The following is a 57,041-nucleotide window of genomic DNA, read 5'->3' as shown; positions in this document are numbered from 1 at the left end:
AAATTGCAGGTCAGCTTGAACAGGAGTATGGCCTTACTTGGTCCTGGCAAGACGATAAAATGCACATCAAACACTCGGCAGCGAAAGGCTACTTACATGCCGAAGAAGGTAAAATAACCATTCAGCTTCAACTTGTCGGTTTTGCTGCGGCTTTTTTTGGCCCAACAATAGAAAGCCATATTACTGAACAGCTTGATAGGCATTTGTTGGCGAGCTGATTTACAATATCTCCTTAAATTTTTCCAAAGAGCTCATTCCGAGCTCTTTTTTTATCTCTATGATTCTTCTTGCTTTCCTTCTATCTCTCTGTGATCAGCGTCAAAAACATTATCTCCACAACGATAAAGTGTTGTTTTAGGGAGAACATTCTAATCGAATTTCGTAAATTACATACAAGCAGTCAGGCAATACCCACTGGCTGGCACTATCGCAAAAGTATGGAGGGGAAACTGATGGGCATTTTTAAACAGACTGCGGAAGAATCAAACAAAGAGCAGATTCGTGACGCAATGGTATACAACATTTGGTTAGCAGGCCTTGGTGCTTATGCTAAGAGCGCTGAAGAAGTTAATCAGATTTCTGACAAGGGCAAGAGCCTTTTTGACGAGCTGATTGAACGTGGTCGCGCGGTTGAATCAAAAACCAAAGAGCGAGTTCACACTGCACGTAGTCAGACTTCTGTCGCGATTGAAGAACGCATGCATAACATGGTTCAGAAATTCATTGGCTTAGATAATGAACGCCTCGACCGTGTTGATGACAAGATTGATCAGCTTACAGCCAATATCGAAGCGCTAGTTGAGCGTCATCAGGCACAAGCTGAGAAAAAACCGGCACCACGTAAGCGTACAGCCGCGAAGGTAGCTGATAAAGCAGCGCCTGTAGCCAAGAAACCGAGTGTTGCACGTCGTAAAACCGTGAAAGCTGCTCAGCCTGTTCCTGCCGCTGCTAAACCAGAGGTAGAGAAGAAAGAGGCTGATGCGCCGGTAAAGCCACAGACCGTAGCAGCAACTAAAGCTGTTACGGAACCTAAGGCAAAAGCTGAAGACCAGGTGGCTCAAAACGTCAGCAAGCCAGCTGAAAGTACAAAACCTGAAGTGGTATAAGCATACGAGCGTGCTTAAAGCAAGATAACGCAAGAGGATATTATTATGAGCAGCAATACAGTAGTGAAAGCGGCAAAAAATGTCGTAGAAAGTGGTGAAGGCATTGCACGTAACGTTTGGTTAGCAGGCCTTGGTATTTACAGCCGTAGCTTGGAAGAAGCTCAGCAGCTGAATGAGAAATCAAATACGATGTTTGATGAGCTTGTTGAGCGCGGTAAAGAAGTTGAAATCCAAGCGAAAGAATGTATTGGTAAAAACACGGAAAAAGCAACAGAAGAAGTAGAAGCAGGTATGAATGATCTGTTCTATCGTCTGAGTGGCGTTGACCGTGAGAAGCTTGAGCGTATGGACGAGAAAATCGACAAACTGACTCAAGCCGTTGAGAAGTTGGCAGAAGCAGAGTAACTGCCAATACGGGGCTACGTTTATGCCAGCCAGACAATAAGTAGCCCCGGGCTGAGCAACCGTTCCCAGTCTGCAGGTTGTGAAGCCTTTAGGTTGCGCGTGGGCCATGCACGCGCACCTTTTTTACTATTTTTACTGCCTTCATTGGCAGAGTTTTTTTACATCCTATAAAAATATTTTTTTTACCTTAAATAACAGAATAATGGGCATTTCTTTTAGAAAAGAATCATTTTTTTGCTGCCAGATATTGACCAAACCCCTTGTTTAATTCTAACTTTGTAAATGAATTGTGAAGAAAGGTGGGAAGTATGGAGAGTTGGCGTAATAGGGCATTTAACAAGGTTTTATTCCGAATTATGCGGCAACGCCTTGCAAACTGTGAATCAACAGAAGGGATGAGAGATATTATTTCATCTGTTGATAGCTATGGCCCATTTATTGCTGCGCCAAAGGGAATGGAAATCACGCCGACTCGTTTCTCAGACGTTTCTTGTGATTGGGTAGATATGCCCAATAGTAGTGGTAACAAAATCATCCTCTATTTTCATGGTGGGGGTTTTTGCTTTAACAGTCCCAAAATACATAGTGCGTTCTTAGCCCGTCTTGCCAATTACACCAAGTCTCGGGGGTTGATGGTTAATTATCGCTTGGCGCCAGAGAACCCTTATCCTGCGGCTCCTGATGACTGCTTTGCCGTTTATCGAGGATTATTGGTTAAGGGATACCATCCTCACCAGATATTCTTTGCTGGGGATTCGGCGGGTGGTAACCTGGTACTGACAACCATGTTACGGATCCGCGAAGCTAAGTTGCCACAGCCTGCTGGTGGTATTTTGATGTCGCCCGTATCGGATATGGCCGTGACTGGCGAATCAGCCTTCAAAAAATGTAAAGATGATCCTTTCTTTGATTTGAGTACCTTGCTCTTAATGCGTAACAATTACATTGGGATGCAAAACCCTTGTGATCCCGATATATCGCCATATTACGCCGATCATTATGATCTCCCACCGACCTTTATCACTTGTGGCACTGAAGAGTTGCTAATGGATGATGCGATTCATCTTGCTGAGCGAATGGGTGAGGCCGGTAACGATGTGACAATAAATGTCGTGAAAGGGGTACCGCATGTTTATCCGTTGTTTTATCAACTGAGTGAAGCAAGGGAGGCAATGAAGCTGATGGCGGGGTTTATCCAAGAGAAATTTAAAGAGGCTGGTGAGTCGATAGATAAGAAGGTCGGTTAGCATGCGCATTGACGTTAAATAGGCGGATTTATAGGGGAACCTGTTTAAGCTGCTTAGTTGTTAGATAAAGCTAGCTGTTGGATACCGAGCCCATTTTTCAGGGCTCGATGTAAACTAAGGTGCTGTTTGTTGCTATAGGTTCAACTGAGCTATAGCTTTAATTGAAGACACGTTTTATACCAACTTACATAAATACTTGATCAACTACTTATCCAGATTGGTATTAGTTGGTCAGTGTAGAGAGCTTTTGCTTTTGATAGTGCATTGCTGACTCTGACACTTTCCCGCTATTGCCACTTTGAAGCCACTTCTTAACCCTTCCGGCATCGCCAATCGGTGTTAGCTTGCCATAAGCATCCAGAGTTACGATAAGCAGCTCTTTGCCTTCCACGTGCGTGATCATTGCCAAGCAGTGGCCTGCAATATCTAAATACCCGGTTTTGCTTAACGCGACATCCCACTTCTGGCCTCTGACTAACGCATTTGTGTTGGTATAACCCAATTTGTACCGAGGCTTTTTGAAATACGCGGTATGTACCGGAGTTGTGCTGTATTTTTTTATTTTGGGGTACTTATAAGCGGCTTTGATCATCTTGGTAATGTCAGCAGCCGTTGAAACATTGCCAGGATTTAAGCCGGAGCTATCGACAAAGACTGTATCAGTCATGCCCAATGCCTTGGCCTTGGTGTTCATTGCTTTGATAAAAGTATCGTAACCCCCTGGGTATTGCCGCGCTAAAGCCGCTGTAGCGAGGTTTTCAGAAGACATCAGGGCAATATGCAAGGCAGTGCCTCGGTTAAGGGTTGAGTCCATTCTGATGCGCGAATAGCCGTTATATATTCTTTCCTTATCTATTTTCTTAAATGATATTGCCTCATCCAACGGGAGTTTGGCATCTAACACAACCATCGCCATCATTACTTTGGTTAATGAGGCAATGGGCATCACTATTTCGGTATTTTTTTGAAATAACGTCTTGTTGGTTTTCAAGTCAGTAACGAAAGTACTGACTGACGCGGTCTGAATGTTATTAGGGTCCAGTTTGCTGGCGTGGGAGGTAGATATGAATAAGGCCAGACTGAAAGTCATTAGTAGATTGAGATGGCGAAACAAAACCACTCCTTGTTTGTCGTAACGGATTTTTACAATTACTAACAAGGGTAGCTTGGTGCAAGTCGGTGGTAAAGTGAGTTCTTTGTTAATTATCCAGATGGCTAATAATTTTCATCTTTCCTATCTCTATCCTCCCACCATTGATACATACAAATGACGAAGCCTAAGGCACCTAAACTTATCATTAGTTGGAGCGCCATTTCGTTGAGCAGATTTGGCTCAAAGGAGGATGCCATGATGGCGGTTGTTGCAAAGGCATAAGCCAAGTATCCCCAAGAACTACCGCGATAGAACTGCAATATTTCTAGGATGATAAACAAGGTTGAGGAAACGAGGTAGAAACGGAGAAATTTGCCCATGAGATCGGTATAAAACTCACCGGCAAATCTCACCATTAGCCAGTGGAAGCACGTGTAGAATACCACAATACAGATTGTTGATTCTGATAGGCTTTTAACTAATTTAACGTTCATCCACATTTACCCACAACTAATGTCTCATAGCACAATGACATACTGTACCGTAGGTTCATATTTCAAAATGTAATAGTGTATTTGCAGTTAAGTAAAAGCGCCCGAAGTGTTAAATTTGAATGGCTTTTTAAAATATTTGGCGGGGAAAACATAAACACCCCATAGGTAACGGGGTGTTTAAATTAAGTGTTCAGTGTTGCCCTGACGTGTTAGGTCACCAACTCTTCTACCAAATCTTTGTGGGTAAAGAATGGAGACTTCGCGTTATCAGTCAGGTAGGGCTCTACCAAAGAGATCAACCGCAGTACACCTGAGCGAGCGAGTTCACTTTCAGTGTAATGATCATCAAGCAGCGTTTGGTAGTTGAGCCAGTTCAAGCTAACGAGCAATAAGTTGTCCGCTAGTAACGGCAGGCTTTGTTCATCGCATTTTAGCTTACCCAACTCTACGAGGTGCTTGAGCATGTCATTGCATAGATGACGTAGCTTAAGGAGTAGGGTTCTTATTTTACGCTTAATTTGCGGGTTTTGGCCGTTTAAACTGTCCAAGTTTCTGAACAAAAAGCGATAATGGGTAAATAATGCCATTACCGTATGCATGAAGGGCCAGTAATCATCAAAGTCTTTGACCTGACTTGCATACTCATTGCTAACGGTTGTTAATGAGTTTTGTAACTCATTGACAAGTGTAGCAATAATTTCATCTTTGCCACGAAAATGGTAATAGAGGTTTCCTGGGCTGATCCCCATTTCGGTAGCGATGATTAACGTACTGACTTGGCTAACACCATCACGATTAAACAGCTCAAGACTAACTGACAAAATCCGATCTTTGGTTTTCATCATTTTTTCCTTGTTATTCGAGCTTCACATCCGGCAACCCCATCAATAACATAATTTGGGATTGCCGAAGGTGACGGGATGAACGTTATTGCTCTTCACCAATTAGTTGGGGTAGTACTTCGCGCAGGAAGTCATACTCAGCTTGCATCTGTTCTTTCATGTCACTGCAAATGAAAGAAACTAGCGTACTGCCAACAAGAGGAATAGCCGACTTCACATCCATAGTGACATGGTTTGATGTCGCGATACCTGGACGAGTTGCTGGCTCACTGAACACCATCTGACCTGATATCGTCGCTGGAACACCCAAGATCTCAATCTGAAGTTTACAGATCAGCTGCTCATTTTCTTGCCAGTGCCATGACTCGGTCTGCTTGATAGTATTAAAGTTACCTAATAAGCTTTTCAGTACGGCTGGCACATTGGCTGGCATCTCACGCTGGGTTTCAGCACGGAAGCCATCTGCAGTCTCTTCTAGTGCAGTAACTCGAACGTTCTTGCCACCTAGTTTTTGGTATTTTTCAACGATCATTTCTTCTTCGCTGAAATAACGCAGTAAGGTATCAAGATCTTCTTTGTAGTCATGTATTGCTGAAACTTGCATTGCTCTCATCCTTACATGTGTATTTCGCGCATGATGCTATTAATGGCTACTACATCTGCTGAAGGTTGTTTAGGCTCCGCATTTTCTCCGTCATGCTTTCCATGTTCTGGGTTATAGCCTGTTGCCATAAGTAACTCACCCAGTTTTGGATAAACACCGTGAATGAAGGCGCCTAACAGACCAAGCTTGGTCGCAATACGTTTTGGTTTTTCGATAATCGCTTTGATGATCAAATCTGCCGCTTCTTCAGGAGTAAGTAGTGGAATACCCCCTTCAGCTTCACGGTAGTGATCAGAAATCATGCGAGTCTCAACCAGCGGCATATTGATTGTTGTGAAGTCGATACCTTGGCCACCTAGCTCTGTACTTGCGGTACGTGTAAAGGTATCCAAAGCCGCTTTCGATGCTGCATAGGCCGAGAACAATGGCTGATTGGTCAACACCGCAATGGAAGAGATGTTGATGATATGGCCTTCACCCGCTTCGATCATCTCTGGCAGGTTGCCCAGAATCATACGAAGTGAACCGAAGTAGTTGATCTGCATAGTACGTTCGTAATCGTGCAGACGGTCAGTTGCTTTCTCTACTGAACGGCGAATTGAACGGCCAGCGTTGTTGATTAGAATATCAACCTTACCGTGATCATGCTTGATTTGCTTAATCACTTCTTGCGATGGCTCATCCTGGCTCAGGTCACACTGGTAAATGGAGGCATGGCCACCTAGACGTTCGATCTCATTACGAGTTTGCTGTAGACGGTCAAGGTCGCGGGCAATCAGTACTAGGCGAGCTTTAGTTTTCGCAAGTTTAATGGCGGTGGTGTAGCCAATACCTGAAGACGCACCGGTAATAACGACAACCTTGTCATTCACACAACCTTGCAGTGTTTTTTCAACGTGCAGGTCAGGATCGAGGTTACGTTCCCAGAAGTCCCAAATTTTGTCAGCATAATCTGCAAGGCGAGGGCAGCAAATATTACTGTCAGATAATGCATTTAGCGTATTGCTGCAATCAAACTGCGTTGGGTAATTGAAGTAACCCAAGGCGTCTTGCGGCATATCCATCTCTTTACTGATGGCATCGATAAAACGCTTAAGTGCTGGTACTTGACCAAGCTGAGACCAGAAATGTGAAGGGATCATACGGAAAACGCGCATATCCAATCGCATTGCCATACGTGGTGCATGGCCTGCTTCTGCAAACAGGTTGATCACTTCACCTGATCGGTATGGGTCAGGGTCAACGATATGGAAACATTGGTTATCCAGCTCGGGCTTATGAGAGATATGGTCGATAGCATCGGCGACGTAATCCACCGGTACTAAGTTTAGGCGACCACCTTCAAGGCCAATAAGCGGTGCCCACTCTGGAAGAGCGCGGCGTAGTTTCTGGATGATCTTAAAGAAATAGTAAGGACCATCGACGCGATCGGCTTCACCCGTCTTTGAATCACCGATAACAATACCCGGACGGTACGCACGCCAAGGAATAGTTGATGTTTCTTGTACCAATTTTTCCGCGTTGTGCTTGGTCGAGAAGTAAGCATGCTCGAGCCCAGTCGCTTCATTGAGCATATCTTCACGGAACCAGCCACGGTATTGGCCTGCAACAGCAATTGAGCTGAAGTAATGGAAACAACCTGCATTAATGCGCTCGGCAAAACGTAACGTATGTTCAGTGCCGTCAATATTGGCGCGCATCATATCTTCTTCGCTAGCCGTCAAATCATAGATGGCTGCTAGGTGGAAGAACTGATCAATTTTTCCTGTCAGGTTTTTCGTATCTTCAGCTGAGATAGCTAAATTTGGTTCAGTAATCGAGCCCTTGATACAGTGGAACTTGTTCTTAGGCAGATGATGTTTTTCTAACAGAGCTTCCAGTCTATCTTCAGAAATCTTGTCATAGGTGAGGATGTATATATCACCAGGTCGTTTAGCCAGACGTTGTAATAACTGAGAACCGATAAATCCAGTTGCGCCGGTAATGAAATAATTCATGACCACTCCTTACGCGGTATTCATTTTACATTCAATTGCAGAGTAATTTACTGGTCAGATGACCGAGTTCAGTGTGCATCTGGTGGCACAAATCATCAAAGAAAAACCTAAGAAAGTGTGGCCTAGATCAAGATTCCTAGGGGGAATTTTACGTTTTAGAGTAATTGCTCACGCTTTTCTGTTTTGGGTTTCATTTGTCACATCAGACCAGTGATAAATATCGTATATATGACACATGATAAATATTAATAAATATATATGGATGTAAGATTTGGTTGGCTTGACTTTATTGATTAGCCTATCTGTAAAAGAATGATATTCCAGCATGAATGGGTAGATAAAGCCGGCAAATTGGTGTTAGGTAGCGTCAATTGACGTGATTAGATGATTTTATGACTAATTGATGGCAAACTCGATCGCTGGTGAGTTTGTGCTGTTAAAAAGATGGCATTCCTGTGCGGGCTAATAACGTATCGACTCTCTTTTTGCTATCAAGCAGTGTGGCCTTTGTAAGAGGGATTTCTGGAAAGGGGGAAGGCTCCCCCCGAAAAGACATGAATTGCTTTTAAAGGCCTGGCAAAACAGGCGAATGACGATATCGTTGCGGGTGATAGGCCGCTTACTTACCACTCCATACTTGCTGACCACTGCGGCTGAAGTTATACCCCCCCAACTGATCGCCTTTACCTTGGATATTACTGTCGTTCAGGGCGTGTAACAGCTTTTGTTGCAGATCCCTGAAATAAATGTTTTTAGGGATCACCAGCTCGAATGCCTCTGTACAAAGAGGAATGAAACCGAGGCCGAACTCGCCGGCGGTACTTTGGCTCGCGCACCCAACATCGGCATCACCACGGGCAATATATGATGCAAGTTCACGCTCGCTATTACAGGTATCGACGTTGGTTAGCATGTCGATAGTAAAGGCATGCGTATGGAGCCATTCAGACAGCGCCCGCATACTCCCTGCGCCTTCTTGTCTCAAAGCCCAACGCCAACGTGAGGATATTAATTCTTGAGGCTGGATCGAGCGGTTATTGACGCAGTCAGCTATTTCCTGCGAGACGACCAATCCCTGTTGACGCTCAAAAGCGTGGATGAGCACCCAGTTACGATGGCCGCTATATTGCTGAAGTAACGCCGGATGACGGAAGGCTGCTTCCTCTGCATGCCCCCAATGAATAGCGCACATATCAACATGGCCTTTACTCAGCATGGCAAGGCCTTGGCGAGTACCGGTTGAGGTATAACCAATAAGCGCCGTACTCCCAAGTTTGTTTGCCATGTCACCTACAATCATTTGCAATAAAGGGTCATCGGAGCCAGCAATCAACAGCCGATCGTTCAATACGCCGTTATGGCAGGACTCCAGCAACCACTTATCTAGCAATGCTTTGGGAAATAACCACTTTCCAGTGACTTTGGTTGCAGGAAGAAGCCCATCGTTGGCAAGTGCGTAGACTTTCTTCTCATTTAAGTCGAGGTACTCAGCCACTTGCTTAGCATTCATAAACTCTGGATAAGCGTTGTCCATTACTTAATACCATCTTGCTGGTGGTCAGCCTGAAGATGATCGGTATCGCCTTTATGTGTTGGCTTATGTGAGTCTTTTATCGATTGGCTATCGTTCTCTCCCTTGATATCAAGAATGAGGTTATCCATACCGTTGTACACCTGGAAACGGTGTCCTTTTGCACGGGCAATCATAGTAATACCGAGTTTCTGAGCAAGATCATAACCCATCTGGGTGGCGCCTGAGCGGGAGAGCAATACTGGGATCCCCATCTGCGCGACTTTGATCACCATCTCGGAGGTCAGTCGGCCAGTGGTGTAGAAAATCTTATCATCGCCAGTTTCGCCTTTGAGCCACATTTCACCGGCCAGAGTATCGACCGCGTTGTGACGGCCGACATCTTCCACAAATGAGAGGATCTTTGTGTCTTTACATACCGCGCAACCATGGACTGCACCTGCGGCTTTATAGGTTTCGTTATGGTGGGTCAGAGCTTCAAGTAAGCCATACAGTTTAGACTGAGGAATTCGCGGCTGTGGGAGTTGGACACCTTCAAGCTTTTTCATCACATTGCCGAACATGGTGCCTTGGCCACAACCAGACGTGACGGTTTTCTTGCCAAGTTTTTTTTCGAGCCCGTCGGTATTCTCGCGGGTGATGACTGCGGCGGAGTTGGTTTCCCAATCGATGATTAGCGATTCAATAGCATCGATGTCTTCAATGAAGCCTTGGTTTTTCAGATAACCGAGTACTAACGCAGAAGGGCGTTCACCCAACGTCATCAGGGTGACAATTTCCACCCAGTTCAAATACACGGTCAGCGGGTGTTCACAGGCAATTTCTTTTTCCATCATCTCGCCATACTCGTCCATTACCTGGACGGTCATCGTCTGATTAACCGATGAATTTGTTTTAATTATTTTAGGCAATTGGCTCATCAATTTATCCTGCTGTTGATGTGAATGTGTTCATGTATACGCAACACAGTCTGAAGCGTCTACTTTTAAAACATAGATTAAGTCGTTGGCAGATGTGTAAGCAAACATCATTCCAATTTATTTGTATCGTAAAATTTCATTGCTTCGGGCGGTGGTTTTTAAAGTTGGTCTGATACTTGCTTTGTTGGGTGTTATAGACCTCACAGGTTAATTATATCCAACAAGCCATAACGATAAGCTAGGGAGCGAATGTGCCAGAACAGTATAAGAATGAGTCTTTGTGGCCTATAGCGTTTCGCTTGGTGTCGCAAGAGAAGCAAGTCGGGCGTTGGACAACACTTTCATGGTCCATTGAAGACGTTTGCCTCTACGACGAAGAAGGCAAAGAAACGTTGGCGAGTGAGCAAGGTGGATACCTGATGCCATTGGAGCTGCATCGTCACGAACGCTCAGATTATCGTTTTAATCTTAGTTCCCGTGAGCCGCACCTATTTATTGTTTGTGAAGAAGACAATGAACAGCTTTCGCCTTTACTAATAACTGCTGCTCAAGGCTTGGCAAGTGGATATATGGATGGTGACTACCAAGTCCTTCATATCAAAGCACCCTTGCAAATTCAGGCGTGGATGGAGGCCTTTATTGGTCGGCATGGTGAACTCATAGAGCAGCGTCGTAAACGTTGTAAGAACAAAGAGCAAAAAGGGCGTTCAAGTGGCAACTAATTTCTTCCAGCGTTGGTCTCAGCGCAAATTACACACCAGGGATGAAGGTGATGTTCAATTAAATCAGAACGCTACGGCTAAATCATCTGTTATGGACACTATTGTTGATGATGTTGGCACTGACACTCAACCCGTTCAAGAGGTTGAAATTGATCCGTCATTGAATACGCAAGCCAATGATGAACAAGCTCTAGCGATTACGGAAACAATAGAACATCAAACAACGCAATCAGATTTACATTTCCCAGATCTAACTCTGGCTGATGCTGCAAAGGTGACTTTTGATTCTGGTGTGTCGACCTTTATGAAGGAAGGTGTTGAAAAGTCAGTAAAAAAAGCGGCACTGCGTAAACTTTTTCACTCTGATGAGTTCAACTATGTCAGTGACATGGATGATCATACCGAAGACTTTTCTAATATCCCTGTGCTTGATACCAAAGTGACTCAGCAGCTTCGTCAGTGGGTAAATCAGGTCGCAGAGACAGCAGAAGATATGATTAAAGCGACTGATTCTGACCATTCACTCGCAGCTGTTGATGGCGTTCAAGCTAAGGATGGGGCACTAGAAGAAGAGGCAACGACTGTTGATGATCTTCAAAAGGTGAGCGATCAAGAGAATGTTGAAATGGATATTGCGTTTGCGATCCCGACTGAACTAGAGACTGAAACAGAATCAGACACGATTTCTAATAGCAAGTTACTCCATAGCGATAAGAACGATTTGCTAAAGGGTTAAGGGTCTTTCGAACTGGGACAAAAAGGGATTAATACCCTTAATAAAGATCGGGACATTTTGGCGCAATAGTCGTCATGGGGTGGGACAAATTGTCGCCTTCTGGTTTGGTCAATCTGTCCTTAAGAGATTTTGGCTCCCTATAAGTCATTTTATTCCGTAAAAAGTTGGATCGGTTATTGCTCTAGTAATGAGTATGAAGCGAAGTGTTCGGAAAATTCTCTTCTAAACAAAGCGTTTCAATCGACACTGACTAACGGTGACGAGTAGACAGGAATAATAATGTTAAATAGTACACTTGAAGCACTTTCTGCGTTCGATGAGCAAAATGGTAAAGCAAGGTTAGCGGCGGTAAATGGTACCGTTGAGCTTTCTAACCTTATTCCACCAACGGTTTCTTATGAAAGCCGCGGGAATGTTTTGCTGGTGGGTGCAGAAAACGTTATCACAACGCTTGAAGCACAGTTTACTTCGCTGAATTCGGTAACCCTACTTGCCACAGCGAAAGCGCAATCATCAGAGAATGCCAAAAACAGTGTTAAGCGTAACAACCTTTATTATGCGAGTAAGGCAACCCTGAAAGGTTACCTAGGCGCATTTGAAGTGTCTTGTGATGTTGAGAATATGCTGACAGCAGTAAATCTGGCAAAAGTGGCGATTGGTCATGATTGCTTTGATTTAGTTGTTGATATGACGGAAAACGGTTTATCAGACGTTGAAATTTCAGCTCCAGGTTATTACGCGGTTGGAGCAGGAAAAACGAAACTGGCCAATGTGATTGAAGATCTTCCTGCGATGATTGGTACATTTGATAAACCAAAATATTTTCGTTTGGATCCTGAACTCTGTGCGCACTCTTCACGGGGTGTAACAGGGTGTGAGCGATGTGTTGATGCTTGTCCTGCTGGTGCACTGTCAAGCACGGGTGATCATATAGAAATTAATCCATACCTTTGCCAAGGTGTGGGAACCTGTGCGACTGCGTGTCCAACAGAAGCTATTTCATATGCACTCCCTGATCCTACTAATACGCAAAACTTTGTTCATCGGCTAATCACCAACTATCGAAAAGCGGGAGGAGAAACACCTACGCTACTTTTCTATGGTAATCGCGATGAAGCCACGGTGAACGAGATCCTTTCTGATCTCCCCGAGTCAGTTATTCCCGTTGCATTGGAAGAATTGGCCACTGTTGGTATTGATACTTGGTTTAGTGCACTGGCATACGGCGCGCATCAAGTGCTTTTAGCGACGAATACCTCTTATATTCCTGACACTATCGATCGTGTACTTCGTGATGAATTAGCGACTGCTCAGTCTTTCTTGGCTGAAATGGGTTATGACATTGAACGTATTGCTTTGTTTGATTTTGCTGAGGCGAAGAACTTCACGGGTTTTGATTCTGCATTATTGAATATTGCTGACCCTGTTGAAGGGACAAAACGTGAAAAGTTATTTGCTGTTCTTGATGAGCTTTACGCACTAGCTCCAGTTAAACCTGAACGTTCAGCTGTTGCGGAAAATGCCCCTTATGGTTCGGTAGATTGTCGAGCAGAAGATTGCACCTTGTGTATGGGATGTGTGTCTGTGTGTCCAACTAGGGCATTGCATGCCATTGGTGAACGTCCAGGCCTTTTATTTATTGAACAAGATTGTGTGCAATGTGGCATGTGTGAAAAAGCGTGTCCTGAAAAAGTGATCTCTCTTAATCCGGGAGTGACTTGGAATGCGCAAACTCGTCAAGAAGCACGTGTTGTTCATGAAGAAGAAGCAGCGTGTTGTACCAGTTGCGGTAAAGCTTTTGCACCGGCTTCTATGGTGAAAATGTTGACTGAAAAGTTACAAAACCATTCTCAGTTTCAGGGAGAGGCTATTCGACGCCTGAATATGTGCGAAGACTGTCGTGTTCGCGATATTTTCTCGACGATCGTCGATGATCCTGAAAGTCAGCTAAAGGTGTAGGAATAGCAAATGGAATCAGTACTTCAAACCGCTAAAGAAGAAAGTGTACTGCGTGTAGAAATTTATGGCCTGTTGGCACATTTGTTTCGTAAGGGGCCAGATCAAACTGTTTTAGATTGGCTTTCTTCACTGGATGTTGAAGCGAATCAAAATGTGTCCAATACCATGGCAGCCTCTTGGCCTGTTTTGAAACTTGCCGCTCAAACAACATCGGTTTTGGCTGTTGAAGAAGAGTATCAAGATTTGTTCATCGGGATCGGACGCGGAGAAATTGTTCCTTTTGGTTCATGGTATTTGACCGGTTCATTAATGGAAATGCCGCTTGCACATCTTCGCCGTGATCTCATGCAGTTGGGTTTTCAACGTGACGAGAGTGTAAAAGAGCCGGAAGACCACATTGCCGCCTTACTTGAAGTAATGGCGATGCTGGTGGAAGGCGGAGATAGACATCTCCAGCAAGTTTTCTTCAATCGCCATATCGCAACGTGGTTCGAACAACTTTGTAATGACTTAAAAAAGGCGAACAGTGCTGTGTTTTATAGTGCAGTTGCTGAACTGGCTTTGCAGTTCCTGTTAGTCGAAAAAACACGATTGATAGAGGTGAACTAGACTTTACCTAATTTTTGATTTTGTGACGACGTAACCGCTACCTAGCTACTAAATGAGGGTGCTCAGGATGTAGCTGAGGAAACAATTGAAAAGTCGTTATTTATTTTACGAAAAACTTAGCAGAAAAATTGATTTCCGAAGCGAGTGACTCGGATTCGGAAACACGATAAAGGAGCAAGCTTTTATGAGTGAGCAAAACAAAGCTAGCAAAGATGAAGCTATTCATAATGAAACTAGCCAAAGCCGTCGCCAATTACTGAAAAATATTGGTTTGAGTGTGGCTGTTGGTGCTGTTGCTGCCGGGGCGACAACTGCCGTCCAGGCAAAGGTAGAGCAGTCTGAAGGCAATACCAAAAATCACGATGACAATAAAACTGGCTATCGCGAAACCCAGCACGTTCGCGATTACTACGAAACCTTGTAAGGCGGAGCCATAAATGAAACTGACAAAACGTTCCGACAACGTAAGCAAGGACGAAAACCAGCTAGGTATTTCGCGTCGTTCCTTTATTCGAAACTCATCACTGGCGGCAGCTGGTGGCATGGCCGGTGCTGGTTTGTTTGCACCGGGTATGATGAAAAAAGCCGAAGCTAAAGAGGTTGACCCTAAAGCACCGGCAGAAGTGAAACGTACTATTTGTTCTCACTGTTCAGTAGGCTGTGGTATCTACGCTGAAGTTCAGGAAGGTGTATGGACAGGTCAAGAGCCGGCTTTCGATCACCCATTTAATGCGGGTGGCCATTGTGCGAAAGGTGCAGCTTTGCGTGAGCACGGTCATGGTGAGCGCCGTATCAAATACCCGATGAAGTTGGTCGACGGAAAGTGGAAAAAACTGAGCTGGGAGCAAGCACTGGATGAAGTGAGCCAGCAGGTGAAGAAGATCCGCGAAGAATCAGGCCCTGATTCAGTTTACTGGCTAGGTTCTGCAAAGCATAACAATGAACAGGCTTATCTGTTCCGTAAAATGGTCTCTCTATGGGGCTCTAACAATGTCGACCACCAGGCGCGTATTTGTCACTCAACAACGGTTGCCGGTGTAGCAAACACTTGGGGTTACGGGGCGATGACGAACTCGCTCAATGACATGCACAACTGTAAGTCAATTCTGTTCATTGGTTCTAACCCAGCAGAAGCGCACCCAGTCGCCATGCAGCACATCTTGATCGCTAAAGAGCGAAACAGCTGCAAGATTGTGGTTGCCGATCCGCGTCGTACTCGTACAGCGGCAAAATCTGATCACTATGTTTCTCTTCGCCCAGGCTCAGACGTTGCCTTCATTTGGGGTGTGCTTTACCACATCTTCAAAAACGGTTGGGAAGATAAAGAGTTTATCCGCCAACGTGTTTGGGGGATGGATGAAGTGCAAGCTGAAGTGGCCAAGTGGACGCCAGCTGAAGTGGAACGCGTGAGTGGTGTACCAGAAGCGGATGTTTATCAAACGGCGAAGATGTTGTCTGAAAATCGTCCGGGCTGTGTCGTTTGGTGTATGGGTGGTACTCAGCATACGACAGGTAATAACAACACCCGTGCTTACTGTATCCTTGAGCTAGCGCTTGGCAATATGGGTAAATCTGGCGGCGGTGCCAACATTTTCCGTGGCCACGATAACGTACAGGGTGCGACTGACTTTGGCGTACTGTCTGATAATCTACCGGGTTACTACGGCCTGTCTGAAGGCGCCTGGAAACACTGGGCAAAAGTGTGGGATGTGGATTATGAATGGCTAAAAGGCCGATTCGACCAGAATGAATACAGTGGCAAAAAGCCAATGAACAATGCGGGTATTCCTGTTTCGCGCTGGATTGATGGTGTACTCGAAGACAAAGCTAATATCGAGCAAAACGATAACATCCGAGCCATGTTCTACTGGGGTCATGCGGTAAACTCCCAGACCCGTGGTCCCGAAATGCGCAAGGCGATGGAAAAGCTGGATATGATGGTGATTGTTGACCCGTATCCAGGCGTGGCAGCGGTAATGAACAACCGTAAGGACAATGTCTACCTGCTACCGGCAACCACTCAGTTTGAAACAACAGGTTCGGTAACCGCGACAAACCGTTCTGTTCAGTGGCGTGATCAGGTGATTGAGCCGTTGTTCGAATCTAAACCTGACCATGAAATTATGTACCTGCTTTCTCAGAAATTGGGTCTATCTGAGCAGTTGTTTAAAAACATTCGTGTTGAAAACAATGAGCCCGTGATTGAAGACATTACCCGCGAATATAACAAGGGTATGTGGACAATCGGTTACACCGGCCAGAGCCCTGAACGTTTGAAAGAGCACCAGCAAAACTGGCATACCTTCCACAAGACTTCGCTTGAAGCTGAAGGTGGCCCAGCAAACGGTGAAACTTACGGTTTGCCTTGGCCTTGCTGGGGTACGGCAGAAATGAAACATCCAGGTACCCATATCCTGTATGACACATCTAAAACAGTTGCCCAAGGTGGCGGTAACTTCCGTGCACGTTTCGGTGTAGAGCGTAATGGTGACAGTCTACTGGCTGACGACAGCTTTTCACTAGGCTGTGAACTGGAAGATGGTTACCCAGAGTTTACCGATAAGATGCTTAAGCAGCTTGGTTGGTGGGATGATCTTACCGCGGAAGAAAAAGCACAAGCCGAAGGTAAAAACTGGAAAACTGACCTTTCTGGTGGTATCCAACGCGTCGCGATTAAGCATGGTTGTATTCCGTTTGGTAATGCTAAAGCCCGCGCCGTGGTATGGACTTTCCCTGATGCCGTTCCTCTGCACCGTGAACCGCTGTATACGCCTCGCCGTGATTTGGTCACTGACTATCCAACATGGGATGACAGCGAAGCGATGTTCCGCCTGCCAACACTGTACAAGTCGATTCAAGACAAAGACATGTCTGGCGAATACCCAATTGTACTGACCTCGGGTCGATTGGTTGAGTATGAGGGGGGCGGTGATGAAACCCGTTCTAATCCTTGGCTGGCAGAATTGCAGCAAGAGATGTTTGTTGAGGTTAACCCGAAGGATGCCAATGACATTGGCTTCAGAGACGGTGATATGGTGTGGGTAGAGGGTGCTGAAAAGGGCCGCATCCACGTTAAAGCGATGGTAACGCCGCGTGTGAAGCCGGGACTGGCATTTATTCCGTTCCACTTCGGCGGTAAGTTCCAGGGTGAAGACCTTCGCGACCGTTATCCTGATGGCAGTGCACCATTTGTTTCTGGTGAAGCAGCGAATACGGCTACGACTTATGGCTATGACCCTGTAACTCAGATGCAAGAAACCAAAGTCACCCTCTGTAAAATCTCTAAAGCGTAAGGAGTCATTCTGATGGCACGTATGAAATTTCTTTGTGACTCTAAACGTTGTATCGAGTGCAATGGTTGTGTGACAGCTTGTAAAAACGCAAATGATGATGCGCTTGAGTGGGGTATTCAGCGCCGTCGCGTTGTTACCCTCAACGATGGCCTGCCGAATGAGAATTCTATCTCGGTCGCCTGCATGCACTGTAGCGATGCACCTTGTATGGCGGTATGTCCTGCGGACTGTTTCGTACAGACCGAAGACGGCATTGTTTTGCATGATAAGGACCTGTGCATTGGCTGTGGTTACTGTTTGTTTGCCTGCCCGTTTGGTGCGCCGCAGTTCCCACAACAAACGGCCTTTGCCGAACGTGGCAAGATGGACAAATGTACCTTCTGTGCCGGTGGTCCGAATGTCGAGACTGGTTCGGTTGAAGAGAAGCAAAAGTACGGTGCTAACCGTATTGCTGAAGGTAAGCTACCTATGTGTGCTTCTTTGTGCTCGACCAAGGCTCTGTTGGCTGGTGATGCCGCGAAAATATCTGATGTTTACCGCGAGCGTGTTGTTGCTCGAGGTGCTAAAGAAGCAGGCTGGGCAAGTACTGATGACCTCGCTTATGATGCCTCTAAGATCCGTAAGGCTTAAGTCGAGTTAACGAATAAGTGGCAGTTATATCGCATGTTGTTTGAGATAGCGCAATCTGATTTGGCTGCCACTGAGTAAAGAGATTTGAACATAACTGTTGAATTAACAGTCGGGAGTAATATGACTAAGCGAATTCAACACTGGTTTTTCTTGCTGACCACTGCCGTGGTATTGATGTTTTCATTATCGGCGGCAGCAAGCAATGAATCCGGTGCTAACTCTGAATCTGAGCGCTTGGGCGAGTCTGTTGTTAGGCATGAAGTCATTGGTTTTGCCGGTGCTGACTATTGGCGAGCGGTTAAGGATGGCCAAGAAGGCTATACCACTTCCAAGTCACCTGAACATGGTGTGCTGATCAGTGTGCCAGGGCAGACCTGGTTCATAATGAAAGAAAAGTGGATGTCACCACTTGGTGCGCTGGCAATTTTTGGTAGTTTGGTTATGGTGGCGCTGGCGTATGTCGTTGTTGGTCCGCTTAAACTGAGTAAACCGAAGACAGGGCGCAAAATTAAACGCTGGAGCCGCTTTGATAGGGCGCTGCATTGGAGTTTGGCCTTCACTTTCTTGACGTTGGCATTCAGTGGTTTGACGCTGGTTTATGGTAAGTACTTTATTAAGCCTATCGTGCCGACGGAACTGTGGGGTTGGGTAGTCTATGCGGCCAAGCAATACCATAACTACATTGGTCCTTTGTTTGCAATATTCTTGATTGCTGTACTCGTAAAGTGGTGGCGTAAGAGTATTTTTAACAAGGTCGATATGCAGTGGTTCATGAAAATGGGCGGAATGGTCGGCAAGCACAAGGGCAGTCATCCATCAGCAGGGTTTTCGAATGCAGGTGAGAAAGTCATCTTTTGGATGTTGATTTTCTTTGGTGCTTTCATTGTTATGAGTGGCTTTGTTCTCGATTTTCCAATTTTTGATCAAACCCGTCGTGATATGGAATTGTCGCATCTTGTCCATATGCTATCGGCTCTGGTATTGATCTGTGGTTTTATCTTCCATATCTACATAGGTTTGTTTGGGATGGAAGCGGGCCTTGATGGCATGATTACCGGTGAAGTCGATGAAACTTGGGCTAAAGAGCACCACGATCTTTGGTTTGACGAAGTAAAGGACTTGCCAGAAAATCAGCCTGGTTATGACGCTAAAGTCGAAGCGGATAAGAAAGGTAACTCTGCACAAGATAATGTATAAATAATTGCATTTGAGACATGAAAACCGGTAGCCTAAGCTATCGGTTTTTTTATACCTACGATTTAACGTCTACGAATAGCACACGACAAACAATTTTTAATTTAATTAATGACTTAATAGTGTATGTCAGTATTATGGTGGCTAAAACGTAGTGGCGCTTTTCGATAAACAATGTGAGCTTTTCCTTCAAAGCATCGCCTAGTTGGGAGAACTCTATATTATGACTTTAACACCCTAACGCACTATAACTTTTTATTTGTTGTCTATAATTAGACTAATGTCGTAGACGTTTCACTTATAACCACATGAAAACAATGGTATAAAGCTTATAAGAGAACTGAAGAAAGGACACGGCTATGCTTTTCCCTTATCGAAATATTGTTGTACTAACCGGCGCGGGTATTTCTGCGGAATCAGGCATCCGTACTTTCCGTGACCAAGACGGGCTGTGGGAAAACCATCGTATTGAGGATGTGGCGACGCCTGAAGGGTATTACCGTGATCCTGCATTGGTACAGAACTTCTATAATTTGCGACGTCAGCAGCTAGAGAGCGGTACGGTGTTTCCAAATGATGCGCACCGTGCGCTGGCAAGGCTGGAGCAAGAACTCGATGGCAGGGTCACGATAGTGACGCAAAACATCGATAATTTACATGAAGCTGCTGGTAGCAAGAATATTATCCATATGCATGGGGAGTTGTTGAAAGCTCAGTGTAGTGAAACGGGACAATCGATTGACTGGAAAGGGGACATTTCCCTTGACGACCATTGTCATTGCTGTCAGATGCCAGCACCAATGCGACCAAACGTTGTATGGTTTGGTGAAATGCCGATTGGTATGGATCGAATCCACGATGCATTGCTAGAAGCTGATTTGTTTATTTCCATCGGTACATCTGGAGCTGTGTATCCAGCTGCAGGCTTTGTACATGAAGCGGCTATGCATGGTGCTCATACGATTGAATTGAACTTGGAACCAAGTGAGGTTGAAAGCGAGTTTGCCGAGAAACGCTATGGCCCAGCCTCGATGCTAGTCCCAAACTTTGTCGATGAGCTCCTTGGGTAAACAGCTGTCGGTATATGTATCTTTATTTATAACGCCCGCTTAGAAGTGGGCGTTACTTTGCCAGAGCCTGTGACAGTGTCACTTTTATGATGCTTGGGCAGGTATAGCCGAAGGCTTTGTGAAAAACTTCGCTTTGACGTGGTCGTATGCCCAGTTATAGATAATCGCGTAAACCAAAAAGAAGAGTACGATACCTATATCGAGAACAAGTACAGTCCAAAAATCCAACTGCAATACCCACATCAATACTGGGATAGTGACGAAAATAAGCCCGCCTTCAAACCCTAAGCCATGCAAAATACGCGTTTTTACCGTTCTGCTTAAGCGGTCTTCCCCGACGAACTTGTCGAACAATACGTTATATAGGTAGTTCCAAGCCATCGCAATGAGCGACATCACAACACTTAGTCCGCCGACAACGGCTGGATTATGTCTCGTAAACAAGGTCGCAGCACCCATCAAAATCACAAGGGCAAATACCTCAAACAACACTGTGTGCAAAATACGTTCTTTAATTGTCATCATTATAGTTCCGAGCTAATGGAAGTTGTTTTGTGCGTGCACTATATCTCTATTTGTGATTCAATCTAGTTAGTTATCATCACTTTTACTGATAGTATGTATAATCTCGACCAACTCCAGATGTTTGTTACAGCAGCAAAATTAGGCTCCTTTTCGGCCTGTGCAAGACAACTCGGCAAAGTACAATCAGCGGTAAGCCAAGGGATAGCCAACTTAGAAATCGACCTGAATGTCGAATTGTTTGATCGCTCCACTAGAAAGCCGACACTCACAGAACAAGGGCAGCATTTGCTCAGGTTTGCTGAAGCTACCTTGCAACAAAGCTTTGAATTACAAAGTGCAGCGAAGGCGCTAAGTGACTTTCAAGAAACTGAAGTTACCATCCTAATTGACGATAACTTGCTGATAGATAAGCTCAGCGCGATTGCTGATGAGTTTAGCCAGCGATTTCCATCGACAACCCTAAGTACCATGTTGGCAAGTAGCACTGATATCCCCAGCCTTTTGCTTCAAGGTAAAGGAGATATGGGTGTGATGCTGACTGATATGACATATTTTAAAGAACTGGATGTTCGTTACATTGGAAGCGTGCAATTTGTACCGGTAGCCTGTCCTGAACACCCATTAACTCACTTAGATAGCGTATCACCAGTAGATCTGATCCCGCATCGTCAGTTGATGGTTAGAGGGGAAAGTGGCAAGTCGATGTCTTATATGCCGCCTATATCTTCCAATCATTGGTGGACGAATGACCACCATGTGCTTATTCAATATGTTGAAAAAGGCTTGGGTTGGACGTATCTGCCGAGCCATGAAGCAAAGCAAAGGGTAGAGCTGGGTAAAATGAAAATACTGCCTGTGACGTTCGATCATAAGGAGTGGCAGGCACCGGTTGAATGTGTCGCTCCAAAGGGAAGAGCTGTCGGCCCCGCAGTGAAATGGCTGAATATCGCAATGAATAGCTTACTTGAGGATATTTAACTAAAGCTATCGCTCGGGCATACACCCAAGCGACATGGCAGCTTTAATCACGAGGGGCAGGGTTCTTTATCCATTCCATGGCCGCATCAGGTTGCTTGCTTCATCAGTACTTGCTGAATACTCAGTAGCTTGAGTTGGATGAAATTTAAGCGGACTTTGTTTGTCGAGAGGTATAAGAGGATAGGCGCTGAGATTAACGGCTGGGTGAAACCCGTCTGGTATAAAAAACTCGGGCTCAAGCCCGAGTTTTTGCTAAGTGTCGACGAGATTACTGACCCGCTTTTAGCTTCTGGTAGTACTCTTCGTAAAGGGTGTTGGCACCATTTACGCTGTCTTGCCATTCTCCGGCATCCATCACTTCTTGAGGTGGGTAGATGCTTGGATCGTTAACAAATTCTGCTGGAAGCTTGCCCTTAGCAGTCGCAACAGGTGTTGGGTAACCGATCTCTAGTGCAATTTTCGCTGCATTTTCTGGGCGAAGTAGGAAATCGATCATTTTGTGAGCGGCGTCGGTGTTCTTGGCGTTTGCCGGGATAGAGATGCTATCCATCCAGAAGATAGCGCCTTCTTTTGGCCATACGATATCAATTGGTGCACCTTCTTGCCGAGCCATGTACGCTGAACCGTTCCACAGCATACCGAGAGAGGTTTCACCCGCCATGTATGGGTTTGCAGGGTAGTCAGAGTTGAATACCAATACGTTTGGCATTAGCTTCTTAAGCTCTTCGTACGCGGCTTTAATTTCTTCAGGATTTTTGGTGTTCGCAGAATAGCCAAGTTTACGTAGGGCGATGTGAAAGAACTCACGAGCGTCATCCATCATCATCAATTGGCCTTCCCATTTAGGGTCCCAAAGATCAGCCCAGGTGCTGACTTCTTCTTTGTCCATCATATCAGTGTTTACACCGATACCGGTCGCACCCCAAATGTATGGGATAGAGTAGTCATTTTCTGGATCAAATGGCTTGTGCAGGAAGTTTGGATCGATTTCGTCAAAGTGGCTTAGCTTTGACTTGTCGATTTTTTGCAGCATATTTTCTTCACGCATTTTTGATACATAGTAGGTTGAAGGCACCACTAGATCGTAGCCGTCACCGTGGGTTTTCAGCTTTGCGTACATGGTTTCATTCGACTCATATGTCGAATAAATCACTTTAATGCCCGTTTCTTTCGTGAACTGTTCCAGAACTTCTGATGGGATATATTCAGACCAGTTATAGAAATAAAGCTCTTTGTCTGCTGCTGTTGCTATGTTCGAAAACATTGCCATTGCACAGACACCACCGGCCATTAAAGAAGACCATTTTTTCATTGTTATATGCTCCAAACTAAATGGGATTTTGAGAGTGTTCTCTAGCGAATGTACTAATTATGGATGAAAATCATCTCGGTGAAGTACTAACCGCTTCTCCTGCAAAGTGTCGTTATGTTCTGCCAAAAAGGAGAACGTCGGATATTTACCCTTGCATGTAGGGTAATAAGGTTTTTAAAAACGCATTGATAATACAGCGCTTTTAAGAGCATATTATAACAGGGAATGTAATGAGTACGATATGGAATATCAGGCCTTAATAACTGTCTGAACTATTAATAGCCAATGTATGTATGCTTTCGATATAAAAAAGGCAGCCAAAGGGCTGCCTCAAGTCAATTTAGTGACATTACTGACCGGCTTTTAGTTCCAGGAAGTAGTTCTCGTAACGGATGTTCATTTCACCAACCGAATCCTGCCACTCACCACGGTCTAGATCTTCTTGTGGAGGGAACAGAGTAGGGTTGTCTTTGTATTTCGCGTTTGAGGCTTCAACCGCGGTTAGGTAGCCAGTCTCTTCAGATATTTTGGCTGCCACATCAGGGCGCAACAAGAAATCAATCATCTTATGTGCAGCCTCAACGTTCTTCGCGTTTTTGGCAATCGCAAGGCTATCAACCCAGAAGATACCGCCTTCTTTTGGCCAAATCAGCTCAATCGGCAAACCTTCTTTTTGAGCAGCAGCAGCTGAGCCATTCCAAAGCATGCCCAAGCCTACTTCCCCCGCTAGGTATGGTGCAGCAGGGTTGTCTGAGTTGAACACCAATACGTTAGGCATTAGCTTTTTCAGCTCTTCGTGTGCTTCATCGATCTGCTTTGGATCGGTAGTGTTACCGGAGTAACCTAATTTACGCAGCGCAATGTGGAATACTTCGCGCGTGTCATCCATAAGCATGAGTTGGCCTTCAAACTCAGGATTCCAAAGGTCCGCCCAACTATCGAAATCGGCAGGGTCATACATGTCAGTGTTAACTGCCAAGCCTGTCATTGCGATAACATGTGGGATCGAGTAGTCGTTGTTTGGGTCAAAAGGCTTATCCAGATAATTCTTATCAAGCTCTTTGAAGTTGGTTAGCTTTGATTTATCGATTTTCTGTAACATGCCTTCATCACGCATTTTTGCAACGAAGTAAGTTGATGGCACAACCAGGTCGTAACCTTGTGGGTGAGCTTTTAACTTAGCGTACATAGTCTCGTTCGACTCGTAAGTCGAATAAATCACTTTAATACCAGTTTCTTTAGTGAACTGTTCACGTAGTTCCGTAGAAATGTACGGACCCCAGTTCATAAAGATTAATTCCTTGTCTGCGGCATTGGCAACGTGAGTAAACATTGCAGCAGCGCATGCAGTACCGGCTAGAAAAGCGGACCATTTTTTCATTAGATTATCATCTCCAAAACCCTTTTAGGGTGTTAATACAAAACAAGTGGCCCGAAGGCCACTTGCTCGTTCTTTGGCTAAAAGCCAAATTTAAAGCGGTGTAACAAGCCTTATTTGATTTTCTCTCGAGCCAGTAGCTGAGAGGTCACAACCAGAATCAAGGATACAATTAGCATAATTGTAGCCAATGCATTCACTTCTGGTGAGATCCCCACTTTTACCATGGAGTAAATCTTCAAAGGCAGAATTTCATAGCTTGGACCTGTCACGAATGAACTTACAATTACGTCATCCAAAGATAGGGTAAAGCTCAACAACCAGCCTGCGGCAACCGCAGGCTTGGCTAGCGGTAGGATTATTTGCTTCAGAATCACCCATTCGCTAGCGCCCAAATCACGGGCAGCTTCCAGCATTTTCACATCAAAGCCTTTTAATCGGCTGTATACCGTTACCACAACAAAGGGGAGGCAGAATGTAATGTGCGAAAGCAGTAAGGTTAGGAACCCCATCTCTGCGCCAACTAACAAGAACAGCGCCAGCAGCGAAATTGCCATAACGATGTCGGGTGACATCATGACGACAAAGAGCATACCGTTGACAAAATGTTTGCCACGGAACTGGTAACGGAAGAGGGCAACAGCCGTCAAACTACCAATAATCGCTGCAGCGGTTGCCGAGAACACGGCAATGTTCAGTGAGTGCCATGCTGCCTGCATCAAGCTGTCGTTGTTTACCAATTGGTGATACCACTTGGTCGTGAATCCACCCCATTTCATACCAAATTTGCTGGCATTGAATGAGTTCACAATCAGGATAATGATTGGTGTATATAGGAAGGCATACACCACAGTCATAAAACTGAATTTTAATGCGCGTCCCATTATTCAAGCTCCACTTTACGGTTTAGCAGCTTGCCTGCACGGTAATAAGCGTACAGCATCACTGCCATTGCGATGGTCAAGGCAATGCTGGTTGCAGCACCAAATGGCCAATCACGAGCGTTCAGTACCTGACTCTTAATCACGTTACCGATAAGCAGGTTCTTCGCGCCGCCAAGTAGGTCGGATACATAGAACATGCCAAGGGCAGGTAGCAGTACTAGTAGACAGCCAGCGATAATACCTGGCATTGTCAGTGGAAAAATCACTTTCACGAATGTCTGGAACTTGTTGGCACCCAAATCACGCGCAGCTTCAATGTAGTTGTAGTCCAACTTCTCAATAGCCGAGTACAGTGGGAGCACCATAAACGGTAGAAGAATATAGACTAGGCCAACCATTACCGCGTATTCGGTGTACATAATCCGAATTGGCTTGTCGATAATATCGAGGTACAGCAAGGCGTTGTTCAAAATACCGCGCGTACCAAGCATGATCTTAAGACCGTATGTACGGATCAGTGAATTGGTCCAGAACGGTACAATCACCAAAAACAGCATGAACGGACGCCACTTTTCAGGCATCTTTGCAATCGCATAGGCAAACGGGTAGCCAATCACCAAGCAGAGCAGGGTGGCCACCAGCGCCATGTAAAACGAATGCATCATGACTTTCGCATATAGCGGGTCAAACAACCGGATGTAGTTGTCTAACGTAAAGGTCATTTCAATCAGGTTTGCATCATCTCGGGTCAGAAAACTGGTTCCGATGATCATCAAGTTGGGTATAAAGACAAACAGCAATAGCCAACTAACAATGATAGTTATAATGATGTTTTGAAGATTAAGCTTCTTGTTCATCTGCCAGCACCACTTCCCAGCTTTCAACCCAAGTAACAGCAACTTTTTGATCCAGAGAGTGGTCTACATCAGGATCATCTTCGTTGAAGAATTCACTGACCATGACCGATGTACCCGTCTCCAGCTCAACGACTGAGTCAAGTGTCATACCTTTATAGGTACGCTCACGGATATAGCCAATAATACCTTGTGCCTCATCGCCATTATTGATCTCTTCCAGTCGGATATCTTCAGGGCGCAGCAACACTTTTACCTTGTCACCCGGACTTACAGGCAGTTTACAGTGGATCATTGAAGGGCGACCTTCAACGTTTGCCAATACACGGGTTTCGTCGAGACGCTCTTTTACCACAGCATCAAAGACGTTGATTTCACCAATAAAGCGAGCAACAAAGAGGTTCTCTGGCTCTTCGTAAATTTCGCGAGGGGAACCATCTTGTTCAATGTTACCAGAACGCATAACAATGATGCGGTCTGACATCGATAGGGCTTCTTCCTGATCGTGTGTGACGAAAATGAAAGTAATCCCCAATTTACGCTGCAGCTGTTTTAGCTCGATCTGCATCTGTTTGCGAAGTTTATAGTCCAACGCCGACAGAGATTCATCCAGTAACAATACTTTTGGCTTATTCACAACAGCACGAGCGATAGCTACACGCTGTTGCTGACCGCCAGAAAGTTGATGAGGTTTACGTGGGGCAAATTGTTCTAATTGCACCATGCGTAGCGCGTCCATAACGCGTGGCTCAATCTCACGTTCAGCCACTTTCTGCATTCGCAGGCCAAAGGCAACATTTTCAAATACCGTCATGTGCGGGAAAAGCGCATAACTTTGAAAGACAGTATTAACATTCCGCTGTTCGGCTGGAATACCTGTTACATCATTACCAGCAATAACAACTTGACCCGCATCAGCATTTTCAAAGCCTGCGATTAGTCGGAGTACTGTTGTTTTACCACAGCCAGAAGGGCCGAGAATGGTAAGGAATTCACCATCGTTCACATTCAAATCGAGACCAGTGATGATTTGCTTGCCATCGAAGCTTTTGCTCAGCCCTTTAAGCTGAATCACTGGTGCTTTAGTTGTTTCTGCAGCGTTCAATTCTACGAGATCTCCACCTAGGGGTTTCATAGGTAATCCCCCCAACTATTAGGTTGAATTTAGGGGGCGCATAATAGTCCCCTAAACGCGTAATTCAAAGCGTTTTTTTCCACTTTTTTAGACTATTTTCATACTCGTAAATCACTGTTTTATTACAGTCAATATATGAACTCTAAGCTTTGACATAATTGTCTTAAAAATCAATGCAAAAGCTGTTGCTTATCGTAAGCGTAATCTATTAATCATAGTGTATTGAGGCTGGCTGGCTAATTCGCTATCAAAACCTGAGTCTGAACAGAAAAACTGCTTTTTGCCTCAATGTTTCTCTATCGTGCTTAACTAGCGTACAATCACGGACCTAGTGTGTAATAGTTAGTGAAATACAAATGAATAACAAAACAATCCAAGTTGGCGGTTCAATCGAAAGGGCATTGAAAGGTGAGAGTGATCTTCAATCATTGTCCGTGCTTCAAGAAGCCTGGAAAATCACAGCCAAGAATTTCCTGACTTTCTTGCCAGCGGTTATTGGTTTGTTTCTGGCGCAGGTTGCGCTGCTTTTAGTTGGCCTACAAGTGCAACTAGGAAGTGCAACGGTGTTTTTTGATGCAGTGATTACTGGCGGTGAAATGACAGCCTCAGTGATTGAAGCCGGTTATATGGCTAACTTTTGGTCTGATGTATTAAGTGCCCCTTTATTAGCTGGCGTAAGCTTGATGGCACTCAACCATGCGATTGGTCTTCCTAGTAAGCCAAGTTATTTAGTGAAAGGTTTTCCTTTTGCCGTTGCTTCTGTCATAACGGTTTTGCTTTCCGCTTCCCTACAAGGCATCGCCAACGCTATTTTCCCAATTTTAGGTATGCTTCTTTCTATGGGCTTTAGCCTAGCGATTATGCTGGTTTGTGAAAAGCGTTTATCGCCATTGAAAGCAATACAGTTTTCACTTGTGGCAACTTTGCGTAAACTACTGCCGATGACAGCTATTTTCATTGTCATCCTAACGATGTTTATTATTTCATTTGCCACTGCTGGTATTGGTTTGATTTGGACAATTCCATTTTTCTTTAATGTGAAAGCCATTATCTACCGTAACCTTTTCGGTGTTTCTCTACATGTTTCGACCGTTCAAAAAGGCCAGAACGATAACGATCAAGATCAGCAGGGGGATTCAAAGGTTTTTGACGCGTGATAAAAAATATAACAACCAGTAAAGTTGCCATTATTGCACTAGTCAGTGGATTGACAGCATGTGGTGAAATCCCTTCTCAAAGCGCTAACGATGAGGCCTTATCGGCCTCATCGCAAAGCACTAAACCTGACTTCTCTAAAATAACCGATGTTGGTCAAAAGAAAGCGGCCTTTTTCGACTTTCTACGTCCAGCCGTTGAACATGAAAACCAACGGGTAGCAAAAGAGCGCCAGTTCTTAGAGTTAATTAAATCTCCTGTCCATGCCGGCGAATTGCTCTCAGCTGATAAAAAAAACTATGCTGTGAAGCTATCAGACGCTTACAAAGTGCCTCTGAATGATAGTGGCATGACGTCAGAATGGTTAGCCGCAATGCTTAATCGTGTAGATGTAATCCCTGAATCTCTTGTTCTTAGCCAAGCGGCCAATGAATCAGGGTGGGGAACATCACGCTTTGCTGTGGAAGGAAACAACTATTTTGGTCAATGGTGTTATCGTAAGGGCTGCGGTTTGGTCCCCAATGCACGAAATGATGGCGCAAGCCATGAAGTGGCGGTTTTTGCATCGCCTTATTTATCAGTGCAAGCGTACTTCATGAATGTGAATACTAACCGGGCTTATCAAGACTTACGTGATATCCGCTCAGCACAGCGTAAGGCCGGTGATATAGTAGAAGGCACCAAATTGGCAGAAGGACTAAGTCGTTACTCAGAACGTGGTCAGGCTTATGTTGATGAAATTCAAGCAATGATCAGGCACAACAATCAATATTGGCGCCAAGGATAAAGGATGAAGTTGACCTATTGGCTATTAGCTGGCTTGTTTGCCAGCAGTTCGCTCTATGCTCAGGATGCAGCAGCACAGAACATAGAAATGCGATACAGCACACTTTACAGCAAGCTCAAGCAAAACGTAAAAGAAGGGCATGATGATGTGAAAATCGCCCTGTTTTTGTTGAACCAGCAAGATGGCAGCGTCTGTCATATCCATAAAGGATCAATGCGCAAAGACAAGCACTTTGAAGAGCTAGTGATCCCCGAAAATAATGAACTAACAGTGCCGGTTGATAGCAACTTGCGTCAGGCTAATCCTGATGTAACTTTTGTGATCGATGATGGCATTACTTGTGATGTGTCTATGCAGGTCATAGCCAAGAAAGATTACGGTACGGCTATCAAGCAAATAGACGTTGCTGAACTGGTACCGCAGATGAACCAGTTACTATCTGCTCTTGGCGGTATGTTCTCTGGTTGGTTTATGCCTGATGTTGAAGGTGTTGTTGTGCATTTCAGCGATGGTGACACCAAGGTGATCAAGCTTTCGTCACTCTCAGATGGCGAAACCGTTAGTTTTCATCAGCCAGCGGTAAAAGTAACGCCTTGGATCCCTCAGGCCTAGTCGATATCTAGAAGTGGCCTTAGACTGAAGCAGAAAGCCCGGATTATATCCGGGCTTTTTCGTATTAAAACAGAGGGTAGATTAAACATTTAAATCACTATTCGTGGCTTTGATTCTGATACCTCCTTTTTGGTGTTCAGTTACTTTTAGTCCATTAGGGGTTTCATATGAAATATATAGCTTGGCGTTGTCCTTGCACCATTTCGACACTTGAGAAGTTAAAAGAGAGTTGGGTAAGTAACGAGAGTGACAACATTGAGAAAAGTTAAGTTGCGTCTGGCGCTTTAACTCTGAAGCGATACGAGGATAGAACAAATCGAGCTTTTCATTTCCATCTTTATTGCAGAAGTGTAAATTTGCTTTTAATTGTCCTTTTTTATATCTCAATTTCAATTTTGCTGGAATATTGTCATTAATAACCGGTATCTGAACATCCACTGTTTTTTCAATGGCTTCATGCGGTAGAAATAGGTTTGTAAGCATAAGACCTCCTTGGTTTAAATTCATCTTATTCACTATTTGAGAGAAAAGTTTCAACCAATGTCACACATACTGAATGGCAGCTAAATAAGATGTGCGTTCTATAGTGGGCGATCAACCTTTTACATTTTCACACACTTTATCTTCGGCTAAGCCGAGGTATATAACAGGTCAAAGCGAAGTGATCCAATAATAATACAATTAGACTGGACTAAAGAGATGCTGATGTTGAAGGGGTTATCGTACATTTAGATGATGATGCGCATGCTGTCTTCGTGAGTAGACAGTAAAGTCGTTGACTCTTACCTGTTTGCGGTAAAATTTATGCCTTATATCTTGAAGTGGCTGGATATATCCACATGAGAGTAAATAAAGTTAAGTGGAGAATATAAAGCCCGGATATATTTTCCGGGCTTTTTCGTCTTTGAATAGAGGGCAGGTTAAACATTTAAATCACTATTAGTGGCTTTGATTCTGATACCTCCTTTCTTGTGTTCGGTCACTTTGAGACCTCTAAGTGTTTCATATGAGATATAGAGCTTGGCATTGTCATTGCACCATTTCGACACTTGAGAATTTAAAAGAGAGTCGGGTAAGTAACGAGAGTGACAACATTGAGAAAAATTAAGCTGTGCTTGGCGCTTGAACTCTGAAGCAATACGAGGATAGAACAAATCGAGCTTTCCATTTCCATCTTTATTGCAGAGGTGCAAATTCGCTTTTAATTGACCTTTTTTGTACCTCAATTTTAGTTTGGCTGGAATATTTTCATTCATAACTGGGATCTGAATATCCACTGTTTTATCAATAGATTCAATCGGTAAAAAAATATTGGTAAGCATAAGACCTCCTTGGTTAAACTCATCTTATGCACTAATTGAAAAAATTTTTTCAACCAATGTCACACATACTGAATGGCAGCTAAATAAGATGTGGATTCTATAGTGGACGATCAACCTTTTACATTTCCACACACTTTAAGTTCGGATTCACCGAGGTGTTTGACAGGGCTAAGCGAAACATCTTTATAATATTACAAGCTTAATGGCTTATGATAAGTAACTTTTTTACGAGTGCATGCCGGTCAGATTGTTGGGAATTTAAACAATAACTCTGCAGCTGTAGTGATTTACCTTTAAAAAATAGGTCAGCGCTCTAAGTGAACTGCATTTAATGCACAAAAAACTGATTCATCGCAATTCATTTAACTGCTCCCATCGGGATACTTACGTGGTGTATTAATCTAATCAAACTAAATGAGTGGGACATGGATAACTTAATTGAGCGTTTTTTACGATACGTGAGCTTTGAAACTCAATCTAACCCTGCCAATGCCCACTGCCCAAGTACAGAGGGGCAGCGTGTATTAGCTCAGCAACTGAAAGATGAACTGATTGAACTCGACCTTTCAGACGTCACATTGGATGACAATGGCTACTTAACTGCTCGCTTGCCTTCCAATGTGAGCCATGATGTGCCCGCGATTGGTTTTATCGCTCATATGGACACTGCTCCCGACGCTTCCGGCAAAGGTGTAAAGCCACAGATAGTAGAGAACTATAAAGGTGGTGATATTGCACTAGGTGTCGGTGATGAAGTGTTGTCACCTATTCAATATCCTGACCTCAATAAGCTTATCGGCCATAACCTGATCACGACAGACGGCACGACTCTTCTCGGCGCTGACAACAAAGCTGGTATTGCTGAAATCATTACAGCCATCGCATATTTAAAAGCCAACCCTGAAATTCCACATGGTGAAATATGCATTGGCTTTACGCCGGATGAAGAAATTGGCCGTGGTGCCAATCTGTTTGATGTTGAGAACTTTGGTGCTAAATGGGCATACACGATTGATGGTGGCCCAGTTGGTGAGTTGGAATATGAAAACTTCAACGCGACGTCAGCCGATGTTATCTGCTATGGAGTAAATGTTCACCCTGGTACAGCCAAGAATAAGATGGTAAACGCCATGAACATCGCGGCTCAATTCCAATTGATGATGCCAGCAGAAGAAACGCCAGAATGTACTGAAGGCTACGAGGGGTTTTATCACCTTAAATCAATGGAGCCAGCCGTTGCTCGTACCGAACTTGGGTATATTGTCAGAGACTTTGACCGTGAAGGTTTGGAGCGACGTAAGGCCTTTATGCAAACTAAAGTTGATGAGCTAAATAGTCAGTTACTAAAAGGGCGTGTAGAGCTGATATTAACTGACTGCTACAACAACATGCGAGAAATGGTTGAGCCTCATCCTCACATTATCGAGCTTGCTAAACAAGCGATGATTGAGTGTGATGTTAAACCTGATATCAAACCGATCCGCGGTGGGACTGATGGCGCTCGTTTGTCATTCATGGGTCTACCTTGTCCGAACATCTTTACAGGTGGCTACAATTTCCATGGAATCCATGAGTTCATTACGATTGAAGGCATGGAGCAAGCCGTTAAAGTGATCGTGAAGATTGCTGAAAATGCGGCAAAGAGCGCCCAAAAGTAAGCGTTTAATGGTAAAAGCCTTATACATTGTTTCACCAGATACCCAGCTTCGGTTGGGTATTTTTTTGCCCGCTATTTTGCATGACTATTTATGGTTATTTTTAATCACATATGCTAACTTTGTCTATATATATACAGGTGGAGTGGAAGAATGAATGCAGCCCAAAGCAATCAAACTCAACAACAGACGCAGGCAGGAAATACTGTATTGCCTGTGGTATTCAACATCCTTGATAAATGGTCATGCAGTCAAAGCCAACAAATGGCGCTGCTTGGCTTAAGTAGTCGTTCGACGCTTAACAAGTATCGCTCTCACCCTGAATCGGCCAAGGTCTCAAAAGATCTCCTGGAAAGAATGAGTTATATCCTGAATATCCATAAGTGCCTACGCATTATGTTCACTGCAGATGAGAGTGTTTATAACTGGGTACAAAAGCCGAACAACCATCCTTTTTTTGCTGGCCGTTCGGCGATGGATATTATGTGTGAGGGTAAAGTGGTTGATTTATATCAAGTCGCGACTCGACTCAATGCATGGCGCGGCGGGCAATCATAAATGGACGTAAAATTAGAAAGTCTGGGCGTTGCGTCTTTTTCTGAACAGCTTTGTTATCGATTGATCCCTTCCAAATATCCGCCAATTAATTTATATGAAGATGTGGCAGAGCCTGACCAACTTGAAGCGATCTTTGCTATTGAGGCGATCACAAACCCTAGATTGGCAGAAGAAACCGGTGATTTTGGTCGTATTCCACCTGAAGAAAGGTTAGTCGGTATCCCTCACTGTAGTTATGTAATGGCAGCGTTTACCCACGTGAACCCTGATGGGGCTAGATTCAATGCCGCAGACTTCGGTGGCTATTATGCTTCGCCTGAGGTGAATACCGCAATCAAAGAGACAGTACACCATATTGAACGGGTAATGGGCTATACCAATGAACCGGCACAAGATATCCAAATGCGGTGCATAGATGCCTGGTTCAATGCCGAGTTGGTCGACTTACGCGAGCAGCATCTACTCGATTCTACGCTGTATCACCCGACCAATTATACTCACTCACAAGCACTGTCATCTGATGTCAAAATGGCAAAAGGGGATGGTATTGTTTACCAATCAGTTCGCCATCAAGGCCATGATTGTTACGTATTATACAAGCCAGTATTGGTGAGTAAGGTTTGTCAAAGCCGCCATTTTACCTACAAGTGGAACGGTGATTCAATTAACTCTGTGCTTGAACTGAACTTGGTGTGATGTTCACCTGGCACTGGAAAATTACCAGTGCCATCGATGAAATCTAGCTGTATTGAGTGTTATAACTTGGGCTGATTTTTAACTTCAGGGTGTTTGTCTATTTCATCTACCATCCAGTTATTAAGGTGCTTCAAGATCGCAAGAACCGCATGATCTTTGGTGCCTTTTTCATTCTCAGATATCTCCAGCTGTTGTTTACCATGCATGCCTGTTTGGTCTTCTGCAATATGAAGCCAATCTGGGTGCCAATAAAAGCTTTTTCCTTGCTCGGTGATCCAATTGTGGACGCCAGATTCTTCACCTTTGTAGTTCAAATCTCCCGCTGAGTATTTCATGGCATACCTCCGACAGTGATTATGCTTTGATGAGTATATACCCAAGTTACTTGAAGCTATATGAAGATTAAGGCGAATGATGAAATCAGGGAGTGGCGGAAAATGGTAAGTGATGCTTTTTTGTACTGTTAATCTATAGCCATCAGTCAGCGTTGAGAACAGTTATGTACATTATGAACAGCATGTCAGAAGCATCATCGAGCGGAATTAAAAATACCTTGCAGCACCTAAAAATTGAGGCTAACGATTGGAAACTGCAAATTGAAGAGCTAAGCGTGAGCCTAAAAGTTGCAGAATATAAGGTTCTTATGAGTACTTCATTTTATCGAGAGGTAAAATCGCTTGAGAGGCTACAAGGGATAAAGCACGCCAAATTAGACTACGATAGGCTAGAAGCACAATTAAAGTACGCATCATCGCAGCTTACCACCACAAGAGCACAGATTACCTTTTTGAAGAAAGCCGCTAATTATTAGCGGCTTTGCTGTTTAGTGTTGAACTTACTTCAAATAACGTTGTTCTAAGTGATGTTTGAAGAACTGGGCATTAAGCCTTTCGCCAGTGGCATCAATCAATAATTGATCGGTTGAAACCGTTGAAGCACGTTTCCAAACATGGCGATCTAGCCAGTTAAAGATAGGTTGCAAGTTACGCTCACGCACAAGGTTATCAACATTCATCTCTTTGTTTATCGCCGCCATAAACTGGGCTGCATACATCGCACCTAAGGTGTAGGATGGAAAATAACCAAAGGCACCAAAAGTCCAATGAATGTCCTGCATACAACCATCGGTGAAGTTCCCTTTGGCTGAAATACCCAGATACTCAGACATTTTCTTGTCCCATAACTCAGGGATATCTTCGACTTCAATTTTGCCCTCAACCAAATCCCGTTCGATTTCATAACGCAGAATAACGTGTGCTGGATACGTTGCCTCGTCAGCATCGACACGAATGTATCCTGGTTTAACTCGGGTATTTAGCAAAGTAAGGTTTTCAGCCGATAAGGCTGGGTCATCACTTCGTTGGAATGTTTCTGCCGCCATCGGCGCCAAGGTATCGATGAACAATTCGTTTCTTGATAGCTGCATTTCAAAAAATAGGCTTTGAGATTCGTGAATACCCATTGATCGCGCTTTACCAACCGGTAATCCAGCCCACTTTTCAGGTAAGCCCTGCTCATAACGAGCATGGCCCGTTTCATGGATCACCCCCATTAATGCTGACGTAAAGTCAGCTTCATCGTAGCGAGTGGTGATACGCACGTCCGTCGGTACACCGCCACAGAAGGGATGAACACTCTTATCAAGTCGACCATGGTTAAAATCAAAGCCAAGCTTAGTCATTAATGCACGGCTTAAATCTTGCTGCTGTTCAACAGGAAACGGACCGACAGGCTGTATACTGATATCTTGGCTTTGGCGATCCATGATCTGGCTAATTAGTTCAGGCAGCCAGCTTTTGACATCACTGAATAACTCATCAAGCTCGCGGGTTGTCATTCCCGGCTCGTACAAGTCGAGCAGGGCATCATAGCGGCTTAAACCTGTTGCTTCTGCACGGATTTGTGCTTCTTGTCTCGTTAGCTCAACCACTTCTTTTAGGTTGTGACTAAAACCTTGCCAGTCGTTTCTTTCACGCTGTGTTCGCCATGCATGCTCGCATTTTGAGCAGGAGAGTGACTTTTTCTCTACCAGCTCTGCAGGGACAACATTGGCTTGCTGCCAGCTACGTTTCATTTCATGAAGGCTTGTGGTTTTTTCTGTATCTAACTGTTCGTTATCTGCTTGCTCAAACCAATCAGAAAGATAAGGGGCCGTTGATAGCTCATGCTTAATCACGGCGAGCTCGGCCAGTGCTTCAGAGCGGGCTGTGTTACCGCCTTCTGGCATCACCGCAGCCTGATCCCAGCCGCAAATAGCTTCAAGGTGTTCAAGCCGAGAAATCTTTTTATTATGGTGTTCTAATTTTTCATAGAAAGTCATTATCATTCCTTTACGTTGACTCATCTCTGCCTGAGAAAATGTTATTTTACTTTATCTTAACGGTATTTTAATGCATGTGCTATGCATTGATACTGGATTAGATAGACGAGTAGAAGCGATCAGCATCGAAATACGAGAAGTTGAGCAGGAAATCTTGCTTGAAATTTTATATCTTTGGTTGAAAATGCATCAACTTAAATGCCCAGTTGTAACGGATTTTACAATAACGTAAGACTTCGTAAAGCTTACAAGATTTCATTCTTGGGTTCGATATACTGCCCCTATAACACCATTTATGGCGAGAAAAATGACTATACAACTGAAACACACTTTTCGCACTTTAGCTGCAGCGACACTTTGTCTTTCGGCCTCAGCCTTTGCTGCACCTACAGTTATCCCTGATGCTCCCGTTCTCGGCGCCAATGGTTATGTCTTAATGGATTACCATACTGGTCAGGTACTGGTTGAGAAGAATGCCCATGAGCAACTTAACCCTGCAAGCCTAACCAAATTGATGACCAGTTATGTTGCCGGTCAAGAAATGAAAAGTGGCAACATTAGCGAGGATGATCTTGTAGTGATCAGCCGCAATGCTTGGGCACGCAACTTCCCTGATTCATCAAAAATGTTCATAGAGGTGAATACCGAAGTGAACATGATGGATTTATATCGAGGCTTGATTGTTCAGTCCGGTAATGATGCTAGTGTGGCCATTGCCGAACATGTTGCAGGGTCGGAAGGGGCGTTTGTTAGCCTGATGAACTCATGGGCCAAAAAGCTCAATATGAACAACAGTTCGTTTTCAAATCCTCACGGTCTTGATAGCAACAAGCTTTACTCAACGCCTTACGATATAGCACTGTTAGGCCGTGCATTGATTAATGATTTACCTAATATTTATTCAATCTACAGTGAACGTTCGTTTACCTACAATGACATCACTCAGCGTAACCGCAATGGTCTACTTGCTGACCGAAGCATGAACGTAGACGGCATGAAAACAGGTTATACCAGCGGTGCAGGTTACAGCCTAGCCAGTTCTGCGACCGAAGGTGACATGCGTTTGATCTCGGTTGTGATGGGCTCGAGTAGTCCTAAAGCCCGTGAAGCGGAAAGTAAGCAACTACTGAACTACGGGTTCCGTTTCTTCCAGACAGTCTCACCACACAAGCAAGGTGATGAGCTGATCAATGAGAAAGTGTGGATGGGTAACACAGACACTATCTCATTGGGCACAATGGAAGATACTTACGTAACCCTATCGCGTGGCGATGTCAGCAAGATGAAGGCCACAGTTGAGTTAACGTCTGAACTCACAGCACCAATCAACGAAGGGGAAATAGTCGGCAAGATTTATTACCAAGTCGATGATGAAGATGTTGCTGAGGTGCCTCTGGTTGCGCTGGAGTCAGTAGAAGAAGGCGGCTTGTTCAGTCGCCTGATTGACTACATTAAGCTGTTCTTTATTGGTTTGTTTAAGTAATAGAACACGTTAAGACGGAAAGCTGATTAGAGAAAGCCGCATCAATGGGTGTGGCTTTCTTTTGTCAGAGAGAAATATTTCAACTGACTGGAAAAATCCGTATAATCCTCGCCTTACGAAAATCCAATCAGGAAATCAACCGTCGGCATTGTCGGCAGTGTGAGAAATCGCAATGAATCAAACAGATACTAGAAAAGAAACACTTGAATTCAACAAACTTCATAAGCGCCTTAGAAGAAATGTTGGTAATGCCATTATTGATTACAACATGATTGAAGAAAATGATGTTGTAATGGCATGTATAAGTGGTGGCAAAGATTCATTTGCGATGTTAGATATCCTATTGAATCTTCAAAAAGCAGCGCCAATCAAGTTTGATGTTGTTGCTGTTAACCTAGACCAGAAGCAGCCTGGCTTTCCAGACCATATCCTGCCGGATTACTTTGAGAGTCTCAATATTCCTTACTACATCGTAGATAAAGATACTTACTCTGTAGTTAAAGAAAAGATCCCTGAAGGCAAAACCACTTGCGGTCTATGCTCTCGCTTGCGTCGTGGTACGTTGTACTCTTTTGCTGAAAAAATTGGCGCGACTAAACTTGCACTTGGTCACCATATGGATGACATCGTAGAGACAATGTTCTTGAACATGTTCCATGGTTCACGCTTAAAGGCGATGCCACCAAAACTTCGCTCTGACGATGGGAGAAATGTCGTTATTCGCCCACTGACTTATTGTCGTGAAAAAGATCTAATTAAATACGCAGAGCATAAAGAATTCCCAATTATTCCTTGTAACCTATGCGGCTCGCAAGAGAACTTGCAGCGTCAGAACATCAAGGCAATGCTGATTGACTGGGATAAGAAGTCACCAGGTCGCGTTGAAAGCATTTTCAAATCAATTCAAAATGTCAGCCCAAGTCAACTGGCTGATAAAAACTTGTTTGATTTCGTTAATCTTCCACTGGATCGTGAAGGTGAAAGAGAAGAATACGCGTTTAGTGAGGCGACAGTGTCATCAAGTAATATTGATGAATCAATGTTCATTGACGTGACTAACGTTTAACGTTGATCAACTCATATGTAAAAAAAGGCGACCACATGGTCGCCTTTTTGAATTTATTTACAATCTTAAAAAGATATCTCATTATATAAAGTAGATAATTCATGCGCGTTTAATGATGTAGAAAAGTATTCATCAAAGTAAATTACATCATCAATTGATTGGAAATTTTTTGACTCTAACTGCGATAAAATCTCGATGATTTTTATAATCTCTCGCCAGTCAGGATCTATCCAATTAATGTCTTGGCAATTGGTCTCAGTACAAACTTCAACTATGTTTCTTACGCTAGCATTAATATATAAATAATTGCTATTTAGTGGATTATTAGTTAACAGCTTTATATTTGCATCTAAATTATCTAAATCAAAATCAGATGAAACAATCAGAGCATTTATCTCTTGGGATGTACCATTTTCTTTTGATAAGCCAACCGTATAAAAGGCATCGTCAAAATCAGAGATTAAATACGGCGCATCGTAGACGAGGGTAGCTTCACCATCATCTGACTCTATTTTATTAAAAACATACTTATTATAGTTATCACAATACTCATCAGCTAGGGGCAAGTTCTCTCTGTGATAATCAGGCTTTATCTTATCTATTTTGTATTGACTATCAGATAGCTTGACTGAAGCACAATATCTCTCGTTGGCTTGAGGATCGACATCATCACTGTTACAGCCAACTAGTGTTAAAATGGCCATACTTAAAAATATTGCTTTTTTCATTACTCACCTAAAGTCATGCAGTCGAATACATGATAAAAATATGTATCAATGTCACTTGTTTGATATATGCTCACTCTCGAAAGGGTGAACACTGTCTAATTTACAAAACGGTGTATTTTAATAGGAAGAGAGTAGGTTTTGAATATGGCGCACAGTCTTTTCTAGCAACTTTCAGCTTAGGTTTAGGTTCGATTTGATCGAAAAAAGGCTATCAACAAGACTATCTCTCAGTACCTGTTTAAATTAAGCAGTTTTTATGGTCGAAAAATTAATCATTGCCTTTTACTTATTTAAGTATTTATTTATTATCAAAGGATTAGCTTTGAAAGTTATAAAGCACGTGGAGTAACGACGATGAATATTCTCAAGCTTGATTTAAATTTACTAAAAGTGCTCCTTGTTCTATTAGAGGAACCTAATACTCACCGTGCTGCCGATAAACTAGAGACCAGCCAACCAGCGGTGAGTCGAGCATTAGCACGATTACGCGAAGCATTAGGTGACCAACTGTTTGTTCGCCATAACCGTGGTTTAAAATTAACCCCACGTGCAGAAGAGCTGGCCGCCGTTTTGCCAGGTATCTATTCACAACTTGATAGAGCGTTGGAAAGTAGGGAGTTTGACCCTACCGAGATGGAAGGGCATTTTCGAATAGCGCTTAATGGCTTTTTAATTGAGAGCTACGGCACTGAGATTTACCGGCTTTTCAATCGCCACTGCCCGAAAGTTGAGCTCGAGTTATACAGTTTCGGATCAAGTACGGTGTCGCAATTACAAGATGGTGGTTGTGATTTAGCTATCACCTATCAACCGTTATTAACCCCTAAAGCCATCTATCAAAAGAACATAGCGAAGAGCCAGTTTGGTTTTATCTGTCGTCGGGGTTTAGTAGATGAGCAACGATCAATTCCTATTGAAGAACTCGATAATTATCGTTGGGCAGGGATGGTGGTGCCGGGCTTTAATGAGCAAATGGAATTAGTGAAAAAGTATGTGAATTTGAATGCAAAGCCAGCCTTCCGTAGTCAGCACTCCATACCCATTCTTCAGGCCCTGAAAAGTGAAGACATGCTTTTCATAGCTCCTCGTGAACTCTATCAGGTCATCGATCATAATAAATTTCAGTTTGTCGAAATGGATGAGAAAGAGAAGACAGCAAGACGTGACATTATGGATATTGTCATTGCCTATAATCAGCGGCATTGGAACACAGAAAAGTATCAATGGCTTGAAAAAGAGATCAGGCAACTTAAGTTAACTCGGCCTGATGGTCAATCCTGAAATAGCAAATTCGCATTAAGCTAACGTTCAGAGATACGTTGTTGGTATTTCACTAATCCATTATTGCCATGGGTTTAAGGCATTCATAATCATACAATGTGTACATCAAGTGGGGGAGTTCAAAAACCTCACTGAAACTTTCTCAACACTCTCAAGGACAGAGGGTACTGATAATACACATAGAGGTAGGTTATGAAAAAATCAGCTTTCGTTATCATCGGCGCTTTGGTTCTGTCTTCACAAGTTATGGCAAATGACGTAATGGATTACCACCTATCAACGGCGGGTGAGCGCACAGCTCCGACAGCTCATTTGATTAAGCAGGCGAGCACACCGACAATGAGTGTACTGGAAGCCCAGCTAACCACTTCAGGTGATGCTTCTATGCCTGCAGGACATGTTGGCGATGCCCGAGTACAAGACTCTAGCAACTCAGTATTTGAATATCACTATAATACTGCTGACTAACACCCCGACTCGAATCCTTTAGAAGGGCTGATGCGAAAGCATCGGCCCTTTTCGCATGTTGAAAAGAAACTTTGTATGAGAGTCACGGCAAAACTGAATATTGATAGGATGTGAATCGTAATCGGTTATAATGGCGCAAGACAACAAATCATTATAAATCAATATTATGCTTATACCGAACATGATTCGCCGTACATTGCCTATCAAAACAATACTTGTTGCACTTAGTTTGACCGTATTAGCAGGCTGCTCGTCTTCGCAATCACAGGAGTTGGGTATGCGCAGTAGTACAGTAACGAAGACGCCTCAACAAATGAGTAATCTTGAAATATGCGAGACCTATGCCTTCGGTCGGAAGGCTACGCATACGCGGGTCGCTATTGCCAGTGAGTGGAATCGCAGAAATATCAGCCATGGTTACTGTAATAAAATCCGCAACGAACTGTATCTGACGGCTTTACTTAAAAAATTAGCTGACGCTGAAGAGAAACCAGTTAGTAATCAAGTGCAACCCGTTCAGCCTATTGAGTTGCGGTAGAACGAACGCCTCCAAAACTTTCAATAAAAAAGCCTCGTAAGAGGCTTTTTTCATGCATGTGACCCTAGTGACAGCTGTAAGTTATGGCAGGTTCGGGCTCAGAGGGCTGACGTAACCATCAGGCTTCAAAGCCAGTAAGTCACAATTTAAGCTATCGATTGTGTGTTCCGCCGTATTACCAATAAATACGGCGGATAGTCCAGTTCGTCCCGTTGTGCCTAAGATCACCAACTCAGCATCGATGTCTGCGGCAACCTGAGGAATGATATCTTCCGGTAACCCTTCAAGCACATGCGTTTGTTCTTCAGGAAGGCTGTGCTTATGTCGAAGTGCTTTCATTGATTTTAAATGGTGGCCCCTTACCGCATCGGTATATGAGGCAGGGTCGAATTCTGGCAATTCAATCGTAATATTTACTGGTGTAGCAGGGTAGGCATTGACTAGGTTAACTTCCGCTCCGAGCAAATCAGCCACTGTTTTCGCTTCATCAACAATGGAATCGTTGAGCTGCTCATGGGTTTCGTCATCAGCGGCAAGATTAACACTAGCAAGGATTTTTCCGTTTTCGGGCCAGCTATGATCCTTCACCATCAACACTGGACAAGGGCATTTACGCAGCAAGTGCCAATCTGTTGGAGTAAATATCACAGAGCCAATTTTATCGTGGTCATGAGTTGCCTTGATCAGCAAATCGTGATGATTGCTAAAGACTTCAGCTATGATGGCTTCATATGGGCGATTATGCCATACAACCGTAAGCTGTATGTTGAAACCGTCGTCAGTATGTGGACGAATGATATCTTTGAGCCACTCTTCACGCTGCATAACGACACCGCGTCGCATGGCTTGCCGCTCATCTGCAGAGAGCATCGAAGTCATCTCGTAAGAAAAGTCATAAATAGCGAGGAATAGGGTGATTTTTACATCGTCGGAACGACGAGCAAGATGTATAGCGCGAGACAATGCTGGTTGATGATCCTGAGCCGGATCGGCAACAACGAGTATATTGCTGTATTTGGTCATAACTGCCCCCTTACACAAACCGTGTTGGCGTCTAAACCAGTCTCTGTTCCCTCAAAGGAATGATATCAATCTGTCACTTTTGGGCAGAGAAACATTCAGAGTAATTTAGCCCAAATCAGAAGCTTGCTACGTAGTGTCATAAAAAGCGTCTTTGGGTACTAATAACTGTAACGTAAAGGGAAGAAATAGGGGAGTGGCGGTAGGAAATTAATATAAAAAAAGTGATACGGCTCGCGTATCACTTTTTATAAACATTCACTTAGACGATTTTCTTAAGCGAGAGTGTTTTTGTTTACACCCGCAAGTTTTGCTAGCTCTTCGTGGTTAAGGATAGTGATGTACTTACCTTTTACACTCAGCATTTCAGATTTTTGGAAACGTCCTAGTAAGCGGCTGATTGTTTCTACCGTTAGACCCAAGTAGTTACCGATATCACCACGTGTCATTGTTAGGCGGAACTCACGAGGAGAGAAGCCGCGCTGTGAAAAGCGTAGAGACAAATTGTAAAGGAAGGCAGCCAAGCGCTCTTCCGCATTCTTTTTGGAGAGCAGTAAAATCATTTCCTGATCTCCTTTAATTTCATTACTCATCAGACGCATAATTTGCTGACGAAGTTTTGGCATTTTCCCTGACAGATCATCTAGAATTTCAAATGGGATTTCACACACCATTGATGTTTCCAGAGATTGTGCAAAGCTCGGGTGCATCATTTCAGTGATAGCGTCAAAACCTACAAGGTCACCAGCCAGGTGGAATGCAGTAATCTGCTCATCACCTTGCTCAGTAATAGTGTAGCTTTTGATGGTGCCCGAACGAATTGCGTATAACGACTTTAGCTCATCACCGGCCTTGAATAGCTCTTGGCCTTTCTGAATGGGCTTCTTGCGCTCGATAATTTGATCTAGCTGATCTAGCTCAGACTCATTCAACGTAAATGGAATACACAACTGACTGATGCTGCAATCTTGACAATGGATCGCACATCCGCCGGATTGGATACGTTTGGTTGTTAGTTTGTCTGATATCATAAGCCTGTCTAACCAATTTGATGTAGGTCAATATTTTAACATAATATGAATCATTATGACGAGTATTAAAAAAGCCTACATTATTTGTTTGATTGCGATATAACCAGTATGAACCCCGTAGGCCAATAACAGCAAGGCACTCGCTCTTTTAAAGTAGAGGTTCTTAAGCCATTTTTGTAACTGGTTTGCCATTGAGCCCACTGCGAACATAGCAGGTAGTGTGCCTAAACCGAATGCAAACATTACACTTGCACCCGAGGTAGCACTCCCCGCAACTGCCGCCCAGCTCAAAGTGGAATACACTAAACCACAGGGTAGCCACCCCCAGATCATTCCGAAGGGAATAGCGGCAAAAGGGCTACGTAAAGGTAACAGCTTTTTTGCTGCGGGTGATAGGTAACGCCATAACCCTTTACCAATAACTTCAATTTTACTAACACCATGCCACCATTGACCGATGTATAATGCGAGTAAAATCATCATCATAGCAGCAAGCAACCGTAAAGATACCAATGCTGTTACTTGTCCGCCGTAATTGGCTAGGTTTGCAAAAGCGCCGCCTATAATCGCGCCAGCAATCATGTACGATGCGATTCGACCAAAATTATATAACACTAAATACGGCCAGCGGGAAGACTGTTGATTAGCTTGTATACCAAGAGTAATAGCGGCAGACACGCCTCCACACATCCCTAAACAATGGCCAGCCCCCATCAAACCAATGACGAAGGCTGCATAAAAGTCAGCGCTTATCATGGCTATCACTTACTTCACTTGCAGACTGCTTAACCTTGGCTTCGGTCGACTTTGACTCATCTTCATCGAAAAGAATATCGTAGCCTTGGCGCTCAAGATCTTCGAACTGTTCGGTACGAACTGCCCAGAGGAAAATCCCGACAGCGATGCATACAAATACAATCGCAATAGGTATTAATAAGTAAAGACTAGCCATTTTCTTTTAATAACCTTAAAGAATTTGAAACAACGATGATAGAACTGCCAGACATACCCACAACTGCAATGTAAGGGGCAACAAAGCCTGCCACTGCCAGCGGCAGAATGATCAAGTTGTATCCCAGTGCCCAAGCCAGATTTTCACGAATAATCTTTCGCGTTTGCTGGGCCAGTTTTCTAGCACGTAGTATGCGGGACAGTTGATCACCCAGTAATACCATATCCGCCGAGGATTTGGCTATATCAGTACCGCCACCCATGGCAACAGAAAGGTGTGCACCAGCCAGTACAGGGGCATCGTTAACGCCATCACCGATCATCAAGGCAACTTTGTCTTTACCTAAGCTTCTAAGGTATTCCAACTTGCCTTCAGGTGAGGCGCCTGCTTTAAGGTTATCAACGCCCAGTTTATTGGCAACCACCTGTGCTGATGCTGAATGGTCACCGGTTAGCATAGTGACTTGAATACCTTCTGCCTGAAACTGTTTAATGAGTTCAGGGCTGTCCTCTCGGATAGGGTCATCCAACTTAAAGCTCGCCACAAGCTCACTATTACAGCTTAGCCAAACTTGATAGTGGTTATCACATGAAGCAAGCAATTGATCTTTTTTCGGGTTAGTGTCTAGCACAAAGTCGGCTTTACCAATCCGCCACTCTTGGCCATCAAGAGAGCCTTTAAGACCACTGCCGATAACATTTTCTACCTCATCAAACCGTGGTGCCTCATCACGGTAAACAGAGAATGCCCGCGCGATGGGGTGATTAGCAAAGCGTTCAAGTTCCGCCGCCATTTGCAACGCTTGTTCTTGTGAATGGTTGTTGAAGGTCTGTGTGTTAACTAGCCGAATATTACCTTCGGTCAGCGTGCCTGTTTTATCTATAACAAGTTGATTCACATTGCATAATGTTTCAAGCACATGGCCACGGCGTAACAAAATGCCTAGACGCCCGAGGCTAGAGGTTGAACATGTTAGTGCAGTTGGCGTAGCAAGGGACAGTGCACAAGGGCAGGTCGCAACCAAGACGGCAAGCGTGATCCAAAGGGCATCCTCCGGACGGTGTTGATGCCAGTAAAGCCAAGTAGCCGCAGAGATAACCAAAATACCGGCAACAAAATAGCGGGCAACAATATCTGCAACTTCTGCAACCTTTGGTTTCGAGCTCTGTGCTTCGTCTTGCAGTCGAACAATATTGGATATCAAAGAGTTTTGGCGATCTTTGGTGACCTTCAAAGTAATGTTGCTATCGCCATTAATGGTACCCGCGTAAACCATATCGCCAGTAGCTCTTGTGACTGGCATGGATTCACCGGTCAGCATGGACTCATCAATTGCCGTTTGGCCTTTTACTATTTCGCCATCGGCAGGAAGGCTTTCACCTGGTAGCACAGTGACAACGTCACCAACTTTTAGTGTCTTAGCTGCAACTTGTGAACCATCATCCATTGTTGCCATTGCGGGTACCAACTTGAGCAGGTTGGCACTGGCAGCAGCAGCCTGTCGGCGTGCCCGCATTTCGAGAAAGCGGCCGAGCAGCAAGAAGAAAGTGAACATTGAAATTGATTCAAAGAACACTTCGCCTTTTTCCATTACCGTTGCATAGAGGCTAGCAACATAGGCAAACAACAAGGCAATGGAGACAGGGACATCCATCCCGAGTGTTCTTGCGCGAAGATTACGCCAGGCGTTGAGATAAAACGGCAGGGCAGAATAGAGTAAAACTGGAGTGGCGAAGATCAAACTCACCCAGCGGAGGTAGTTTTTGAACTCGGCATCTAAGTCACCGAAGATTTCAAAATACAGTGCTACTGCTAGCATCATGACTTGCATGGTCGCAATACCCGCAATGCCAAGACGGTATAGGTAGCCTTTCATGGTGCGGTGATATTGCTGCTCTTGAGCATCAGCTTCAAAAGGGGCAGCTTTATAGCCTAAACGGTGGATAACGCTTAAAAGGTGACTGAGTTTTACACTTTCAGGATCCCAAGCTAAAAGAGCTCGGTGAGTCGTCGTATTGACTCTAATAGAAACGACGCCAGGCTCGCGCATAACTTGTTTTTCTATTAACCAGGCACAGGCCGCGCAAGAGACCCCGTCGAGTGATAGTGATGCTTCTTTGCTATTTTCGTTGTCACGAACGAACTCTTGCTGGATTTCATCATGGTCATATAGCAAGAGTGATTGCAGCTGTTGCGGTACCAAATCGGCTTTTTCTGCCGGTGCTGTGCGATATTCGTAATAAGAGGTTAGGCCGCTATCAACGATGGTTTGTGCTACCGCTTCACAGCCAGGACAACACATGTCACGTATTTTGCCAAGTATTTCTACATGATGCTGGCAACCCTGTGGAACAGGATCGCCGCAGTGGTAACAGTCTTTCGTCATTCCTTAATCTGCCCGTACAGCGAAATCGGGTCGGAAGTTGGAAGGTTTACACGGCCTTGCAACATCCAGTCTCCATCAAACGGTTCTAGCTCTACAAACCATGGACCATCTAAAACTTGTGAAGATTCGAAGCGATAGGTCCCTGATAAATCGGCGCTCACCATTTGTGTAAAATCTTTATTAGCTAGAGTACGGTGTGTAAATGTCACACGCAAATTAGGATAGTTAGCTAGATCACCTTTATTGAAAAAAACATTGATGTCATTGTCATTTACGGCGAGTTTCGCTTTCAAATTTAAGGCATCAGCGACTCGTAGGCGGGATAGGTCGAGGTTAATCGCCTTACCTTTTTTATAATAGTCTTCCGCTACAAGGTCGACTTTATTCTGAGAAAAGATATAGACAGCGGTCAGGCTATAGACAATTGAAGTAGCAGGAATGGCAAAAACGAACCATGGCCAGAACTGCTTATACCAAGGTTTACCCATATTGAATACCTATGTTACTTAGAGGGATTTAGCCCCTGAAGATAACAGGGGCTAGTCGTTAAGTCTCAGATGTTTGTACAAAAATAATGGACAAATTGTAACTGAGTGTTGTCTGAGTTGTTACTCTGACGTGTCGTTACTTAGATTCCAAACATACGCAGAAATAACCTGGATTTTTTCTTCACCAAGAATATCTTTCCATGCTGGCATCACACCTTGGCGACCATGTGCAATAGTGGCTTCTACAGCGCGACGAGAACCACCGTATAACCATGTATTGTCCGTTAGGTCCGGTGCACCAAATGCTGGGTTACCTTTACCATCCGTACCATGACATGCCGCACATACTACAAACTTCTGTTTACCTGCCGCTGCTTCTTTAGCATTGACACTTCGACCAGATAGGCTCAGTACATAGCTCGTTACTTCCGTTACGCCATCTTTGCCCAGTGTCTCATTCCAACCTGGCATGACACCTTGTCGGCCTTCCATAATAGTTGTCTTGATCGTTTCAGCTTCACCGCCATACAACCAAGCACCATCTGTTAGGCTAGGGTAGCCAAGCTGGCCGCGGGCGTCAGAGCCATGACACTGCGCACAGTTCTGTAAGAACAAGCGTTGACCGACCTTGATAGCTTCTTCACTCTCAGCGATTTGAGTAATCGGAAGCAGGGTGTTACCAGATGCATCGTATGCCAACGTTTTGAATGTCTCGCCAAAGCGCGCATGGGCATCATCCAACTCTTTTGCATATTGGTCCAAACGTTGTTCTTTCTGGGCATTGGCAATCGCCAACTTGGATTCCTCGATAGAACGAACGGTTTGATTTGAGCTCTGCCAGCCTAGAAGACCTTTGAAGCTACCTAAACCAGGGAAAAGGATTAGATAAAGTAGGCCGAAAATAATGGTGCCCCAAAACATGTAGGACCACCATTTTGGCAGTGGGTTATTGAGTTCACGAATACCATCGTATTCGTGTCCCATATCCTCACCTTCTTCAACACCCATTTTGTCTTTGCTACACCAAACAAGCAGAGCAGAGACGCCGACAAAGGTACCAATGGTGATGATTGTTATCCATAGACTCCAAAACGTAGTCATGCTTCCTTGCTCCTGTCATTCTCACGGGTTGCCACATCATTTTCTTCGTCAGCAAAAACGAGGTTCGCTGCTTCATCAAAACGTGACTTCTGACGCTTGCTGTATGCCCAAAGGACGATACCGATAAAACTAGTGAACAGTACAACAGTCCAAATGCTATGAACGGTTCCAATATCCATGGTATCTCCTTATTTCATTGCGTGACCGAGAGACTGAAGGTATGCAATAACCGCATCCATTTCAGTCTTGCCTTTTACTTCATCACCCGCATTGGCGACTTGCTCATCAGTGTATGGAACACCAAAGTTATCCTTGAAGATTGCAAGTTTCTTAGAAGTTAACTTACCGTCAAGTACGTTTTCTTCTAACCAAGGGAAGCCCGGCATGTTGGATTCAGGAACAACAGCACGAGGATCACGAAGGTGAACACGGTGCCAGTCGTCAGAATATCGACCACCAACGCGCGCTAGATCAGGGCCTGTACGTTTTGAACCCCATAGGAATGGGTGTTCCCAAACACTTTCACCAGCCAATGAGTAGTGGCCATAACGCTCGGTTTCAGAGCGGAATGGACGAATCATTTGGCTATGGCAGACATTACAGCCTTCTCGGATATAAACATCACGACCTTCCATCTCTAAAGCTGTATACGGACGAAGGTTGTCTACCGGTTCAGTTGTTTGGTCTTGATACAACAACGGGGTAATTTCAACCAATGCACCGAAGCTAATAGCGATAACAATGAGGATCGCTAGAAGGCCGACATTTTTTTCTACAATCTCATGACGATTTTTTGCCATTGTCGGTACTCCTTATGCTGGTTGCTCTACGGCTTTCAGACTTTCTTTCGGTGAGGTAATGGTCTTATAAGTGTTATAAGCAAGTAAGAACATACCAGACAGGAAGATTAAACCACCGACAAAGCGAACAAAGTAGAATGGGTAAGATGCTTGTAGCGATTCAACAAAGCTATAAGTCAGCGTACCGTCGGTATTTACCGCACGCCACATCAGACCTTGCATCACACCTGAAATCCACATAGCAACGATATATAGAACGGTACCAATTGTCGCTAGCCAGAAGTGAACGTTAATCAATTTAATTGAGTACATACGCTCTTGGCCGAACAGTTTTGGAATTAGGTGATAAACCGCACCGATAGAAACCATTGCAACCCAACCTAAGGCACCAGAATGTACGTGACCGATAGTCCAGTCAGTATAGTGAGATAGGGCATTGACAGTCTTAATCGCCATCATTGGGCCTTCGAAGGTAGACATACCGTAGAAAGACAATGAAACCACTAAGAAACGAAGGATTGGGTCATAACGAAGCTTATGCCACGCACCTGATAGCGTCATGATACCGTTTATCATACCACCCCAAGATGGTGCGAATAGGATCAATGACATCACCATCCCTAGTGACTGGGTCCAATCGGGTAGTGCTGTATAGTGAAGGTGGTGAGGACCAGCCCAAATGTATAGAGAGATCAATGCCCAGAAGTGGACGATTGATAGACGGTAAGAATAAACAGGTCGACCAGCTTGTTTAGGTACGAAGTAGTACATCATCCCTAAGAAGCCAGCAGTAAGAAGGAAACCTACCGCATTGTGTCCATACCACCACTGAACCATTGCATCGACTGCGCCAGAGTAAATTGAATATGACTTACTCATAGAAACAGGGATAGCGAGGTTATTGACGATATGAAGTACAGCTACCGTTAGAATGAAGGCACCAAAGAACCAGTTAGCCACATAAATATGTGACGTGTTTCTTTTGATCATGGTCCCGAAGAAGACAATGGCATAGGCAACCCAGACAACAGCAATGGCAATACCAATTGGCCATTCCAGTTCTGCGTATTCTTTACCTGTGGTCCAACCCATTGGCAATGTAATTGCCGCGGATAAAATGATGGCTTGCCAACCCCAGAAGGTGAACGATGCTAACTTCCCACCGAAGAGCCTTGTTTGACACGTACGCTGTACTACGTAGTAAGACGTAGCAAATAGTGCACTGGTACCGAATGCGAAAATCACTGCGTTTGTATGCAGTGGACGCAAGCGGCTGTATGTCAACCAAGGGGTATCAAAGTTTAACGCCGGCCACACCAACTGAGCGGCAATCAATACACCAACGCCCATTCCGACAATTCCCCATAATATGGTAGTTAAGGTAAATTGACGAACGACCGTATAGTTGTAGTTTTGTTCAAGCTGCTTTACTTGGCTCATGTTGCATGCTTCCAATTTTAATTGTTCAACTACACTCTTTTCCTTGTGCGAACAACAAGTTGTCGCAATGCCACCCAAAGCTTCAAAAATTACAGTGTTGTTTTTTTAAACACCCCAGTAATTAAATTGCTATTTTGTTGTAAAAGTGGCATTTTCAGTGCCTTATACTACTTTAGATAACTAATGATTGACAGGGTCAAGCCCACACTATGTTTACGGTTAAGCAACATTTATGTGAAAACTTTGACCTCTGTAACATGGGAAGCACGTGAAATCATGGCTGCAGAAAAACTTACCAAAGGCAGATTTATCCAAATTCTCTTTCTAATGGCCGTATTGATTACCGCATTTGTATGGAGAACAGTTACCTATGATAATAGTGAGGGTGAAAATATAAGTGCAGTAACTTGCGAGTTAACAGCAGAAAAGTGTATTAATGACCGGAGCAATAAATCGTTAAATATCTCTTTATCACCTTATCCTGCATCGGCGAACCAAGAGCTAACTATACAAGTTCATAACACAGATGTTAAACCTGAAGCGTCGGTTGAAGGGGTAGACATGTATATGGGCGTTATCCCTGTAACGTTTGAAGGAACATCAGAAGGCTGGGAAGGGAAATTTACGGTGCCTGAATGTATGCACAGTGAAATGCAGTGGGCAATAACAATCATGCTAGGCGATGAAAAGATAATTGCTGGCTTCACGGTTAAAAAGCAAGCAAAATAAATAGCTTAGCCAGAAATAATTTAAATTGTAGGGTTTAATCTACTAAACCCTACAATTTATGGTTAATTAACAAATATGTTGATATTTGTAGGCAGCATAAACAGAGTCGTTCTATTCACTGTAAATCATTTTTTTTGTCATACCACCATCGATGACAATGTTTTGACCTGTAATAAACCCCGCTTCATCAGAAATCAAATATGCCACCATTGAAGCAATATCTGTAACGTTGCCGACACGGCCAGCAAGGTGTTGTGAGTGATCGGTTTCGCTTAATTGCTCTTTAGAGACATGTATCCACCCCGGAGAGATACAGTTCACTCGAACATCAGGGCTAAGGCTTGTCGCTAAGGAGTGTGTCAATGCAACAACACCACCTTTAGTTGCACTGTAAGCTTCGGTATTTGACTCGGACTGTAATGCACGGGTAGAAGCAATATTGATAATGCACCCATTTGTATCCTTAAGTAATAGCGAAGTGTGCTTTGCCATCAGCATAGGAGCCGTTAGATTCACGGCTAAAGCTTTATTCCAATCATTAATATCTAGTTGATCTAAAGGGGCATTATAAGGATTTGAAATAGCAGCATTATTAATAACAGCATCAAGCCTTCCGTGCTGCGATGTTATCTCTTCAATTAATGAAATAAGTTGCTGCTCGTTGGTGACATCAAGCTGTCTAAAGCGAATGAGAGGGTTTTCAGAAACCAGTTGGAACCCAGCGTTCTCATCAATATCAATGGCAATTACCAACATATTTTTAGAAAGATAATTCGCAATGCCTTTACCAATCCCGTTTGCGCCGCCCGTCACTAATACCACTTTTTTGTCCATCGCTCCCTCACCATTCTACAGCTACAAATACGAACCCTAACAAAGCTAGGTATATACCTATCATTAACGGACATTACATCCAGATCTTTAATTTATTACAATAAAAAAGCAGACACTACATGTGATGCATGTAAGAATATGCATACGTAACTTCAATAGGTTTGTATTCCTCTCAGCTTTACTTAAAGTTACTTGGGTAACGTTACAAATCAAAATAATCTATAGATAAATTCCCCATGGATATCGCAACAAGCTTTTCTTCACAGGCAATAGCATCTGATGCCATTCAAGAGGCCATCGAACAACTACAAGCAAAGCTTGCCAACCCCAAACTGATCCTTGTTTACTTTTCAGAAAAATATGACGTTGTCACTTTCCAAGAAGCATTGGTCGTCGCCTTCCCAAATGCACAAGTTCTGGGGTGTACATCTTGTCAGGGAGTAATGACCGAAGGCGGATACCATCATGGTCGGGGTGTTGCACTCTGGGCAATATCCGATTTTCATGGAGCCTACGGAACAGCTATTGTTTCTACAAATAACTCAAAATATGACATGGCTCGGCAAGCCTTGTTAAAAGCGATTGCCAATAGTGGCCGTTCCGGAGAATTACCTGCTCTTATCGTACTGCATGCCAGCCCGGGCCATGAAGAAGAAGTCATTCAGGGAATCGAAGATGAACTTTGCACGTCAGTTCCAATCATCGGAGGGAGTGCGGCTGATGATCATATTAAGGGCAATTGGTCTATTTTCACACAAGAGCAGTACACGCAAGAAGGTGTAGGGATAAGCGTCATCTATCCATCTTGTCATATCAGTTACTCGTTCCACTCTGGCTATGCCAGTACTGGCCAATCCGCCAAAGCTACCAAAGTCGAGGGTAGGGAGCTTATTGAGCTTGATGGTAAGCCGGCAATAGAGGTTTATCAAGATTGGATGAACCAATCTTTGGGCGAGTCAGAAAGTATTATTAATAACAGTAGTTTAAATCCCTTGGGGCGCGTTGCCGGTGTTGTTCATGAACTGCCATATTTCAAATTGGCTCACCCTTTGAATACCACTGAGCGCGGGGGGGTAACCTTATTCGCCAAAGTAGAAGTAGGAGAGACCCTCTATTTCATGCAAGGTACAGAGGAGCGCTTAATTACCCGAGCCGGACGGGTAGTTAATGCTGCAAGTAACATTTATGCTAATGAGGCAAACCTAAATCCCATCGGTGGTATCACCATTTATTGTGCGGGTTGTATGCTCCGCGTGCAGCACCGGATGGAAGAAGTGGCCCAGTATGTCAAAAGTGCCATGCAAACAGCACCTTTTGTCGCTCCATTTACCTTCGGTGAGCAAGGGCAATTTATCGGGGGCGAAAATGCCCATGGTAACTTGATGATTTCAGCAGTTTTGTTTCACAAGGATTAAGCAATGGTTAATTATGAATCTGAAAAGCTCCAAGAAACATTGCTTGATTTATTACGAACACGAGAGCGAGAAAAACAATTACGCGAAGAGAACACGGCGATTTTAGCCGGCATTGCAGCAATGGCCGGTGCCAATAATAAGCGGCAGGTATTCAATAGTTTGTTGTCAGTGTTGCGCAAATACATCGGTTTTGAGCATGCGCTTGTATTAACAAGGGAAGACGAAACTGCACAGTTGCAAGAGTTGGTAACGACCTGTCGTTTCTTTGAGTCAAGTATTTGGCCTATTGGTAATACGTTTATTCGTTCAATGAATGGCGACAGTATTGCACTCTATGATCCAAGCCAGGTCTATGAATTTAAAGAACTATCACCTGAGATGGTGCCGTTCTGTCAGTCGGTGTTGCTTACCGGTGTAAAGGTAAGCTCTGGTGATGCGCTGTTGCTTTTTTTCCATTCGAAAAAAGGGCAGTTTACGCCAAATTGCCGTAGGGTACTTGAGCGATTCCGACCGCTTCTGGAACGAGCAATCATTGATATTGATTATCGCGAACGTTTGCAGTCGTTAGTTACAGCACGTACCCAAGAACTGACGCATAGCCAACAGCGGTTTAAAGATTTTGCAAAAACAGTTGGCGACTGGTTCTGGGAAGTCGACCCAGAATACCGTTTTACTTATATTTCTTCTCCAAATCTGACCAACCATATCGTCGATAGTAATTGTATCCTCGACATATTTGGTGACGCTGAAAGATATCGTGATCGGTTACAAGCCATTTTTGAAAATCAAATCTCATTTGAAGATTTAGAGTGGCAGCTGCCTGCTGACGAAGGTGGTCTTTGGATCAGCCTAAGCGGTACCCCTTATTTTAATAAGCAAGGTCAGTTGCTAGGTTACCGAGGTACCGCAAAAGACATAACCAGTCGTAAGCAACAAATCGAAGAAATAAAGCAGGCGAAGCGCCAAGCCGAAGACGCCAACAAGGCAAAATCTGAATTTCTTGCGATGATGAGTCACGAAATTCGTACTCCCTTAAATGCAGTTTTAGGCTTGTTAGATATGCTGGGTGATTCCGGATTGGACATAAAGCAGCAAGGCTGGATAAACCAGATGGATCAATCTGCACAGTTATTGCTGACAATTATCAATGACATACTAGACTTGTCTCGGATTGAATCAACAAGCTTTGAGTTATTCAATAGCAAACTGTGCTTATTTGACTGCATTGATTTGGTTATTACTCAGTTGGAAGATCAAGCACAAAAGAAAGGGATCAAGCTTTATAGCTATATCAACGATGAAGTCCCGGAGCAAATTATCGGTGATAAAAACCGAATTTCTCAGGTGTTGTTTAACCTTGTTGGAAACGCAATTAAGTTTACTAATGAGGGCTCGGTATCAGTCGATGTTACTCAGAGCCATAACAAGCTATACCTGAAAATAACGGATACGGGCATTGGTATTTCACCCGAAGCACAGAAGCAATTGTTTAAACCTTTTAAACAGGCTGACGGCAGTATTACCCGAAAATATGGCGGTACTGGCTTGGGCTTAGCAATTAGCCTACATCTGATTAAAAAAATGCAAGGTGAAATCCAACTGCAAAGTAAGTTGGGCATAGGTAGTTGCTTCACTGTAATTTTGCCATTAGACATTCTTGAAGCTGAAGACTCTGAAGCTGAAATACCGGTTGTTGAAGTTGAGCATTTACCAAAGCTAAATATCTTGGTGGCAGAAGACAGTCCAACGAACCAGTTAGTTGCAAAACTCATGCTAGAAAAGCGTGGCCATAAGGTGATGATTGCCAACAATGGCCAAGAAGTGTTAGACATCGATGATAGCGGGATGAATAAGTTCGACATTATTTTGATGGATATCTCGATGCCAATGCTCGATGGAATCAGTGCAACGAAAGAATTGCGAGGCCGAGGCACTGACATTCCAATCATCGCGTTAACGGCCAACGTCATGAAATCAGATCAAGAGGCTTACTCTGAAGCCGGTATGAATAGCTTTATCGCCAAACCGATTATTGCGAACGAGCTTGATAAGATATTGGCAAAGTATCAGTTACTGATAGCAAATAAACAATAACGCTAGACACGAACTAAAACCCCGAGCTTAAACAAGCTCGGGGTTTTTGCTTTAGGCTTGAAAAATCAAGCCTAGTAATTAACACCATGTTTTGAAGTACCAGGCAAACTGACCATTTGCAGCAGTACTTAAAAATAGGTGTTAATTACCTATTTTATGGTAAATTGCCAATACTGTTAAATTGTACAGTACTTCGAACCTTTGATGGTGAGCAGAGAAAAGAAGGGGAAACCAATAGATAGCAATACCAGTTGGAACATACCGTTATTGATACCTTATTTAACATAAGGTACATAATGCGCACTGGGGGTGTAGCCACAAAGCTAAAATGTCTCTTTTCTACAAAGTGAAAATGTCCTGTTTTTCCTATGTTGATCAGACCCTGTCTGGTCTGTGTGAGATGAACTTAGCGATGTTGGTAACCATGAATGATAAAGAGATTTTACGCCTGAGTGCTATCCGTGATGTTTGCGAGCATCGCATTCGCCGTTCCGATGCTGCTCGTATCCTTTCTCTCAGTGTTCGCCAAGTACAACGATTAGTGACACGTTTTCGTGAATCAGG

At 44.0% G+C, this 57,041-nt stretch carries 59 protein-coding genes (1 of these 59 running past the window's edge); 30 read left to right on the top strand and 29 right to left on the bottom strand.

All coding sequences use genetic code 11. The annotated features are described in order from the left end of the window. The 4 genes from ACVA58_RS18780 to ACVA58_RS18765 all read left to right on the top strand — a co-directional run. Positions 1 to 218 carry the 3' portion of a polyhydroxyalkanoic acid system family protein gene (locus ACVA58_RS18780; RefSeq protein WP_446511890.1) on the top strand. The gene continues 64 nt to the left of window position 1, outside the view, so the window shows 218 of its 282 coding nt (coding positions 65-282); its start codon lies off the left edge, out of view; it ends in the stop codon at positions 216 to 218. 234 nt (positions 219 to 452) lie between these two features. Next, positions 453 to 1,106: a phasin-related domain-containing protein gene (locus ACVA58_RS18775; RefSeq protein ID WP_446511889.1), complete on the top strand. Its 654-nt coding sequence runs from the start codon at positions 453 to 455 to the stop codon at positions 1,104 to 1,106. A gap of 45 nt (positions 1,107 to 1,151) precedes the next feature. Further along, a complete protein-coding gene (locus ACVA58_RS18770; RefSeq protein ID WP_428652340.1) occupies positions 1,152 to 1,511 on the top strand; it encodes a phasin family protein in 360 nt (119 codons plus the stop codon). Positions 1,512 to 1,819: 308 nt separating this feature from the next. Next, positions 1,820 to 2,758, top strand: coding sequence for an alpha/beta hydrolase (locus tag ACVA58_RS18765; RefSeq protein ID WP_255043561.1), 939 nt, complete (start codon positions 1,820 to 1,822; stop codon positions 2,756 to 2,758). A 223-nt stretch (positions 2,759 to 2,981) separates the two neighbouring features. Here ACVA58_RS18765 and pbpG read toward each other — a convergent pair whose 3' ends face one another. The 7 genes from pbpG to fdhD form a co-directional block, all read right to left on the bottom strand. After that, positions 2,982 to 3,872, bottom strand: a complete 891-nt coding sequence (pbpG, locus tag ACVA58_RS18760) for a D-alanyl-D-alanine endopeptidase (RefSeq protein WP_446511888.1) — start codon at positions 3,870 to 3,872, stop codon at positions 2,982 to 2,984. Between the two features lie 101 nt (positions 3,873 to 3,973). Then, the gene (locus ACVA58_RS18755; RefSeq protein ID WP_446511887.1) at positions 3,974 to 4,345 is read right to left on the bottom strand and encodes a hypothetical protein; all 372 of its coding nucleotides are present in this window, start codon (positions 4,343 to 4,345) and stop codon (positions 3,974 to 3,976) included. Between the two features lie 209 nt (positions 4,346 to 4,554). Continuing rightward, positions 4,555 to 5,190, bottom strand: coding sequence for a TetR/AcrR family transcriptional regulator (locus ACVA58_RS18750; protein ID WP_446511886.1), 636 nt, complete (start codon positions 5,188 to 5,190; stop codon positions 4,555 to 4,557). Between the two features lie 82 nt (positions 5,191 to 5,272). Next, entirely contained in the window at positions 5,273 to 5,791 is a 519-nt protein-coding gene (locus ACVA58_RS18745; protein WP_446511885.1) for a DUF2505 domain-containing protein, read from the bottom strand. An 11-nt stretch (positions 5,792 to 5,802) separates the two neighbouring features. Next, positions 5,803 to 7,788, bottom strand: a complete 1,986-nt coding sequence (locus ACVA58_RS18740; RefSeq protein ID WP_446511884.1) for an SDR family oxidoreductase — start codon at positions 7,786 to 7,788, stop codon at positions 5,803 to 5,805. A 619-nt stretch (positions 7,789 to 8,407) separates the two neighbouring features. Further along, the gene (locus tag ACVA58_RS18735; protein WP_446511883.1) at positions 8,408 to 9,322 is read right to left on the bottom strand and encodes a substrate-binding domain-containing protein; all 915 of its coding nucleotides are present in this window, start codon (positions 9,320 to 9,322) and stop codon (positions 8,408 to 8,410) included. After that, entirely contained in the window at positions 9,322 to 10,239 is a 918-nt protein-coding gene (gene fdhD / locus ACVA58_RS18730; RefSeq protein WP_446511882.1) for a formate dehydrogenase accessory sulfurtransferase FdhD, read from the bottom strand. The genes ACVA58_RS18735 and fdhD overlap by 1 nt, the downstream gene beginning before the upstream one ends. Before the next feature lie 251 nt (positions 10,240 to 10,490). Here fdhD and ACVA58_RS18725 point away from each other — a divergent pair, with 251 nt between their 5' ends. From ACVA58_RS18725 to cobB, 9 genes are all read left to right on the top strand, one after another. Continuing rightward, complete coding sequence (locus ACVA58_RS18725; RefSeq protein ID WP_446511881.1) at positions 10,491 to 10,961, top strand: DUF3305 domain-containing protein; 471 nt, start codon at positions 10,491 to 10,493, stop codon at positions 10,959 to 10,961. Continuing rightward, complete coding sequence (locus ACVA58_RS18720) at positions 10,951 to 11,697, top strand: DUF3306 domain-containing protein (RefSeq protein ID WP_446511880.1); 747 nt, start codon at positions 10,951 to 10,953, stop codon at positions 11,695 to 11,697. Before ACVA58_RS18725 ends, ACVA58_RS18720 begins: the two co-directional genes overlap by 11 nt. Before the next feature lie 279 nt (positions 11,698 to 11,976). Beyond that, positions 11,977 to 13,656, top strand: coding sequence for a 4Fe-4S dicluster domain-containing protein (locus ACVA58_RS18715; protein ID WP_446511879.1), 1,680 nt, complete (start codon positions 11,977 to 11,979; stop codon positions 13,654 to 13,656). A gap of 9 nt (positions 13,657 to 13,665) precedes the next feature. Next, a complete protein-coding gene (locus ACVA58_RS18710; protein ID WP_446511878.1) occupies positions 13,666 to 14,265 on the top strand; it encodes a TorD/DmsD family molecular chaperone in 600 nt (199 codons plus the stop codon). Between the two features lie 184 nt (positions 14,266 to 14,449). Further along, a complete protein-coding gene (locus tag ACVA58_RS18705; RefSeq protein WP_446511877.1) occupies positions 14,450 to 14,689 on the top strand; it encodes a twin-arginine translocation signal domain-containing protein in 240 nt (79 codons plus the stop codon). A 13-nt stretch (positions 14,690 to 14,702) separates the two neighbouring features. Next, complete coding sequence (locus ACVA58_RS18700; protein WP_446511876.1) at positions 14,703 to 17,558, top strand: formate dehydrogenase subunit alpha; 2,856 nt, start codon at positions 14,703 to 14,705, stop codon at positions 17,556 to 17,558. Positions 17,559 to 17,570: 12 nt separating this feature from the next. Continuing rightward, positions 17,571 to 18,188: a formate dehydrogenase FDH3 subunit beta gene (fdh3B, locus tag ACVA58_RS18695; RefSeq protein ID WP_446511875.1), complete on the top strand. Its 618-nt coding sequence runs from the start codon at positions 17,571 to 17,573 to the stop codon at positions 18,186 to 18,188. A gap of 174 nt (positions 18,189 to 18,362) precedes the next feature. Then, a complete protein-coding gene (locus tag ACVA58_RS18690; protein WP_446511966.1) occupies positions 18,363 to 19,385 on the top strand; it encodes a formate dehydrogenase subunit gamma in 1,023 nt (340 codons plus the stop codon). Positions 19,386 to 19,741: 356 nt separating this feature from the next. Further along, entirely contained in the window at positions 19,742 to 20,452 is a 711-nt protein-coding gene (gene cobB, locus ACVA58_RS18685) for a Sir2 family NAD+-dependent deacetylase (RefSeq protein WP_446511874.1), read from the top strand. A gap of 84 nt (positions 20,453 to 20,536) precedes the next feature. On the opposite strand, the gene ACVA58_RS18680 is transcribed toward cobB, so the two are convergent. Continuing rightward, positions 20,537 to 20,974 (bottom strand): PACE efflux transporter, encoded by a 438-nt coding sequence (locus ACVA58_RS18680; protein WP_446511965.1) that lies wholly within the window; start codon positions 20,972 to 20,974, stop codon positions 20,537 to 20,539. A 96-nt stretch (positions 20,975 to 21,070) separates the two neighbouring features. Here ACVA58_RS18680 and ACVA58_RS18675 point away from each other — a divergent pair, with 96 nt between their 5' ends. Further along, positions 21,071 to 21,955, top strand: a complete 885-nt coding sequence (locus ACVA58_RS18675) for a LysR family transcriptional regulator (protein WP_446511873.1) — start codon at positions 21,071 to 21,073, stop codon at positions 21,953 to 21,955. A 268-nt stretch (positions 21,956 to 22,223) separates the two neighbouring features. Here ACVA58_RS18675 and ACVA58_RS18670 read toward each other — a convergent pair whose 3' ends face one another. From ACVA58_RS18670 to potA, 5 genes are all read right to left on the bottom strand, one after another. Further along, positions 22,224 to 23,267 (bottom strand): extracellular solute-binding protein, encoded by a 1,044-nt coding sequence (locus ACVA58_RS18670; RefSeq protein ID WP_446511872.1) that lies wholly within the window; start codon positions 23,265 to 23,267, stop codon positions 22,224 to 22,226. 349 nt (positions 23,268 to 23,616) lie between these two features. Continuing rightward, positions 23,617 to 24,648 carry an extracellular solute-binding protein gene (locus tag ACVA58_RS18665; RefSeq protein WP_446511871.1) on the bottom strand — a complete coding sequence of 344 codons (1,032 nt, stop codon included), beginning with the start codon at positions 24,646 to 24,648 and terminating at the stop codon, positions 23,617 to 23,619. 110 nt (positions 24,649 to 24,758) lie between these two features. Further along, positions 24,759 to 25,529, bottom strand: coding sequence for a spermidine/putrescine ABC transporter permease PotC (gene potC / locus ACVA58_RS18660; RefSeq protein WP_255043579.1), 771 nt, complete (start codon positions 25,527 to 25,529; stop codon positions 24,759 to 24,761). Further along, the gene (potB, locus tag ACVA58_RS18655; RefSeq protein WP_446511870.1) at positions 25,529 to 26,386 is read right to left on the bottom strand and encodes a spermidine/putrescine ABC transporter permease PotB; all 858 of its coding nucleotides are present in this window, start codon (positions 26,384 to 26,386) and stop codon (positions 25,529 to 25,531) included. Before potB ends, potC begins: the two co-directional genes overlap by 1 nt. Further along, positions 26,370 to 27,488: a spermidine/putrescine ABC transporter ATP-binding protein PotA gene (gene potA / locus ACVA58_RS18650; RefSeq protein WP_446511964.1), complete on the bottom strand. Its 1,119-nt coding sequence runs from the start codon at positions 27,486 to 27,488 to the stop codon at positions 26,370 to 26,372. Before potA ends, potB begins: the two co-directional genes overlap by 17 nt. Positions 27,489 to 27,874: 386 nt before the next feature. Between potA and ACVA58_RS18645 the strand changes: the two genes are divergently transcribed. The 3 genes from ACVA58_RS18645 to ACVA58_RS18635 are packed head-to-tail and all read left to right on the top strand — an operon-like array spanning position 27,875 to position 30,072. Then, a complete protein-coding gene (locus ACVA58_RS18645; protein ID WP_446511869.1) occupies positions 27,875 to 28,675 on the top strand; it encodes a hypothetical protein in 801 nt (266 codons plus the stop codon). Next, positions 28,672 to 29,460: a glucosaminidase domain-containing protein gene (locus ACVA58_RS18640; RefSeq protein ID WP_446511868.1), complete on the top strand. Its 789-nt coding sequence runs from the start codon at positions 28,672 to 28,674 to the stop codon at positions 29,458 to 29,460. Before ACVA58_RS18645 ends, ACVA58_RS18640 begins: the two co-directional genes overlap by 4 nt. Before the next feature lie 3 nt (positions 29,461 to 29,463). Next, entirely contained in the window at positions 29,464 to 30,072 is a 609-nt protein-coding gene (locus ACVA58_RS18635) for a DUF2987 domain-containing protein (RefSeq protein ID WP_446511867.1), read from the top strand. Between the two features lie 81 nt (positions 30,073 to 30,153). Here the strand turns inward: ACVA58_RS18635 and ACVA58_RS18630 are convergent, their stop codons facing one another. Together ACVA58_RS18630 and ACVA58_RS18625 are read right to left on the bottom strand one after the other, a co-directional pair. Continuing rightward, positions 30,154 to 30,555, bottom strand: coding sequence for a hypothetical protein (locus ACVA58_RS18630; protein ID WP_446511866.1), 402 nt, complete (start codon positions 30,553 to 30,555; stop codon positions 30,154 to 30,156). A 437-nt stretch (positions 30,556 to 30,992) separates the two neighbouring features. After that, complete coding sequence (locus tag ACVA58_RS18625; RefSeq protein WP_446511865.1) at positions 30,993 to 31,394, bottom strand: hypothetical protein; 402 nt, start codon at positions 31,392 to 31,394, stop codon at positions 30,993 to 30,995. A gap of 425 nt (positions 31,395 to 31,819) precedes the next feature. Here ACVA58_RS18625 and pepT point away from each other — a divergent pair, with 425 nt between their 5' ends. From pepT to ACVA58_RS18610, 3 genes are all read left to right on the top strand, one after another. After that, the gene (gene pepT, locus ACVA58_RS18620; RefSeq protein ID WP_446511864.1) at positions 31,820 to 33,052 is read left to right on the top strand and encodes a peptidase T; all 1,233 of its coding nucleotides are present in this window, start codon (positions 31,820 to 31,822) and stop codon (positions 33,050 to 33,052) included. Positions 33,053 to 33,202: 150 nt separating this feature from the next. Further along, positions 33,203 to 33,607, top strand: coding sequence for an MbcA/ParS/Xre antitoxin family protein (locus ACVA58_RS18615; RefSeq protein WP_446511863.1), 405 nt, complete (start codon positions 33,203 to 33,205; stop codon positions 33,605 to 33,607). Then, on the top strand, positions 33,608 to 34,303 hold the full coding sequence (locus tag ACVA58_RS18610; protein ID WP_446511862.1) for an RES family NAD+ phosphorylase: 696 nt from the start codon (positions 33,608 to 33,610) through the stop codon (positions 34,301 to 34,303). Positions 34,304 to 34,362: 59 nt separating this feature from the next. On the opposite strand, the gene ACVA58_RS18605 is transcribed toward ACVA58_RS18610, so the two are convergent. Then, the gene (locus ACVA58_RS18605) at positions 34,363 to 34,638 is read right to left on the bottom strand and encodes a hypothetical protein (protein WP_446511861.1); all 276 of its coding nucleotides are present in this window, start codon (positions 34,636 to 34,638) and stop codon (positions 34,363 to 34,365) included. A 182-nt stretch (positions 34,639 to 34,820) separates the two neighbouring features. On the opposite strand from ACVA58_RS18605, the gene ACVA58_RS18600 reads away from it, so the two are divergent. Further along, on the top strand, positions 34,821 to 35,114 hold the full coding sequence (locus ACVA58_RS18600) for a hypothetical protein (protein WP_446511860.1): 294 nt from the start codon (positions 34,821 to 34,823) through the stop codon (positions 35,112 to 35,114). A 24-nt stretch (positions 35,115 to 35,138) separates the two neighbouring features. On the opposite strand, the gene ACVA58_RS18595 is transcribed toward ACVA58_RS18600, so the two are convergent. Beyond that, on the bottom strand, positions 35,139 to 36,623 hold the full coding sequence (locus ACVA58_RS18595) for a carboxypeptidase M32 (RefSeq protein WP_446511859.1): 1,485 nt from the start codon (positions 36,621 to 36,623) through the stop codon (positions 35,139 to 35,141). 307 nt (positions 36,624 to 36,930) lie between these two features. On the opposite strand from ACVA58_RS18595, the gene ACVA58_RS18590 reads away from it, so the two are divergent. Both ACVA58_RS18590 and ttcA read left to right on the top strand, forming a co-directional pair. After that, the gene (locus ACVA58_RS18590; protein ID WP_446511858.1) at positions 36,931 to 38,106 is read left to right on the top strand and encodes a serine hydrolase; all 1,176 of its coding nucleotides are present in this window, start codon (positions 36,931 to 36,933) and stop codon (positions 38,104 to 38,106) included. 172 nt (positions 38,107 to 38,278) lie between these two features. Next, positions 38,279 to 39,172: a tRNA 2-thiocytidine(32) synthetase TtcA gene (gene ttcA, locus ACVA58_RS18585; protein WP_446511857.1), complete on the top strand. Its 894-nt coding sequence runs from the start codon at positions 38,279 to 38,281 to the stop codon at positions 39,170 to 39,172. 65 nt (positions 39,173 to 39,237) lie between these two features. Here the strand turns inward: ttcA and ACVA58_RS18580 are convergent, their stop codons facing one another. Then, positions 39,238 to 39,900 carry a hypothetical protein gene (locus tag ACVA58_RS18580; RefSeq protein ID WP_446511856.1) on the bottom strand — a complete coding sequence of 221 codons (663 nt, stop codon included), beginning with the start codon at positions 39,898 to 39,900 and terminating at the stop codon, positions 39,238 to 39,240. Positions 39,901 to 40,254: 354 nt separating this feature from the next. Between ACVA58_RS18580 and ACVA58_RS18575 the strand changes: the two genes are divergently transcribed. From ACVA58_RS18575 to ACVA58_RS18565, 3 genes are all read left to right on the top strand, one after another. Beyond that, a complete protein-coding gene (locus ACVA58_RS18575; protein WP_446511855.1) occupies positions 40,255 to 41,181 on the top strand; it encodes a LysR family transcriptional regulator in 927 nt (308 codons plus the stop codon). A gap of 192 nt (positions 41,182 to 41,373) precedes the next feature. Then, the gene (locus tag ACVA58_RS18570; protein WP_446511854.1) at positions 41,374 to 41,649 is read left to right on the top strand and encodes a hypothetical protein; all 276 of its coding nucleotides are present in this window, start codon (positions 41,374 to 41,376) and stop codon (positions 41,647 to 41,649) included. A gap of 277 nt (positions 41,650 to 41,926) precedes the next feature. After that, positions 41,927 to 42,187: a hypothetical protein gene (locus tag ACVA58_RS18565; protein ID WP_446511853.1), complete on the top strand. Its 261-nt coding sequence runs from the start codon at positions 41,927 to 41,929 to the stop codon at positions 42,185 to 42,187. Positions 42,188 to 42,268: 81 nt separating this feature from the next. Here the strand turns inward: ACVA58_RS18565 and uspE are convergent, their stop codons facing one another. The 10 genes from uspE to ccoN form a co-directional block, all read right to left on the bottom strand. Beyond that, positions 42,269 to 43,210, bottom strand: a complete 942-nt coding sequence (uspE, locus tag ACVA58_RS18560; RefSeq protein WP_446511852.1) for a universal stress protein UspE — start codon at positions 43,208 to 43,210, stop codon at positions 42,269 to 42,271. A gap of 272 nt (positions 43,211 to 43,482) precedes the next feature. Continuing rightward, positions 43,483 to 44,238, bottom strand: a complete 756-nt coding sequence (locus ACVA58_RS18555; RefSeq protein WP_446511851.1) for an FNR family transcription factor — start codon at positions 44,236 to 44,238, stop codon at positions 43,483 to 43,485. A 75-nt stretch (positions 44,239 to 44,313) separates the two neighbouring features. Then, a complete protein-coding gene (locus ACVA58_RS18550; protein WP_446511963.1) occupies positions 44,314 to 44,991 on the bottom strand; it encodes a sulfite exporter TauE/SafE family protein in 678 nt (225 codons plus the stop codon). Further along, positions 44,981 to 45,190, bottom strand: a complete 210-nt coding sequence (ccoS, locus tag ACVA58_RS18545; RefSeq protein WP_446511850.1) for a cbb3-type cytochrome oxidase assembly protein CcoS — start codon at positions 45,188 to 45,190, stop codon at positions 44,981 to 44,983. The genes ACVA58_RS18550 and ccoS overlap by 11 nt, the downstream gene beginning before the upstream one ends. Next, complete coding sequence (locus ACVA58_RS18540; protein WP_446511849.1) at positions 45,183 to 47,576, bottom strand: heavy metal translocating P-type ATPase; 2,394 nt, start codon at positions 47,574 to 47,576, stop codon at positions 45,183 to 45,185. Before ACVA58_RS18540 ends, ccoS begins: the two co-directional genes overlap by 8 nt. Beyond that, entirely contained in the window at positions 47,573 to 48,064 is a 492-nt protein-coding gene (locus ACVA58_RS18535; RefSeq protein ID WP_446511848.1) for a FixH family protein, read from the bottom strand. The genes ACVA58_RS18540 and ACVA58_RS18535 overlap by 4 nt, the downstream gene beginning before the upstream one ends. A 120-nt stretch (positions 48,065 to 48,184) precedes the next feature. After that, positions 48,185 to 49,165, bottom strand: coding sequence for a cytochrome-c oxidase, cbb3-type subunit III (gene ccoP, locus ACVA58_RS18530; protein WP_446511847.1), 981 nt, complete (start codon positions 49,163 to 49,165; stop codon positions 48,185 to 48,187). After that, on the bottom strand, positions 49,162 to 49,344 hold the full coding sequence (locus ACVA58_RS18525; RefSeq protein WP_428652385.1) for a cbb3-type cytochrome oxidase subunit 3: 183 nt from the start codon (positions 49,342 to 49,344) through the stop codon (positions 49,162 to 49,164). The genes ccoP and ACVA58_RS18525 overlap by 4 nt, the downstream gene beginning before the upstream one ends. A gap of 9 nt (positions 49,345 to 49,353) precedes the next feature. Then, positions 49,354 to 49,965, bottom strand: a complete 612-nt coding sequence (gene ccoO / locus ACVA58_RS18520) for a cytochrome-c oxidase, cbb3-type subunit II (RefSeq protein ID WP_446511846.1) — start codon at positions 49,963 to 49,965, stop codon at positions 49,354 to 49,356. A gap of 12 nt (positions 49,966 to 49,977) precedes the next feature. Further along, positions 49,978 to 51,405: a cytochrome-c oxidase, cbb3-type subunit I gene (ccoN, locus tag ACVA58_RS18515; RefSeq protein ID WP_446511845.1), complete on the bottom strand. Its 1,428-nt coding sequence runs from the start codon at positions 51,403 to 51,405 to the stop codon at positions 49,978 to 49,980. Positions 51,406 to 51,639: 234 nt separating this feature from the next. Between ccoN and ACVA58_RS18510 the strand changes: the two genes are divergently transcribed. Continuing rightward, the gene (locus tag ACVA58_RS18510; RefSeq protein WP_446511844.1) at positions 51,640 to 52,134 is read left to right on the top strand and encodes a hypothetical protein; all 495 of its coding nucleotides are present in this window, start codon (positions 51,640 to 51,642) and stop codon (positions 52,132 to 52,134) included. Positions 52,135 to 52,245: 111 nt separating this feature from the next. On the opposite strand, the gene ACVA58_RS18505 is transcribed toward ACVA58_RS18510, so the two are convergent. Beyond that, on the bottom strand, positions 52,246 to 52,968 hold the full coding sequence (locus tag ACVA58_RS18505; RefSeq protein ID WP_446511843.1) for an SDR family oxidoreductase: 723 nt from the start codon (positions 52,966 to 52,968) through the stop codon (positions 52,246 to 52,248). A 236-nt stretch (positions 52,969 to 53,204) separates the two neighbouring features. On the opposite strand from ACVA58_RS18505, the gene ACVA58_RS18500 reads away from it, so the two are divergent. The 3 genes from ACVA58_RS18500 to ACVA58_RS18490 form a co-directional block, all read left to right on the top strand. Then, positions 53,205 to 54,383 carry an FIST signal transduction protein gene (locus tag ACVA58_RS18500; protein WP_446511842.1) on the top strand — a complete coding sequence of 393 codons (1,179 nt, stop codon included), beginning with the start codon at positions 53,205 to 53,207 and terminating at the stop codon, positions 54,381 to 54,383. 3 nt (positions 54,384 to 54,386) lie between these two features. Then, positions 54,387 to 56,477, top strand: a complete 2,091-nt coding sequence (locus ACVA58_RS18495; RefSeq protein WP_446511841.1) for an ATP-binding protein — start codon at positions 54,387 to 54,389, stop codon at positions 56,475 to 56,477. A gap of 328 nt (positions 56,478 to 56,805) precedes the next feature. Beyond that, positions 56,806 to 57,041: helix-turn-helix domain-containing protein (locus ACVA58_RS18490; RefSeq protein ID WP_446511840.1), on the top strand; the 236-nt coding region annotated here is incomplete at its 3' end.

It is taken from the genome of Photobacterium sp. DNB22_13_2 (assembly GCF_052873915.1).
This window is presented reverse-complemented; position numbering and strand designations above follow the sequence as displayed.

What these genes read in the sequence shown, in the direction of transcription:
- ACVA58_RS18775 (WP_446511889.1), top strand. Translation starts at nt 453, where the DNA reads ATGGGCATTTTTAAACAGACTGCGGAAGAATCAAACAAAGAGCAGATT.
- ACVA58_RS18770 (WP_428652340.1), top strand. Translation starts at nt 1,152, where the DNA reads ATGAGCAGCAATACAGTAGTGAAAGCGGCAAAAAATGTCGTAGAAAGT.
- ACVA58_RS18765 (WP_255043561.1), top strand. Translation starts at nt 1,820, where the DNA reads ATGGAGAGTTGGCGTAATAGGGCATTTAACAAGGTTTTATTCCGAATT.
- ACVA58_RS18755 (WP_446511887.1), bottom strand. Translation starts at nt 4,345, where the DNA reads ATGAACGTTAAATTAGTTAAAAGCCTATCAGAATCAACAATCTGTATT.
- ACVA58_RS18750 (WP_446511886.1), bottom strand. Translation starts at nt 5,190, where the DNA reads ATGATGAAAACCAAAGATCGGATTTTGTCAGTTAGTCTTGAGCTGTTT.
- ACVA58_RS18745 (WP_446511885.1), bottom strand. Translation starts at nt 5,791, where the DNA reads ATGCAAGTTTCAGCAATACATGACTACAAAGAAGATCTTGATACCTTA.
- ACVA58_RS18740 (WP_446511884.1), bottom strand. Translation starts at nt 7,788, where the DNA reads ATGAATTATTTCATTACCGGCGCAACTGGATTTATCGGTTCTCAGTTA.
- ACVA58_RS18735 (WP_446511883.1), bottom strand. Translation starts at nt 9,322, where the DNA reads ATGGACAACGCTTATCCAGAGTTTATGAATGCTAAGCAAGTGGCTGAG.
- fdhD (WP_446511882.1), bottom strand. Translation starts at nt 10,239, where the DNA reads ATGAGCCAATTGCCTAAAATAATTAAAACAAATTCATCGGTTAATCAG.
- ACVA58_RS18715 (WP_446511879.1), top strand. Translation starts at nt 11,977, where the DNA reads ATGTTAAATAGTACACTTGAAGCACTTTCTGCGTTCGATGAGCAAAAT.
- ACVA58_RS18710 (WP_446511878.1), top strand. Translation starts at nt 13,666, where the DNA reads ATGGAATCAGTACTTCAAACCGCTAAAGAAGAAAGTGTACTGCGTGTA.
- ACVA58_RS18705 (WP_446511877.1), top strand. Translation starts at nt 14,450, where the DNA reads ATGAGTGAGCAAAACAAAGCTAGCAAAGATGAAGCTATTCATAATGAA.
- ACVA58_RS18700 (WP_446511876.1), top strand. Translation starts at nt 14,703, where the DNA reads ATGAAACTGACAAAACGTTCCGACAACGTAAGCAAGGACGAAAACCAG.
- fdh3B (WP_446511875.1), top strand. Translation starts at nt 17,571, where the DNA reads ATGGCACGTATGAAATTTCTTTGTGACTCTAAACGTTGTATCGAGTGC.
- ACVA58_RS18690 (WP_446511966.1), top strand. Translation starts at nt 18,363, where the DNA reads ATGTTTTCATTATCGGCGGCAGCAAGCAATGAATCCGGTGCTAACTCT.
- cobB (WP_446511874.1), top strand. Translation starts at nt 19,742, where the DNA reads ATGCTTTTCCCTTATCGAAATATTGTTGTACTAACCGGCGCGGGTATT.
- ACVA58_RS18680 (WP_446511965.1), bottom strand. Translation starts at nt 20,974, where the DNA reads ATGACAATTAAAGAACGTATTTTGCACACAGTGTTGTTTGAGGTATTT.
- ACVA58_RS18675 (WP_446511873.1), top strand. Translation starts at nt 21,071, where the DNA reads ATGTATAATCTCGACCAACTCCAGATGTTTGTTACAGCAGCAAAATTA.
- ACVA58_RS18670 (WP_446511872.1), bottom strand. Translation starts at nt 23,267, where the DNA reads ATGAAAAAATGGTCTTCTTTAATGGCCGGTGGTGTCTGTGCAATGGCA.
- ACVA58_RS18665 (WP_446511871.1), bottom strand. Translation starts at nt 24,648, where the DNA reads ATGAAAAAATGGTCCGCTTTTCTAGCCGGTACTGCATGCGCTGCTGCA.
- potC (WP_255043579.1), bottom strand. Translation starts at nt 25,529, where the DNA reads ATGGGACGCGCATTAAAATTCAGTTTTATGACTGTGGTGTATGCCTTC.
- potB (WP_446511870.1), bottom strand. Translation starts at nt 26,386, where the DNA reads ATGAACAAGAAGCTTAATCTTCAAAACATCATTATAACTATCATTGTT.
- ACVA58_RS18645 (WP_446511869.1), top strand. Translation starts at nt 27,875, where the DNA reads ATGAATAACAAAACAATCCAAGTTGGCGGTTCAATCGAAAGGGCATTG.
- ACVA58_RS18635 (WP_446511867.1), top strand. Translation starts at nt 29,464, where the DNA reads ATGAAGTTGACCTATTGGCTATTAGCTGGCTTGTTTGCCAGCAGTTCG.
- ACVA58_RS18630 (WP_446511866.1), bottom strand. Translation starts at nt 30,555, where the DNA reads ATGCTTACAAACCTATTTCTACCGCATGAAGCCATTGAAAAAACAGTG.
- ACVA58_RS18625 (WP_446511865.1), bottom strand. Translation starts at nt 31,394, where the DNA reads ATGCTTACCAATATTTTTTTACCGATTGAATCTATTGATAAAACAGTG.
- pepT (WP_446511864.1), top strand. Translation starts at nt 31,820, where the DNA reads ATGGATAACTTAATTGAGCGTTTTTTACGATACGTGAGCTTTGAAACT.
- ACVA58_RS18615 (WP_446511863.1), top strand. Translation starts at nt 33,203, where the DNA reads ATGAATGCAGCCCAAAGCAATCAAACTCAACAACAGACGCAGGCAGGA.
- ACVA58_RS18610 (WP_446511862.1), top strand. Translation starts at nt 33,608, where the DNA reads ATGGACGTAAAATTAGAAAGTCTGGGCGTTGCGTCTTTTTCTGAACAG.
- ACVA58_RS18605 (WP_446511861.1), bottom strand. Translation starts at nt 34,638, where the DNA reads ATGAAATACTCAGCGGGAGATTTGAACTACAAAGGTGAAGAATCTGGC.
- ACVA58_RS18600 (WP_446511860.1), top strand. Translation starts at nt 34,821, where the DNA reads ATGTCAGAAGCATCATCGAGCGGAATTAAAAATACCTTGCAGCACCTA.
- ACVA58_RS18595 (WP_446511859.1), bottom strand. Translation starts at nt 36,623, where the DNA reads ATGACTTTCTATGAAAAATTAGAACACCATAATAAAAAGATTTCTCGG.
- ACVA58_RS18590 (WP_446511858.1), top strand. Translation starts at nt 36,931, where the DNA reads ATGACTATACAACTGAAACACACTTTTCGCACTTTAGCTGCAGCGACA.
- ttcA (WP_446511857.1), top strand. Translation starts at nt 38,279, where the DNA reads ATGAATCAAACAGATACTAGAAAAGAAACACTTGAATTCAACAAACTT.
- ACVA58_RS18580 (WP_446511856.1), bottom strand. Translation starts at nt 39,900, where the DNA reads ATGAAAAAAGCAATATTTTTAAGTATGGCCATTTTAACACTAGTTGGC.
- ACVA58_RS18575 (WP_446511855.1), top strand. Translation starts at nt 40,255, where the DNA reads ATGAATATTCTCAAGCTTGATTTAAATTTACTAAAAGTGCTCCTTGTT.
- ACVA58_RS18570 (WP_446511854.1), top strand. Translation starts at nt 41,374, where the DNA reads ATGAAAAAATCAGCTTTCGTTATCATCGGCGCTTTGGTTCTGTCTTCA.
- ACVA58_RS18565 (WP_446511853.1), top strand. Translation starts at nt 41,927, where the DNA reads ATGCGCAGTAGTACAGTAACGAAGACGCCTCAACAAATGAGTAATCTT.
- uspE (WP_446511852.1), bottom strand. Translation starts at nt 43,210, where the DNA reads ATGACCAAATACAGCAATATACTCGTTGTTGCCGATCCGGCTCAGGAT.
- ACVA58_RS18555 (WP_446511851.1), bottom strand. Translation starts at nt 44,238, where the DNA reads ATGATATCAGACAAACTAACAACCAAACGTATCCAATCCGGCGGATGT.
- ccoS (WP_446511850.1), bottom strand. Translation starts at nt 45,190, where the DNA reads ATGGCTAGTCTTTACTTATTAATACCTATTGCGATTGTATTTGTATGC.
- ACVA58_RS18540 (WP_446511849.1), bottom strand. Translation starts at nt 47,576, where the DNA reads ATGACGAAAGACTGTTACCACTGCGGCGATCCTGTTCCACAGGGTTGC.
- ACVA58_RS18535 (WP_446511848.1), bottom strand. Translation starts at nt 48,064, where the DNA reads ATGGGTAAACCTTGGTATAAGCAGTTCTGGCCATGGTTCGTTTTTGCC.
- ccoP (WP_446511847.1), bottom strand. Translation starts at nt 49,165, where the DNA reads ATGACTACGTTTTGGAGTCTATGGATAACAATCATCACCATTGGTACC.
- ACVA58_RS18525 (WP_428652385.1), bottom strand. Translation starts at nt 49,344, where the DNA reads ATGGATATTGGAACCGTTCATAGCATTTGGACTGTTGTACTGTTCACT.
- ccoO (WP_446511846.1), bottom strand. Translation starts at nt 49,965, where the DNA reads ATGGCAAAAAATCGTCATGAGATTGTAGAAAAAAATGTCGGCCTTCTA.
- ccoN (WP_446511845.1), bottom strand. Translation starts at nt 51,405, where the DNA reads ATGAGCCAAGTAAAGCAGCTTGAACAAAACTACAACTATACGGTCGTT.
- ACVA58_RS18505 (WP_446511843.1), bottom strand. Translation starts at nt 52,968, where the DNA reads ATGGACAAAAAAGTGGTATTAGTGACGGGCGGCGCAAACGGGATTGGT.
- ACVA58_RS18500 (WP_446511842.1), top strand. Translation starts at nt 53,205, where the DNA reads ATGGATATCGCAACAAGCTTTTCTTCACAGGCAATAGCATCTGATGCC.
- ACVA58_RS18495 (WP_446511841.1), top strand. Translation starts at nt 54,387, where the DNA reads ATGGTTAATTATGAATCTGAAAAGCTCCAAGAAACATTGCTTGATTTA.